Source organism: Rhodococcus sp. DMU2021 (assembly GCF_019641445.1).
GTDB lineage: Bacteria > Actinomycetota > Actinomycetes > Mycobacteriales > Mycobacteriaceae > Rhodococcus > Rhodococcus pyridinivorans.
Genome location: NZ_JAIFKB010000019.1, coordinates 1 through 55412, shown reverse-complemented (window position 1 = coordinate 55412; position 55412 = coordinate 1). Strand labels below are relative to the sequence as shown.

Annotated in this window: 60 protein-coding genes (1 of these 60 running past the window's edge); 18 read left to right on the top strand and 42 right to left on the bottom strand. The window is 65.7% G+C overall.

Going from position 1 to position 55412, the window contains the following annotated elements:
- Window positions 1–397 carry the 5' end (the start) of a hypothetical protein gene (locus K3M35_RS21680; protein ID WP_217580340.1) on the bottom strand. It extends 644 nt beyond the left edge of the window, so 397 of the gene's 1041 nt are visible here — the first part of the coding sequence; the start codon lies at window positions 395–397; its stop codon lies beyond the left edge, outside the window.
- Between the two features lie 244 nt (window positions 398–641).
- Here K3M35_RS21680 and K3M35_RS21675 point away from each other — a divergent pair, with 244 nt between their 5' ends.
- Entirely contained in the window at window positions 642–1247 is a 606-nt protein-coding gene (locus tag K3M35_RS21675) for a transcriptional regulator (protein WP_072816040.1), read from the top strand.
- A gap of 62 nt (window positions 1248–1309) precedes the next feature.
- On the opposite strand, the gene K3M35_RS21670 is transcribed toward K3M35_RS21675, so the two are convergent.
- On the bottom strand, window positions 1310–3730 hold the full coding sequence (locus K3M35_RS21670; RefSeq protein WP_217580339.1) for a hypothetical protein: 2421 nt from the start codon (window positions 3728–3730) through the stop codon (window positions 1310–1312).
- A 218-nt stretch (window positions 3731–3948) separates the two neighbouring features.
- Window positions 3949–4743 (bottom strand): hypothetical protein, encoded by a 795-nt coding sequence (locus K3M35_RS21665; RefSeq protein WP_138845943.1) that lies wholly within the window; start codon window positions 4741–4743, stop codon window positions 3949–3951.
- 225 nt (window positions 4744–4968) lie between these two features.
- Between K3M35_RS21665 and K3M35_RS21660 the strand changes: the two genes are divergently transcribed.
- Both K3M35_RS21660 and K3M35_RS21655 read left to right on the top strand, forming a co-directional pair.
- Window positions 4969–5190, top strand: coding sequence for a hypothetical protein (locus K3M35_RS21660; RefSeq protein ID WP_138845944.1), 222 nt, complete (start codon window positions 4969–4971; stop codon window positions 5188–5190).
- A 159-nt stretch (window positions 5191–5349) separates the two neighbouring features.
- Complete coding sequence (locus tag K3M35_RS21655) at window positions 5350–7119, top strand: tachylectin-related carbohydrate-binding protein (protein ID WP_175428135.1); 1770 nt, start codon at window positions 5350–5352, stop codon at window positions 7117–7119.
- Here K3M35_RS21655 and K3M35_RS21650 read toward each other — a convergent pair.
- From K3M35_RS21650 to K3M35_RS21640, 3 genes are all read right to left on the bottom strand, one after another.
- Window positions 7116–8909, bottom strand: a complete 1794-nt coding sequence (locus K3M35_RS21650) for a hypothetical protein (RefSeq protein WP_138845946.1) — start codon at window positions 8907–8909, stop codon at window positions 7116–7118. The genes K3M35_RS21655 and K3M35_RS21650 overlap by 4 nt on opposite strands.
- 51 nt (window positions 8910–8960) lie before the next feature.
- The gene (locus K3M35_RS21645; RefSeq protein ID WP_175428136.1) at window positions 8961–10154 is read right to left on the bottom strand and encodes an AAA family ATPase; all 1194 of its coding nucleotides are present in this window, start codon (window positions 10152–10154) and stop codon (window positions 8961–8963) included.
- A gap of 178 nt (window positions 10155–10332) precedes the next feature.
- Complete coding sequence (locus tag K3M35_RS21640) at window positions 10333–12654, bottom strand: AAA family ATPase (protein WP_138845948.1); 2322 nt, start codon at window positions 12652–12654, stop codon at window positions 10333–10335.
- A 160-nt stretch (window positions 12655–12814) separates the two neighbouring features.
- Between K3M35_RS21640 and K3M35_RS21635 the strand changes: the two genes are divergently transcribed.
- Window positions 12815–13423 (top strand): hypothetical protein, encoded by a 609-nt coding sequence (locus K3M35_RS21635; RefSeq protein WP_138845949.1) that lies wholly within the window; start codon window positions 12815–12817, stop codon window positions 13421–13423.
- A 307-nt stretch (window positions 13424–13730) separates the two neighbouring features.
- Here K3M35_RS21635 and K3M35_RS21630 read toward each other — a convergent pair whose 3' ends face one another.
- A complete protein-coding gene (locus tag K3M35_RS21630) occupies window positions 13731–14144 on the bottom strand; it encodes a hypothetical protein (RefSeq protein ID WP_138845950.1) in 414 nt (137 codons plus the stop codon).
- 86 nt (window positions 14145–14230) lie between these two features.
- Window positions 14231–15535 carry a hypothetical protein gene (locus K3M35_RS21625; RefSeq protein WP_138845951.1) on the bottom strand — a complete coding sequence of 435 codons (1305 nt, stop codon included), beginning with the start codon at window positions 15533–15535 and terminating at the stop codon, window positions 14231–14233.
- Between the two features lie 142 nt (window positions 15536–15677).
- On the opposite strand from K3M35_RS21625, the gene K3M35_RS21620 reads away from it, so the two are divergent.
- A complete protein-coding gene (locus tag K3M35_RS21620; RefSeq protein WP_138845952.1) occupies window positions 15678–16913 on the top strand; it encodes a hypothetical protein in 1236 nt (411 codons plus the stop codon).
- A gap of 310 nt (window positions 16914–17223) precedes the next feature.
- Here K3M35_RS21620 and K3M35_RS21615 read toward each other — a convergent pair whose 3' ends face one another.
- Both K3M35_RS21615 and K3M35_RS21610 read right to left on the bottom strand, forming a co-directional pair.
- A complete protein-coding gene (locus K3M35_RS21615; RefSeq protein WP_138845953.1) occupies window positions 17224–17661 on the bottom strand; it encodes a hypothetical protein in 438 nt (145 codons plus the stop codon).
- A gap of 3 nt (window positions 17662–17664) precedes the next feature.
- The gene (locus tag K3M35_RS21610) at window positions 17665–17985 is read right to left on the bottom strand and encodes a hypothetical protein (RefSeq protein ID WP_138845954.1); all 321 of its coding nucleotides are present in this window, start codon (window positions 17983–17985) and stop codon (window positions 17665–17667) included.
- A gap of 121 nt (window positions 17986–18106) precedes the next feature.
- Here K3M35_RS21610 and K3M35_RS26365 point away from each other — a divergent pair, with 121 nt between their 5' ends.
- The gene (locus tag K3M35_RS26365; RefSeq protein ID WP_138845955.1) at window positions 18107–18931 is read left to right on the top strand and encodes a PH domain-containing protein; all 825 of its coding nucleotides are present in this window, start codon (window positions 18107–18109) and stop codon (window positions 18929–18931) included.
- Between the two features lie 118 nt (window positions 18932–19049).
- Here K3M35_RS26365 and K3M35_RS21600 read toward each other — a convergent pair whose 3' ends face one another.
- From K3M35_RS21600 to K3M35_RS21590, 3 genes are all read right to left on the bottom strand, one after another.
- Complete coding sequence (locus tag K3M35_RS21600; RefSeq protein ID WP_138845956.1) at window positions 19050–19553, bottom strand: hypothetical protein; 504 nt, start codon at window positions 19551–19553, stop codon at window positions 19050–19052.
- 83 nt (window positions 19554–19636) lie between these two features.
- The gene (locus K3M35_RS21595; protein ID WP_138845957.1) at window positions 19637–20119 is read right to left on the bottom strand and encodes a hypothetical protein; all 483 of its coding nucleotides are present in this window, start codon (window positions 20117–20119) and stop codon (window positions 19637–19639) included.
- Window positions 20120–20192: 73 nt separating this feature from the next.
- On the bottom strand, window positions 20193–20858 hold the full coding sequence (locus K3M35_RS21590) for a hypothetical protein (protein ID WP_138845958.1): 666 nt from the start codon (window positions 20856–20858) through the stop codon (window positions 20193–20195).
- Between the two features lie 253 nt (window positions 20859–21111).
- Between K3M35_RS21590 and K3M35_RS21585 the strand changes: the two genes are divergently transcribed.
- A complete protein-coding gene (locus tag K3M35_RS21585) occupies window positions 21112–21744 on the top strand; it encodes a DUF2510 domain-containing protein (protein ID WP_138845959.1) in 633 nt (210 codons plus the stop codon).
- Between the two features lie 121 nt (window positions 21745–21865).
- Here K3M35_RS21585 and dnaG read toward each other — a convergent pair whose 3' ends face one another.
- Window positions 21866–23608 (bottom strand): DNA primase, encoded by a 1743-nt coding sequence (gene dnaG, locus K3M35_RS21580; RefSeq protein WP_138845960.1) that lies wholly within the window; start codon window positions 23606–23608, stop codon window positions 21866–21868.
- Between the two features lie 38 nt (window positions 23609–23646).
- On the opposite strand from dnaG, the gene K3M35_RS26360 reads away from it, so the two are divergent.
- The gene (locus K3M35_RS26360; RefSeq protein ID WP_254704853.1) at window positions 23647–24183 is read left to right on the top strand and encodes a hypothetical protein; all 537 of its coding nucleotides are present in this window, start codon (window positions 23647–23649) and stop codon (window positions 24181–24183) included.
- A gap of 80 nt (window positions 24184–24263) precedes the next feature.
- On the opposite strand, the gene K3M35_RS21570 is transcribed toward K3M35_RS26360, so the two are convergent.
- The 7 genes from K3M35_RS21570 to K3M35_RS21540 form a co-directional block, all read right to left on the bottom strand.
- Window positions 24264–24746, bottom strand: coding sequence for a GNAT family N-acetyltransferase (locus K3M35_RS21570; RefSeq protein ID WP_138845961.1), 483 nt, complete (start codon window positions 24744–24746; stop codon window positions 24264–24266).
- A 107-nt stretch (window positions 24747–24853) separates the two neighbouring features.
- Window positions 24854–25240 (bottom strand): hypothetical protein, encoded by a 387-nt coding sequence (locus K3M35_RS21565; RefSeq protein WP_138845962.1) that lies wholly within the window; start codon window positions 25238–25240, stop codon window positions 24854–24856.
- 169 nt (window positions 25241–25409) lie between these two features.
- On the bottom strand, window positions 25410–26321 hold the full coding sequence (locus K3M35_RS21560; protein WP_138845963.1) for a nucleotidyl transferase AbiEii/AbiGii toxin family protein: 912 nt from the start codon (window positions 26319–26321) through the stop codon (window positions 25410–25412).
- 353 nt (window positions 26322–26674) lie between these two features.
- Window positions 26675–27310 (bottom strand): type IV toxin-antitoxin system AbiEi family antitoxin domain-containing protein, encoded by a 636-nt coding sequence (locus K3M35_RS21555; RefSeq protein ID WP_138845964.1) that lies wholly within the window; start codon window positions 27308–27310, stop codon window positions 26675–26677.
- A gap of 158 nt (window positions 27311–27468) precedes the next feature.
- Window positions 27469–27894 (bottom strand): hypothetical protein, encoded by a 426-nt coding sequence (locus K3M35_RS21550; RefSeq protein ID WP_138845965.1) that lies wholly within the window; start codon window positions 27892–27894, stop codon window positions 27469–27471.
- Window positions 27894–28043: a hypothetical protein gene (locus tag K3M35_RS21545; RefSeq protein WP_175428138.1), complete on the bottom strand. Its 150-nt coding sequence runs from the start codon at window positions 28041–28043 to the stop codon at window positions 27894–27896. The genes K3M35_RS21550 and K3M35_RS21545 overlap by 1 nt, the downstream gene beginning before the upstream one ends.
- A 253-nt stretch (window positions 28044–28296) precedes the next feature.
- Window positions 28297–29241, bottom strand: a complete 945-nt coding sequence (locus K3M35_RS21540) for a DUF932 domain-containing protein (protein WP_138845966.1) — start codon at window positions 29239–29241, stop codon at window positions 28297–28299.
- 366 nt (window positions 29242–29607) lie between these two features.
- Between K3M35_RS21540 and K3M35_RS21535 the strand changes: the two genes are divergently transcribed.
- Complete coding sequence (locus tag K3M35_RS21535; RefSeq protein WP_138845967.1) at window positions 29608–30282, top strand: helix-turn-helix domain-containing protein; 675 nt, start codon at window positions 29608–29610, stop codon at window positions 30280–30282.
- Window positions 30279–30707, top strand: coding sequence for a hypothetical protein (locus K3M35_RS21530; RefSeq protein ID WP_138845968.1), 429 nt, complete (start codon window positions 30279–30281; stop codon window positions 30705–30707). The genes K3M35_RS21535 and K3M35_RS21530 overlap by 4 nt, the downstream gene beginning before the upstream one ends.
- Here the strand turns inward: K3M35_RS21530 and K3M35_RS21525 are convergent.
- The 6 genes from K3M35_RS21525 to K3M35_RS21500 all read right to left on the bottom strand — a co-directional run bounded on the left by K3M35_RS21525 (window position 30682) and on the right by K3M35_RS21500 (window position 37490).
- Window positions 30682–32058: a cytochrome P450 gene (locus tag K3M35_RS21525; protein WP_138845969.1), complete on the bottom strand. Its 1377-nt coding sequence runs from the start codon at window positions 32056–32058 to the stop codon at window positions 30682–30684. The two genes, K3M35_RS21530 and K3M35_RS21525, sit on opposite strands and share 26 nt — an antisense overlap.
- Window positions 32051–33262 carry an MAB_1171c family putative transporter gene (locus K3M35_RS21520; RefSeq protein ID WP_138845970.1) on the bottom strand — a complete coding sequence of 404 codons (1212 nt, stop codon included), beginning with the start codon at window positions 33260–33262 and terminating at the stop codon, window positions 32051–32053. The genes K3M35_RS21525 and K3M35_RS21520 overlap by 8 nt, the downstream gene beginning before the upstream one ends.
- On the bottom strand, window positions 33263–33691 hold the full coding sequence (locus K3M35_RS21515; RefSeq protein ID WP_217580336.1) for an ImmA/IrrE family metallo-endopeptidase: 429 nt from the start codon (window positions 33689–33691) through the stop codon (window positions 33263–33265).
- 607 nt (window positions 33692–34298) lie between these two features.
- Window positions 34299–35993, bottom strand: a complete 1695-nt coding sequence (locus tag K3M35_RS21510; protein WP_138845972.1) for a hypothetical protein — start codon at window positions 35991–35993, stop codon at window positions 34299–34301.
- 275 nt (window positions 35994–36268) lie between these two features.
- Window positions 36269–36679, bottom strand: a complete 411-nt coding sequence (locus K3M35_RS21505) for a DUF6573 family protein (RefSeq protein WP_220666963.1) — start codon at window positions 36677–36679, stop codon at window positions 36269–36271.
- Window positions 36680–37043: 364 nt separating this feature from the next.
- Window positions 37044–37490 carry a hypothetical protein gene (locus K3M35_RS21500; protein ID WP_138845974.1) on the bottom strand — a complete coding sequence of 149 codons (447 nt, stop codon included), beginning with the start codon at window positions 37488–37490 and terminating at the stop codon, window positions 37044–37046.
- A 292-nt stretch (window positions 37491–37782) separates the two neighbouring features.
- Between K3M35_RS21500 and K3M35_RS21495 the strand changes: the two genes are divergently transcribed.
- The 3 genes from K3M35_RS21495 to K3M35_RS21485 all read left to right on the top strand — a co-directional run bounded on the left by K3M35_RS21495 (window position 37783) and on the right by K3M35_RS21485 (window position 40182).
- A complete protein-coding gene (locus tag K3M35_RS21495; protein ID WP_138845975.1) occupies window positions 37783–39084 on the top strand; it encodes an AAA family ATPase in 1302 nt (433 codons plus the stop codon).
- A complete protein-coding gene (locus tag K3M35_RS21490) occupies window positions 39081–39518 on the top strand; it encodes a hypothetical protein (RefSeq protein WP_138845976.1) in 438 nt (145 codons plus the stop codon). The genes K3M35_RS21495 and K3M35_RS21490 overlap by 4 nt, the downstream gene beginning before the upstream one ends.
- Window positions 39519–39621: 103 nt before the next feature.
- Window positions 39622–40182, top strand: coding sequence for a hypothetical protein (locus K3M35_RS21485; protein ID WP_138845977.1), 561 nt, complete (start codon window positions 39622–39624; stop codon window positions 40180–40182).
- Window positions 40183–40245: 63 nt separating this feature from the next.
- Here the strand turns inward: K3M35_RS21485 and K3M35_RS26355 are convergent, their stop codons facing one another.
- From K3M35_RS26355 to K3M35_RS21440, 9 genes are all read right to left on the bottom strand, one after another.
- On the bottom strand, window positions 40246–40845 hold the full coding sequence (locus tag K3M35_RS26355) for a DUF4190 domain-containing protein (protein WP_254704854.1): 600 nt from the start codon (window positions 40843–40845) through the stop codon (window positions 40246–40248).
- 281 nt (window positions 40846–41126) lie between these two features.
- Window positions 41127–41471, bottom strand: coding sequence for a hypothetical protein (locus K3M35_RS21475; RefSeq protein ID WP_138845978.1), 345 nt, complete (start codon window positions 41469–41471; stop codon window positions 41127–41129).
- 505 nt (window positions 41472–41976) lie between these two features.
- Window positions 41977–42711, bottom strand: a complete 735-nt coding sequence (locus K3M35_RS21470; RefSeq protein ID WP_254707621.1) for a hypothetical protein — start codon at window positions 42709–42711, stop codon at window positions 41977–41979.
- A 291-nt stretch (window positions 42712–43002) separates the two neighbouring features.
- Window positions 43003–43959 carry a cytochrome gene (locus K3M35_RS21465; protein ID WP_138845979.1) on the bottom strand — a complete coding sequence of 319 codons (957 nt, stop codon included), beginning with the start codon at window positions 43957–43959 and terminating at the stop codon, window positions 43003–43005.
- Entirely contained in the window at window positions 43956–44246 is a 291-nt protein-coding gene (locus tag K3M35_RS21460; protein WP_217580334.1) for a hypothetical protein, read from the bottom strand. The genes K3M35_RS21465 and K3M35_RS21460 overlap by 4 nt, the downstream gene beginning before the upstream one ends.
- A 243-nt stretch (window positions 44247–44489) precedes the next feature.
- Window positions 44490–44723: a hypothetical protein gene (locus tag K3M35_RS21455; RefSeq protein WP_138845981.1), complete on the bottom strand. Its 234-nt coding sequence runs from the start codon at window positions 44721–44723 to the stop codon at window positions 44490–44492.
- An 84-nt stretch (window positions 44724–44807) separates the two neighbouring features.
- Window positions 44808–45251 carry a hypothetical protein gene (locus K3M35_RS21450; RefSeq protein WP_138845982.1) on the bottom strand — a complete coding sequence of 148 codons (444 nt, stop codon included), beginning with the start codon at window positions 45249–45251 and terminating at the stop codon, window positions 44808–44810.
- Between the two features lie 294 nt (window positions 45252–45545).
- Complete coding sequence (locus K3M35_RS21445; protein WP_138845983.1) at window positions 45546–45785, bottom strand: hypothetical protein; 240 nt, start codon at window positions 45783–45785, stop codon at window positions 45546–45548.
- Window positions 45786–45873: 88 nt separating this feature from the next.
- Window positions 45874–47280, bottom strand: a complete 1407-nt coding sequence (locus K3M35_RS21440; protein WP_138845984.1) for a hypothetical protein — start codon at window positions 47278–47280, stop codon at window positions 45874–45876.
- Between the two features lie 154 nt (window positions 47281–47434).
- Here K3M35_RS21440 and K3M35_RS21435 point away from each other — a divergent pair, with 154 nt between their 5' ends.
- Entirely contained in the window at window positions 47435–47995 is a 561-nt protein-coding gene (locus tag K3M35_RS21435; RefSeq protein ID WP_138845985.1) for a hypothetical protein, read from the top strand.
- 285 nt (window positions 47996–48280) lie between these two features.
- The gene (locus K3M35_RS21430; protein ID WP_138845986.1) at window positions 48281–48838 is read left to right on the top strand and encodes a hypothetical protein; all 558 of its coding nucleotides are present in this window, start codon (window positions 48281–48283) and stop codon (window positions 48836–48838) included.
- A gap of 467 nt (window positions 48839–49305) precedes the next feature.
- On the opposite strand, the gene K3M35_RS21425 is transcribed toward K3M35_RS21430, so the two are convergent.
- On the bottom strand, window positions 49306–49566 hold the full coding sequence (locus K3M35_RS21425) for a hypothetical protein (protein WP_138845988.1): 261 nt from the start codon (window positions 49564–49566) through the stop codon (window positions 49306–49308).
- A 120-nt stretch (window positions 49567–49686) separates the two neighbouring features.
- Here K3M35_RS21425 and K3M35_RS21420 point away from each other — a divergent pair, with 120 nt between their 5' ends.
- Complete coding sequence (locus K3M35_RS21420) at window positions 49687–51291, top strand: hypothetical protein (RefSeq protein ID WP_138845989.1); 1605 nt, start codon at window positions 49687–49689, stop codon at window positions 51289–51291.
- Between the two features lie 401 nt (window positions 51292–51692).
- Here the strand turns inward: K3M35_RS21420 and K3M35_RS21415 are convergent, their stop codons facing one another.
- The 4 genes from K3M35_RS21415 to K3M35_RS21400 form a co-directional block, all read right to left on the bottom strand.
- Window positions 51693–52100 carry a hypothetical protein gene (locus K3M35_RS21415; protein ID WP_217580333.1) on the bottom strand — a complete coding sequence of 136 codons (408 nt, stop codon included), beginning with the start codon at window positions 52098–52100 and terminating at the stop codon, window positions 51693–51695.
- Window positions 52097–52501, bottom strand: a complete 405-nt coding sequence (locus tag K3M35_RS21410) for a hypothetical protein (protein WP_138845991.1) — start codon at window positions 52499–52501, stop codon at window positions 52097–52099. Before K3M35_RS21410 ends, K3M35_RS21415 begins: the two co-directional genes overlap by 4 nt.
- A gap of 118 nt (window positions 52502–52619) precedes the next feature.
- Window positions 52620–52934, bottom strand: coding sequence for an integration host factor, actinobacterial type (gene mihF, locus K3M35_RS21405; RefSeq protein ID WP_138845992.1), 315 nt, complete (start codon window positions 52932–52934; stop codon window positions 52620–52622).
- 125 nt (window positions 52935–53059) lie between these two features.
- A complete protein-coding gene (locus K3M35_RS21400) occupies window positions 53060–53500 on the bottom strand; it encodes an NUDIX domain-containing protein (protein ID WP_138845993.1) in 441 nt (146 codons plus the stop codon).
- A 161-nt stretch (window positions 53501–53661) separates the two neighbouring features.
- Here K3M35_RS21400 and K3M35_RS26960 point away from each other — a divergent pair, with 161 nt between their 5' ends.
- Both K3M35_RS26960 and K3M35_RS21390 read left to right on the top strand, forming a co-directional pair.
- A complete protein-coding gene (locus K3M35_RS26960; protein ID WP_217580332.1) occupies window positions 53662–54066 on the top strand; it encodes an N-acetyltransferase in 405 nt (134 codons plus the stop codon).
- A gap of 204 nt (window positions 54067–54270) precedes the next feature.
- The gene (locus K3M35_RS21390) at window positions 54271–54801 is read left to right on the top strand and encodes a hypothetical protein (protein WP_254704834.1); all 531 of its coding nucleotides are present in this window, start codon (window positions 54271–54273) and stop codon (window positions 54799–54801) included.
- A 217-nt stretch (window positions 54802–55018) separates the two neighbouring features.
- Here the strand turns inward: K3M35_RS21390 and K3M35_RS26955 are convergent, their stop codons facing one another.
- Window positions 55019–55336: an NUDIX domain-containing protein gene (locus K3M35_RS26955; protein WP_374107778.1), complete on the bottom strand. Its 318-nt coding sequence runs from the start codon at window positions 55334–55336 to the stop codon at window positions 55019–55021.
- Window positions 55337–55412: the final 76 nt, after the last annotated feature.

Below are 55412 nucleotides of genomic sequence, written 5' to 3'. Positions count from 1 at the left end.
GCATCGTGACGTCGTCGACGCCATTCTCCCGCGCGGCCCGCAGTGCCTTCTCCGCGACGTCCAGCTCGGTCGCGTCGACTCCGGTCCGGGAGGACACCTCGTGGAGGAACAGGGCGGTGCGGGCCATGCGGTAGATGTGCGCACGCCCGTACGGCTTCCCGGTGCGCGGGTTGATCAGGCCGCCGTCCTTGAACTCACCGAGGATCAGGTCCTGCGGATTGTCGTAGCCGAGAGGCTCCCACGCTCGCCGGCGGAAGATCTGCTGCATCGCGTCCTCGAAGCGGACAGCTGCCTCAGCGACCTCGCGGACGAGTTCGCGGGCTTCCTCTTCGGTGCAGGGGCCGGCGTTCGGGTCGACAACGTCGTGGTCGTCGAGGGTGTCGATTGCGCTGCTCACGAGCGGTCTCCCTTGGTGATCCGATGGTTCTCGCGCACGGTAGCGAGGCGGTTATCCAGCGCTCTCTGTCGCTTGATCCTGATCGCTCGAACTATCCATTCCAGACCTGTCGCAACAGCACCCTTCAGCCGAATACACGCCCTAGAGATACATGTACTCCTAGAGTATTTTGCGCTAGTAGTAGACAATCCCTATCTAGCGGCGTAACTTCTCTATCGCAGCCGCCACATCGAGAGGATGAAACATGTCCCCCACGCTCATTCAGCAGGACTCGGATCGCAAGGCATCGCTGACCGTCAGCCGGCAGAAGGCAGCAGAACTGCTCGGCACTTCGGATGCAAGCGTGCAGTTCCTCCTCGAATCGGGCTACCTTCCCGATCTCGACGTCAGCAGGCTGCTCACGATGGCGAACTACCCCCTGCTGTACACCGACGGCGACTACCCGGTCCTGCAGCAGGCATTGGCGTCCGCAATTGAGCCGGAGCCCTATCTCAATCGCACCCAGATCGGTGAGAGCGTCAAGCACACCGACGCCGAATGCGTGCTCGCCAACCAGGGCGCATGGACCAATTTCCGTGACTCCGATGTCCTTGCCGCACGGTTCCTTCCGGTGACCCTTCGGAAGTTCACCGTCTCGGTGCTGCACGTCACGGGGATCCTCGGCTACAACGGCGACCGGACCGTCTATGACGCCACCCTCGCGGGCCGGGTACGCGAACTGGGAAAGCCGGAACTGAACTTCATCGACCCCAACCTCTCGCCCGCGGACCAGGAAATCGTCCGAACCCTGCTGACCTCACGCAGCACCTCGAACGTCCCCGGCCCGTGCGGGAAGCTCAAGACCCTCTGAACAGCGACGCATGACGACCTGTGGCCCCGAGGGAAACCTCGGGGCCACAGGGGATTTCTGTGTCAGGCGACGGTGTACCGGGCCGCCCGGATCGGCGGCGGAGTGTCCCCGTACGACCGGGACAGCATCTCGTGCCGCCACGACGTATCCGCCGGAATGTAGACACCGTTGGCGCGGGAGTGGTGCGCCGGAATGCCGAGGGTGTCCGCGAGGCGGGCCCGCTCGGCGAACGGGATCGTGCCGTCCTTCGCGCGCCGCGCCTTCGGGATGGTGATCCGCATCCCGCCGTCCTTGTCCCGCAGCACCGAGTAGTGCGTACGGGTGCGGGCGAACAGCGCGGCCCGGATCCGGTACTGCACGTCGGCGACATCGTTGAGGTCAGTGGGGCGGTCGGAGTTGGCGCCGCCCTTGCCTTCCCGTTCGAACGTCGTCGGCCACGCGACCGCTCGGCCCTCGGTGTCCTTCGGCGGCTTCACCGACGGGGTGTTGATCGGCTCGCCCCGACGCTGCTTCTCGAACAGGCCCTCCTTGTGGGTGTCCTGCCGCTGGGCGCGCAGGTTCTGGATGCGCGAGTAGTTCATCCGCTCGAGCGGGGCGCGGGGCGCGTCGTAGGCGGTGTCCGACGTGCGGTCGCGGCGCACCTCCGCCATCGACACCCCGGGCCGCAGCGCGGTGTCACCGGTCGGTGCGGCACCGTAGGCGTCGCCGAGGCTGTGCAGCGCCTTCCCGATGTGCTCGCAGCGGCCACCGCTGCTGAACTTCCCGCAGGTGCAGCGCATCCCGTTGCCGCCTGCCTGCGGGAACGGGGACACGACGTCGACGCCGGACTCGTCGCGCCAGACGGTGGCCTGCCCGGAGACGGTCGCCTCGGGGTACCGGAAGCTGACCGACGGGGCGGCCGCGCGGCCGGCGGCGACCTGGTCGCGGACATCGCGCGGCGGCGGGACGTTCGCGATGCCGCCGCCGGGGAGCTTGAACTGCCGCTGCGACATCAGGTTGACCCGCTGCATCGGCGGCGCGGGCGGTTCCAGACCGGCCTCGCGTGCCGCGCGGGCCTGGGCGCGCCAGTGAGCCTGCTGCGCACGGTCGGACATGCTGTTGTCCGCGGCCGCCGAGCCGGGGACCGGGCAGGCGTGGGAGGACGTCATCGACGCCCACCGCCCGCAGGTCGGGCACTTGCGCTGTTCCTGCGCGGCCTGCGCGTCGGCGGCGTTCTCCCAGTGGTAGGCGTCGTTGGTCTTGCCGTTGCCGCGGCGCATGACGGTGTTGGAGATGGCTCGGCCGACCTCGTCGGAGGCGAGGATCTGCGCGGCCTCTTCCTTGGACACGCGGTACGGGTACGTCTTGCCGGGCGAGACCTGGCCGTCCTTGCGGGTCCGCGGCGCGGTCGTGACCATCATCAGGCCGGATTCCTCGTTGTACGCGACCTCTTGCACCCACGACGACACCCCACCGGTGCGGGCCGCCATCTCCTGCTGCAGCTCGGCGTCGCTGTTGGCGACGGCTTTCAACCGCGCGTTCGCGTCGGCGACCGTAGTGATCGGTTGCCCGCCCGCGAAGCTGTCACGGTCCTGCTCGAGGAGCCGGCGCGCTTCATCACCGCGGACCTCGACGCCGTCGCGGCGCAGATAGACCGGCTCCTGCCCTGAGTCGAGAACCTGCTGCACCGATGCGGCCTTGAGGGCGTTGGTTGCGGCGTGGTGCTCGGCCTGCAGTTCTTTCCGGCGGGCGGCGAGGTCACCGTTCGGGCAGGCGGGCTGCTCGTGACCGAACTGGCCGCACTGTTCGCAGCGCACATTCGGGTTGGCGGACTGCGCGTACACACGACGGTGCTCGGGTCGGATCGTCGGGCGGCTCGGCTGTTTCGCCAGGTGCGCGAGGCGCCGCTCTTCCATTTCTGCCAGGGCATCCCGGGCTCGCTTGGACTGGCCGATGTCAGCCTGTCCCTGCGCGGACAGGCCTGCGACCGCGAGATCGTCGCGCCACGAATCCTTCAACGAGATACCGACGCTGCCGCGGCCGGTTCCCTGGCGCGCCATGATCGAATCCCACTCGGCCTGCACTTCGCCGATGCTGCGGCCGGTGTGCCGAGCGTTGATCTCGAAGTACGTGGTTTTCGCGGACTGGATGCGCGGCACCATGGTCCCGAGGTACTGGATCGCCTGCAGCTGGTTGCCGGCGTTCTTCTGTGCGTCCGTCAGCGGCGTCTTGTTGCCGAAGCGGTCGGTGTACATCCCGGTCTTGAGACGGTCGAGTTCGGTGTCGAGGCGAGTGATCACCCCGGGTTGGTCCCAGCTCTGCCGGTACTTCTCCCGATCCGAGATCGACGGATCGTTCTCGATCTGCTGGCGCAGGCCTTCGACGAACGCGATCTGCTGTTCGGTGGTCATCGGTGGGGCACCGTCGAAGTGGTGCTGCCGCTCGTGAATGGCGGACTGCAGTTCGCGATCGTGCAGTGAGCCCAGCCCCTGTGCCTTGCACATTTCCTTCGCGAGGCGGATCGCGGTCGACCTCGCTTTGTTCTCTCTGCAAACCATGCTCCTACCGGCGGCGGCTTCCTGGCCGCGCCGACTCCTTCCTCGATCGGGGGTGTGTGGCAGATCCGATTGCTGTTCATCCTGGCGTGGTGCACCGACAGCACCGGTGTCGTGAAGGTCGAATCACCGCGTCTAGCAGTGGAGATGACCTCAGCGGACAGCGGTCAGCTCAGGTTGATGCCCCGGAAGATCGGGTCGGGCTGCTCGGCCGGCAGCACCGACATCGTCAGCCAGCCGGCCTTCTCCAGGGACTCCAGATAGGCGGCACTGTCGCCGATGTCGAGGACCACCAGGTTCGGATCCCCAGGCACCACCACGCCGTCGCGGGTCATCTCCGACAGTAGGAGCGGGGTGTTCGAGTAGGGGTCGTAGTCACCGGTGTTGAGGACCAGCGACACCCGCGCGGACCACACCCCCGCCATCCGGGTGCGCAGGTTGTCTTCCTCGTCGACGAACGGGATTTCCTCGAGGACACCCACCGGGTAGGGGCCGTCGGGGTCCGCGGCCTTGGTCAGCTGCTGCTGTTCCTCGTCGCCGAGGTGATCCCAGCTGCCGTCCCGCTGGGCGAGGTCGTTGATCTGCTGCTGCAGCGCCAGCCGGAGCCGGTCGGCGTGGGCGTGCCGGAGGCGGGCCAGGGCCAGCCATGCCTCGTCGATCGCGGTGTCGTCGATCGACGATTCGAGATCGCGCAGGGCGGCGAGTTTCTCGGCGTAGTCACCGCCGATGATGACCGCTATCGCATCTTCGGGGGTGTCGGCGTAGACGCGGCGCTTGTCGGGCAGGGACACATCGTAGATGTAGGGGCGGCGGTGGCCGATCAACGGCAGGACCCGGCCGTGGGCGGCACCGATCTCGGTGTGTTCGCCGTCGGTGACGACGATCGGTGGTGCGATCTGAGCGGGGTCGAGACGGGCAGCGTCTTCGATGCTGATCGGGTGACGCACGGTCGGTTCGGTCACGGAGGGCCTCACATTCTGCGGGAAGCATTCAGGTGCTCGGCATCATGCGCGGCAGCTTCTCCACCAGTTACCAGACCCGCAACGCGGCCAAAGTATCCGCGACCATCACCATGTTCTGGACTACCTCTGAACAATGAGGTACATAACGGGACGGGCCGTGTCGCAGTATCGCGCGCAGTTTCTGCGCCGAGCACCTCAATTCGACCGTTCTCGCAATCCTTCACGATGATCGTGCGGCTTTCGGGTAACAGTTTGATACAGATGGGAGCCGATGGCATTGACCTCGGACGAGGTGGCGTCGAACTCGACCGCGTCGAACGGTTCACCGAACAAGACCGTACGGATAAAACGCCAATCTTTATACAAATGCTGACAAGTTGTGCCCTGCGCGGGCGCATGCTCAGCAATAATATTTCGATGCGGGGGATGTCGATCCGCATCCGGTAGCCATCAATCATTAGTCGCGCTTACGAGCGCTGCCTGAGTCGGAGCCTATTCCGGATTTTACCGACACCTTAAGGAGTAGGCAGTGCCACCGCATCGCCGCCCGGCGACAACCACTACATCCCCGAGCCACGAACCAACTTAACTTGAATGGAGTTCACAATGCCATCGGACGATGAAGAATTTCTATCGGTAGTCGAGTCCGTTCCTTATGTGGAATACATAGCGAAGGCGTTTAGCATCCTTGAAGGCATCTACAACTTCGGAAAAGAAAGCAAAGAGGATCGTGCGCTCCGAGAACTCCAGGAACGTGTCGCAGACCTTGAACGGTACATAAACAGTATCGATGACCGGGTCAGCCATCTTGAGCATAGAGTGAGTCAGGGCGACAATCGTGAACGACTGAGGAATATCAATACCCATCAGCTTTCAATCAAGAAACTTTCCAGAGACCTTCAAGGTCATCCCGAGGATGCGGTGAATATCGCCGAATCTGCATTCGATCATCTTCGCGTAATGTATGAAGACAGGGACCTTTGGCTCTGGGATGAGGCGGTCAGAAAGCCGACTGAAGCATCGAAGGATTGGCGCCCCTTGCCGCCATCCTTTAAAGGGCTCCCTTTGCCAGTATTCGGGTTGGGCACCATGGTGTGGGCTCTCGCCGCCCAAGCAGCAATAAAAGCGGGGGTTCCACGCCCCACATTTTCCTCCAGCGCCAGCGCGCTTCTCGGCTGGGTCTCCACTCGTCGCGAATGGGTGCCCGGAGAAGTTCCACCGCAGACAATCGCAGAGCATTTCAGGTTCGGAATACAGCTCGAAATATTGATGTCTACATACCCGAACAAAAAGGGTTACTGCGAATACTCGTTTGTCGCAGTAAACCATATCGATAGAACTCGCACGCATATTCGAGACCTCGATATCGACTACCGCGACTACCCAACAGCAATGTGCACGGCGGACCCGCGTCTCGCGGTCAACGACGAAGCCATATTGGAAGAAGAGTCACCCCAGATCAAGACATTGCGAATACTGGAAGAATCGGTCACGAGAATTCGGGACAGAGGAAGCCTCGCCGATCCCGTCTATGGACAATTTGCGGACTGGTTTTACGCGGACCTCACTCTGTACGGGATCGATGCAAGCGGCGAATTGCGTGGATATCAAATAAAGACGACGACTGCAGTAGCCGAACCGCCCGAAGTAGTACAAATCGGCGACGTCCTTGGCGTAGGGTGGCAACACTTTTCAGAAGTGCTCGGTACATACGGCAATATCGTGTACGCTCTTTCCGAAGATGGGTCGGTACAATGGTACCGAGAAGACGATATATCCAAAGGCCCACAAGGATGGACCGGGCCCCGCACGGTCAAGCGACCACGGGCAAGCCGCCTGATTATTGTCCGAGGCGAGTACCGCACCCATGTAAACGGCGGCGGCGGTACTATATATCAAATTCACCAGACGAACCTTTTCCGACTAGAGAGAACGTTGAAAGTGATGTTCCATGCCGACGTCAAAGGCGGAGACGGCGAATTCGGTAACCTCACAACAATTTCCGAGAATTGGCCCGACTACGTAACTGTTTTCGGCGGCAGCAACGGCGTAATCTACGGAATCGACCAGTCGGGCGATCTATTTTGGCACCGCCACAAGAACTCGCCGGATCCGGAAGGAAAAGTTGAGGGCCCAACCAAAATTGGCACCGGATGGCATGGCTTCACCTCGGTTTTTGCATTCGGAGATGGATTTATTGCCGGCGTTTACCCAAACGGGGAAATGCTTCTTTACAATTTTAGACAATGGCGGGATGGACCTGGCGAAAAAACGCCCTCGTGGCGGGGTCCTGCACAAGTGCCTGGTGTTCATTGGCGTAGTTTCAATACATTCATTCCAATGGTGGGAGACCGTCCACCAAAGGGCCCTCATTAAGAGACAGGAATTGCAGTGCTCTTGAGTGCGCCGGCGATCGCGACGGAGATGAGTTCGGCGAAGGCGTGTGGAGTGACATGGTCAACGACCGTGGTGTCCTCGGGGATGACCTGAGCTCGCTCGCGGTCACCGGTCAGCGCCCACACGACATGGACGTCGTGGCGGCGTAGGTATCGCACCCGGTCACCAATCGCGGAGGCTTCGTGGCTGGGCAGTTCACCATCGGTAAGAACGACGAGGACGCGGGCCCCGACAGCAGTTGTGAGATTGGCGCCGGCGGTGACGGCGGACATCGCCTCGGCGCACCCGGTCGAGGAGGATCCTCCAGGGACGACGGGTACTCGGTTCGCGCGGGCGCGAGGTCCGAGCAGTGCGGTGACGGTACCGCCGAAGCCAGTGGCGGCGGCGGTACCGCCGAGCTCTGCCGCGGCCTCCGCGAGCGACCAGATCACCGTGCCGGCCGCCGGGAGCCAGCGGTCCATCGAGCCGGAGACGTCGACGACGACACCGACATGCAGGGGCGGCTTCTCGGTGACCTTGCGTCGATTGCGGCGCCAGGGTGTCGCGGTGACGGCCTGCCCGTTGGCGCGTTGCGCTGCGCGTTGGACGAGTCCGCTCGTGCGAGCCTTCCCCGCCGGGTAGGCCACCTGTTCGGTGACCTGCCGGGGCGCTTCGTACTGGGCGCGTTTGAGGCGGCGCACGATCGCCGCGCGCTCGGCGACCTCCGTGTCGGTGGGCGGCCGGTGCCGGATGCGGGTGAGGGCTTTCGCGTCGAACACCGCTCGGGCTGCGGCCGCGGCGAGGTCGCGTTGGGTGTCGTCGGCCCGCTTCTCGGGTGTCGGTTGCGGACCGAGCGTCTGGTGGAGTTCGAGCTCTGCCTCGGCGGAGGTCTCCGCGGCGAGGTCACGCAGCAGGTCTGTCCAGCCCGAGCCGATCCCGGTGCCGGGGTCGAGTCGGTCGCTGGCATCACTGGTGCCCTCCCTGGGGTTCGCTTCCTGGTCGCTCGGGTCGGTCCCGGTCTCACCGTCGTCACCGTCGCTGTCGACGCCGTCACCGGAGTGGTCGTCGCTATCGGCTGACTGCACTGCTTCCTCCCCCGGCCCGGAACCTGCCCCACTTCCACTGTCGGGATCGGCATCCGGAAGCAGACGGCACCACTGCCCGGCCAACGCCAACAGCCGTTCGTCGTCGCTGTCACGCAGGGCGAGGACCTGACGCCAGATCTGCGTGCACTCGGCCACGACGTCGGCGCCGAACTCCTCCTCCACGACCGGGCGGATCCGCTCGCCCACCCACCGTGGAAGCACCCCGGCGTCAACCTGGGGCAACACCCGCTCGAGCAGCACGCGCGGCGACGCCACCACCGACATCGTCACCGGGGCGGCCGACCGGAGGAACAGCCGCGACCTCGGGCTGCGGATGATCAGTCTGCGGTGCGCACGCGCGGCGTCGAGCGCCCACGCAACATCGAGCACCCCGGCCGGGACGGCGTCACCGACGCGGCCGCGCCACCGCGAATGCGCTGCACGCGAAGCTCCGTCGAGGACGAGACCAGCCAAGATCGGGTGGGACAAGCGGTCGACGAGCGTCCTGGTCGTCGGAATGCGTCCGCGATCGTCGACCGATAGCTCTGCCGCGTGCGGGTCGATGCGGATCTGCCCGGACGTCGGATCGACGTCGACTCCACCCGGTGTCGCATCGAGGGTGACGGTGACGTCACCGCGCCCGGCGATCTGCCGTGCCCATTCGGTCGCCGACCATCCGGTCAGCTCCCAACTCTGCGGCCCCACTGCGGATTCCCTTCTCGATGCACCCGATTCTGGTGCGGATGTGTGTGTTGGTCAGGACTGGGCGATGAGTTCGCCGAGCTCGCCCGAACCCAGGCTGAGGTGCTTTTCCAGCTCCTGGGCGACTCGGCCGCGCAGGAGCGGCTCCGGGCAGGCCGACACCAACGATCGTGCTGCGAAGCCGATGCCGAGTACCGGGGCGATGTCGCGGGCCTTCAGCAGAGCGCGCAGCGACGGCACCCACACCGACTCAAGGCTCTTCGCTCGTGAGACGTCGTTCGCTGTCATCAGGGCGCGGGCGGCGTCGACGAATGCCTTCGGTACCCCGAGGTTCTCCGCGGTCGACAGGTCCGTGGGAACGGTGACGGTGAACGCGATCCGGTCGTGCAGCGCCTCGGGGATCCCGAACCCGGAGCCGGGGTTGTACGCGATCAGCACCGCGAAGCCGTCGGCGGCGTCGACCTGACCGACATGGGGGTTGGAGGTGTCGATGTAGGTGCGGCGGTGATCGCACACGGAGAGGAACACTGATTGCACTTCCTGCGGCGCGCGCGGCAGCTCGTCGGCCAGGAACGGACGTCCTTCCCGCATGGCCTGCAGCAGGGGCCCGTCGACCCAGGCAAACCCCGACGGTGCAGTCGGATCGGGGTTATAGCGGCCGACGATGTCTTCGACGGTTGTCTCGCCGTGGAACGTCAACTGCAGCAGGTCCGGCGCTGCGACCTGCGCGAGCGTGGTCTTGCCTGAGCCAGGTTCACCGGCGAGGCCGACGGTCCACCCGTGGGCGATGGCGGCGCGCACGACGGTGACGTCGACGATGCCGCCGACCATCCGCGGAAGGTACGGGTCTCCGGACGGGGTGCTGTACGTCTGGTCGGGGTCGGAGGAGATCGCCGGTTCCAGGTCGGTGCCGGCGGGGTCGCTGTCCCAGTCCACCGCGGGGGCGTCGCTACCGGCGGCCAAGGCGGCGCTGGCGAACTGTTCAATCTGCTCGTCGGGGTCGTCCGACTTGAAGTACGCGACCATGAAGGCGTTCGGGACCCGCTCGTCGGTGACGGTGTCGGCGAGTTCGATCACGCGCATCGGCAGCGAATCTGGGTCGCCGATTCGATCGCGGGTGTCTTCGACGTTCGACCCCAGCTGCAGGATCCCGTCGAGCAGCGAGTCATATCCAGTGGGTGTGGACTCCCAGGCAGACGCGCCGATCGTGCCGTGGCAGCGTCGCGGCGTCCCGTCACGCAGCAGCACCAGGTCTATCGCTGCACTTGACGAGTTCCCTGACCCTGCAGGGAATCCGACGTATCCGTAGGCGAGCACGAGGTGGTGATCCTTTCGAAGGGTGGTGGAGCGGTCGAACGGTAGACGAGCGATGGTCCACCCCGGCTGTCTTGACATCGCGATCATCGACAGCCGAGGTGGCCGCTGATCACGCGGCGAGCTGGGTGGATCCGAGTGGCGGGCGCTGCAGGCGGATCACCCGCGACGCGATGTCGAGGACGTCGGCGGTGTGCGAGACGACGATCATCGGCATTTCCAGGGCGCGCAGCATCGTCAGCATGTCCCGCCGGAATGCTTCGTCCTGCGAGGCGGTAATTTCGTCGGCGAACAGCATGCCGGGCTCGCCACCGCCGGCGAGCTGGCGGGAGAACCCGATGAATGCGCACACCGCGGCGCGGGCCTTCTCGCCGCCGGAGAGCTGCCGGGTGGCGCGGGTTGTCCCGTCGGGCAACACCACCTGCGGTACGAACGTCTCGTCGATCACGAACCCCACATGTTCTCCGCCCAGTCGGGTCAGGATGTCGGTCGCTGCTGCGGAGATCGTGGCGCAGTACTCGGCGAGCAGATCTCGGCGCAGGGCGATTCCGATGTCACGGGCGATGCGGGCGATCTCCGCCTTTTCGGCGGCCTCTCTCTTGAGCTCCCATCGGGTGGCGGCATCGTCGGCGATGCCGTCGAGTTGCATCGCTGTGGCGCGCGCGGCCTGGGCGTGCGCTGCGGCGTCCGCGGCGCGTGCCTGTGCAGCGTCGAGGGCGGCGCGTGCGTTTGCTTCGCGGGACTCGGCGGCCGCGACGTCGGTGGGGCTCGGTGCGTCCACCACCGCGGCGCGTGCCACCTCGACGCGCTCGCCGGCAGCAGCCGCCCGGGTGAGGGCGTCGGCCAACGCATTCCATGCCGTCGTGACCGTGCGTGCGGTGGCGAGCTGTGCGGTCAGTTGCTCGTGCACGGTGAGCGCTGCCCGGTGGATCTCGTCCCGCCCGGCTGGTGCCGGTGCGTTCTGGTGAGTGGCGACCAGCTCGGCCAGCGCCCCGGCGGCCTGGTCGGCGTGCCGGGTCGCGGCGCTGGCCGCGGCCTCCGCGTGCTCGGCGACGAGCGCGAGGCTGTCGACGTTCGCGAGAGCGTCGTGGGCCTTGCGCAGCCGGGTCTCGGTGTCGAGCAGGGCCCGGTCCAGCGCGGTTGCCCTCTGGTGGGCGGCCGTCGCCTCCGCACGTGCCTGGTCCAGGATCGTGCGCTGCTCGTCGATCAGGGCGGCGACGTCGCCGACGTCCTGTCGGCAGGTCGGGCATGCGGCAGCGTCCATCGCGCGGGAGAGCGTCGCGATGGCCTCGTCGCGTTGGGCGACGGCGGCGTCGGCGACGTGCGCTGCCCGCAGGGCCTCCTGGTGTGCACTTCGCGCGGCCTCCACCTCGGCCTGCCCGGCGGTCACCGCGGCGGCCAACGCATCCGGGTCGACGGCCGCGTGTGCGGCGCGGGCCTGCTCGGCGGCGGTCCGGGCACTGCTCTCCTGCCCGGCGGCGGACTTGAGTTCCGTGCCGCGGCGGGTCAGTTCGCCGAGCGCGTGTTCGAGATCGGTGCACGCCTGGCGGGCGACGGCGCCCCGCGGTTCGTGATCCCCGCTGGTTGCCTCACCGAGATCGTGGAGACGTTGGCGGGCCGCGTCGACAGCCTGCCCGGCGTCCGCTGCAAGTGCCTGGGCGCCGACTACGGCTTCGCGGGAATCGCGGGCGAGGCGTTCGGCGCGCTGCAGTTCCTTCGCCTGCTGGTTGGCGGCATCCCAGATGGTCCGGGCTTCGGCAGCGTCAGCCGCGGCTCGGTTGCATTCCTGCTGCAGGCGATCACTTTCGGCCCCGGCTTCCTCGGCGTCGTCGGCGGTTCGCTTCACCTCGGCCGGGTCACCGGGCAGTGCCTCGGCCCGGACCGCGGCGTCCTTGCACTCTTCACGCAGTCCCTGGATACGCTTGGTCAGGTCGTCGAGGCCGGTCAGCTCTTCGAACGTTTCCTGCACCTTCGCAGGGGTGCCCGTCATCAGTTCGGTCAGTTGCCCCTGCGCCATGTAGAACGCGCCGCGGAACGTCTTCGCGGTCAGCCCGGTCAGCTCGGTGATGATCCGGGTCAACGACGCCGGCGTGACGTTCGACTGCTTGACGCCGTTGATCCACAGTTTCGCCGACGCGGATTCGACACCGGCCTCGGAGCGGGTGATCCGGCGTACGGCGACGACCTCGTCGCTGTCGATGAGAACGGTGGCGGTGACCTGGGCGGGTTCGGTGGATCCCTCGCGGCGCAGTGCAGCTGCCGATCCGGCTGACCCGGTGTCTCCCCACAGGCACCACGGCAACGCGTCGAGGATGCCCGACTTGCCGACCCCCGAGGGGCCGTACAGAGCGGTCGTGCCGTCCGGGTCCACATCGAGTGTCATGTGCTCGACGGAGCGGATGTTGGTGATCTCCAGCGACTTCAACCGCAGCATGATCCCGGTCCCTTTCGTGATGGTGCCTGTCGATGCCTGTGACGCTACGAACGGCTCGGGGTGGGTGTTTCAGTCGTGACACCGACATCGAGTATGTCTCGCCGACCTGCGGAAATGCCCGTACGATCGGAGGGGCGTGGCCGGAGGAAGGTGGTGGGCAGTGTCGGTGGACAGCGGTCTGATGCTCGACCTCGAGGGAGTGCCCGACCGCGGCGAGCAGCTGGCTCTACTCGGTGATCGTCGCCCGGTGCGGGTGCCGGCCGACCTGTGGCGGCAGTGGTTGTCCGATCCGGTGGTCGTCGCTCGGTTCGAAGCCAAGCGCTACCGCCGCAGTCCCCAAACCTGCTGGCCGTTCATCGGTGCCATCAGCTCCACCGGCCACGGTTCGTTCCGAGCCGGCAACATCGGACTCGAACGCCGCGGGACCGTCCCGGCTCATCTGTTCGCCTATCAACTCGAATACGACGTGATCCCCAGGCTCGGTTGGGCCGCCACCGACGACGTCACCGTCTGTCATCAATGTGACTACGCGGCCTGCACCAATCCCCGGCACATGCGGCTCGGTACGAACGGCACCAACCGCATCGAGTACCTGCGTCGGCGCCGCAATTTCAATTCGCCTCTCGCCGATGTGCGCGGCTCGGCCGGGCGCAGTCGTGCAATCGCCGAAGCGGTACGGGCAGGGCTGCGCAACGGCGACAGCGCGGCCCGAATCGAGGCACGCATCCGGGCCGCAGAGGACGCCGGCACGCCCCTGGCACTGTGGTAACCGTCGACGGAGTCCACGGAACATGGCAGCGAGCAGGCGGTCCTGCACGTCACTTGCTCCAGAGAACAAACATGCGCCCGAGCGCTGGTGGGCGGCACACCTCGCAACCGTCCACCACCGACTCTGCCGGACTGCGTCGGCGTGGACACCTCCGAGCAGGTCTGAGGATCGGTTCCGAGGCACAGTCCGGCTGGATACAGACGCCGATCTCACCCTCGGTTTGCCCAGCGCGGCGAGCCTGCGAGGCACAGCGGATGACTACGATCCGGTCCTTGCCGATCAAAGACCTGGTCGAGGTCGTCTCTCATCAGGACCGACTCATGCGACGCCAGATTCTGGCACCCAGGACGGCAGCGACCGCGAAGGCCAGCACGGACACTGACACGAGCACGGTCGTCAACGAGTCGCCCCACGACTCCGGGGACATCGGCGCCGCCACAGCCGATTGCGTCTCACCCGCTGCTGCGACAGGTACATCGACGACCGCGGCACCGTTGTGGACGACTCCTGAAAACGGCGTCCAGTCCACATCTGTGTCACTGCTCGACCAGTCCGAGGGCATGATCACGATCTCACCGTCGGGGCCGGTCCCGATAGCCAGACCGTTGAATCCTGCGATCGGTCTTCCGTGTGCATCGGTCGAAGGCAGGACCGTTCCGTCAGGAAGCACGAACACGGGTAGGCCGTGGTCCGTCAACGGATCGTCGACTGTGGGCGACATGGCTGCTCCTCTGTGGTGGTCGGATGTCGATTGTGCGCATCGGCATGTCTTGGTGGTGGGAGGGTAGGGGTTTGATTCTCCGAGTGTCAGGCCGTGCAGGGTGCGCCGAGTGCGGCGCGGGCCTGGGTAAGGGCGGCTTCGCGGAGAGACTCGGGGGCATCGCGCAGGGTCTTGCCGACGTTTCCGTGATCGGTGCGGTGGTCGAGCGCGACTTGCAGGTCGACGACGCGCTCGGTGATCGAGATTTGTTCGTGGGTGGGCTGCGCGAGTGAGATTCCGCTGAGCGGGTTTTCGAAGGTGGTGGACCAGTACGCTGCGTCGCGTGCTGCATTCGCCCATTCCCCGGCGAGTTCGTAGATGCCTTGCCGCTGCTGCGGTGTGGCACCGACGATGCGCTGACGCAGGATCCATCCGCCGTCGCCGGTGAGAGCTTCCGACTCGGCGTCGATCCAGCGCTGTGCAGCGAGGCGATCGCGCACCAGGTCGTTGATCTGCGTGACCGTCATGGTGGTGGCGTCGATCGGGTCGAAGTCACGCTGTGGGCGCTGCCAGATCTCGCGCAGTGTCACGTGGGGTGCGCCGGCGTCGGGCAGGTCGACTTGGAGCCATCCTCGGGGCGACTCGTCGTCGGAGAACCCGCGGCGGACCGTCGAGCCGGTGTACCAGACCTGACCACGCCCATCGGGGTCTCCGAATCCGTTGACGGGGCCGGGCGTGTGGAAGTCCGACAGGAGGGTGAGGTCGAACCCTCGGGTTACCCACTCGGTCGGGACGAGGCGGTCGGCGCCGTGCCGTTCGGCGGCCTTGTAGAGGCGTTCGTCCCCGACGAAGATGCCGTGCGAGCACAAGATGTTGATGCCGTGGTCGAGAGGCTCCGGTTCGATGTGGATGCCCTGGTTGCGGAGATCCGGGTCGAGACCGTAGTGGCTTACGACGTGCAAGTAGATGGCCTGATCGGGGTCGGGTTGGTGGATCTCGTAGAGGCCGGGGTACGGGCCGACGCTGTCTTCCGGCGCGCGGCGGCTGTCGGGATAGACGGTGAAGGCGTTCATCGTGGGTCGGTCGAACATGGCAACGGCGGAAAGGTCTGCACCCGAGCCTGCGCAGTGGTTGCCGCTGTTCTTCCCGTTCCAGAGTCCCGCGTCAAAGATGAGGTCGTCGAGTCGCTGGACTGATTCGACGTCGCGCGGCAGTGGGCGGGACCAGTGAGTGACGTCTCCTCCGTGCCACAGACCTCGGCAGCCGGCGTCGATGATCTGAGTGACGGCCTGGCTGTATGCGAGTTGGCCGTCGACGACGCGGAGATTCCAGCCGGTGGGGCGGTGCATCCGCATGCCGCGGGTGCTGTAGCCGGCGTGCGTGCATCCGATGGTGGCGAATCGGTAGGTCATGGTCCAACGGTGACATTTCGCTTCTCCGTGTGTTGCAACGCAACTCGGGGCCACCGAAACAGCAGCGCATCCCACCACTTCGCTCGCAGTGCGCTAGAGTGATCACCATCGGATCTGCCACACAACTTGCATAGGACACACCATGAGCACAGCTGTGCTCGGCGACCCTATTGGTGTCGCCGATTCTGCTGACCGTCTTTGCGACGCCATCCTCGACGTGTTCGAGTCTGACGAAACGTCGGATCGTCAACGCGCCGTTGCTGTTTGCGCTACCTGCCCCCTCGTGCAAGCATGCCGCACCCGGACCCGAGTCGAAATCCTCGACGGCATCGGCCCGTGCGCAGTCGTCCGCGCCGGGGTGGCATGGGACTACGACGGATACCCAGACGCCGACATCCACGCCGACGACACCGCCCTCAAATGGATCCCCGACACCGCCAAGCGACCGGAGGCCACTGACGACAACAGATCTGACCTGGACAGGCCAGACGAGAATGTTGTCGAGCTCGCCTTCCACGACCCCGGGATGCTCCGCGAGCACGAATTCAGCGCCGCCGAAAGTGAAGCGATCGTCCTGCGGGGTGCCAAGCAGGGCAAGTCGATGAACTTCCTCGGCAAGATCCTCCGCATGCACTACCGCAACGTCCACAAATTGGCGCTCAACCTCGGGGTCCGCGACGCATTCGAAACGAAGCCACCGCGCAAGAAGGCGCTCGATGAGGTTGTCGTCGAACTCGAAACCCTGGACGTCGAGCACGACATTGAGACCGAGTCCCAGGATCGCGCCGTGGACAACGGTCAGCTGTCCTTCGACGACCTGATCGTCCCCGACACCGCCGAGCCGAGCATCCCGGCCGACGCTGTTACCGCAGCTGCCTTCTCTCGTACACCTAGGGCGCTGCTACGCCGACTCACCGGCCGCATCCCCCGTCGATTCCGAGCCGGCAAGGTCGACATCGCACGAATCGTGCAGCAGAAGACGCCGTCGCTGCGCGCGGATTCGCCGGCAGGCGCGCACGGGCTCTATTCGGGTTCGTCGACCCCTCCCGTCACCAGCCGGTTACGGAGGTCGAACAGGACCGGCTCTCCGTTCTCCTCTCCCGGCACGTCCGCGAGAGTGCACTCCCGATCGATGCGTGCACCTAGTGCGGCTGCGCACCCTGGCCGAACGGGATTGTGCACGGTGAGGTTGTTCACGAGACCCAGTGACGCCACTGGTATCGATCCTCCACGCACACAACTGGATCCAGTCAGCACATCTGTTCATGTGGCGATCCCTCTTCATGGCCGCAGCCCCAGAGCTGAGCACGCTGACCATGCCCTGCCATCTGTCACGAGACCCCGCGTGTCCGAGGCCATCGCCCCACACTGCTTCTGAGCGACCCCAGCTTCTTTCGCTCTGCAGCAACCACCTCCCCGTTCGATGAGCACGATTCGAACGGGGTACTCGTCGTGCTCATCCACCGACAGGCCGACCGGCGCCAGCTCCGGCATCTCTCCCCTGCGGGCGGTCGGCTCACACTGGATGCGGCACCTGCGGCCTTGTCGACTTCACGCCGACCGAGGTCTCCCTGACCACCACCCCGGCAGGCATCAAGTCGACACGCCTGCCCTTGGCGCACAACGAAATACGCCGATGCACCCACAGTGACTGTGGATACACCGGCGTATCGGTGTGGCCGAACGAGTCAGCCTGCTTCGGGCACCGTCCAGTACCGCTCCGGACCGAGGATGGCCACCACCGGAGCCAACAAAGCGGAGCGCACCCCATGGCCTGCAACCAGTGCCTCGTTCTCGTAGAGGATCGCCGCGGACGCGCTCACCGCCGCTGCCTCCGCGCCGTAGGGAAAAACCCCAGGCAGCCGGGCATCTCGACACACGGCCTCATGCGCCAGAAATGCACGCGGACGCGACTCTCGGTAGAAACCCATTGCAACGCATCGGCTTTCGATCGCCTCTGTGAGCTCGTCCAATGCGTTGCTCTGAGTATCGGACGCTGCTGCCGCGGTCGCTGCGAACAGCCGGGACTGGTCGGGATCGAGAGCCGACAGCCGCGCACGCATCGCCTGGATGCGGGCTGCCTTCGTCGCGAGCCCTTGATCTGCTGCATCCATCGTTGCAGTCATAGGTCAGTTTCCCTGCCCGTGCATGGCCAGTCCCTCGTCGAAGAGGACGGCGGCCTGCTTCAACTCGTTGACCAACGCTGCCTTGCCCTCGCTCTCGGGCAGCCCCTCCAGTAGCTGGAGGTTCTCCTGTGCGGCGTTTCGTGCCTTCTCGAACTCCTCGGAGGTCTTCGGTCCCGACCGCGTCGACTTCATGGCTGCGCTGTTCTCGGTGATCCGAGCATTGAGAGCCTTGATCGCCTCCTTGATGTGGTCGTTGTTGGTGGCGGCCGTGACCACAGCAGCCTCACTCTCGGTAAGGACCACAATGCTGTCGCGCTGGGGCATATTCGTCTCCTGTCGTAAGGGTCACCGCGTAGGGAACGATCCGGTGTACTCGGTGCGAGACGCTACGTCGCTGGTTATCCAGCCTGATGCGCTGGACGCGCAGGTCTGATTGAATCCGGGAATGGGAATCGTGCGCACGTCCACCACTCGTATCCTCGCCCCAATCGACGCGACACACCAGGCTGTCGCTAAGGCTATGGGCTCGGCCGGACTTGACGTCACTCCAGGCAACCCGATCACCGGCACTGCGAAGCGATCGCTGATGAAGAATCGATGGGCGTCCACCGTCACGGCAGGCGTCCGCCCGGAGACCGACACAACCACACTGATCGACTGGACCGTTGACATGATGGGCGACAAGCACTCGACTGTCCTGTCCGAGATCCTCGAGGCATTGCAGGGCGTGACCGTCGACGATCTGGGCGTTACCGCCGCCCTTGAGCGGCTCGGTAAAATGGGACGATTCTTCGGATTCCGCGAAGCATCTGCACTCACGCAGTACGTCCATACCGATGAGCGCGTCGTTGAGCTCGCACAAGGCATCTACGACAACAACCAGGGAATGCTGGTCCTTACCACGCAGCGACTGTTCTTCTTCGACAAGTCCATACTGGGTGCGAAGGTCGAAGAATTCGACATTACCGCGATCGGATCGCTTGGCCACTCGAAGAAGATGGGCGGCGAAGTCATCAGCATCTCGATCTCTGGTCGATCGGCCGATATCAAGCAGGTCGCACACGGGCGTGCCGAGACCTTCATTCAGGCATTTCGCAAGGTAAAGGCCGATCTGGCCGCACCGTCTGCCCCTGTCCCGGCGGTCACACACGCCTCTGCGGTACCTGACATTGCAGATCAGATCAAAAAGCTCGCCGAACTGCGGGACCTCGGCGTCGTGACCGAAGCAGAGTTCGAGGCGAAGAAGGCGGACCTGCTCGCACGGATGTAGGAACAGAACGGAGAGTCCCCCCAACTGTGCAAGGGGCATTCTCCGTTCCTAGGTTGCCCTCGGTCATGCTTGTTGAATCCGGTAGGTGGGTGGGGGGTTCGTGTCAGTCGAATAGATCTCACAGCCTGACCCAAGCCCTTCCGTCCCAGAATCGATCGAACTCGTTGTCAGGTCTCTTCAGGAATGCCCTGACCTCGGGCGAGTCAGGGAGACCGCGAAGTGCGGTGAAGCCGCCGGAGGAGAGGACGGATTCGCCGGGTCGGAGTACAGGTGTCTCGCGCCGTGTCGCACGTCGGAGCTTCGCTGCAACCTCGTACTCGTCGATCAGCGACTCGACGGCAGTGCCCTCGGGTTCGTAGGCAGCGTTCTCAGGGTGCAGGCTCTGGTAGTCGGCGACCCACCGGTTCCAGGCCTGGCGGTGTTCCTTCGCGGCCGTAGTCCAGAACACCATCACGGTGCCGCCGCGGCCGTCGTGCTCGACGCTGGCGACCTTCTTGCCGTTGCGCCGCAGACTCGCGACGTACGCGAAACCGTCGGAGGTCTGGTGGCCCTTGTAGGACGCGATTGACCAGTCAAGGTCGGGGATGGGCAGTTCCGTCGCGGGCAGAGTCGCAGGTGTCATGAGCCGGTCCTTTCGGGAGGTTGTTGGTTCGTCCCGAACGTTATGGACCTGCGATGGCGGGTGTTTCAGAGTTTGTGCGGCCGTCAGGCCGCGGTGTCGAGCAGTGTGGATACCGGCTTCAGTGCCCTGTTGACGAGATCGCACAGTGTCGCGATCACGTGGTTGATCTGGGCGGCAGGGTCGTACAGGTGGTGCGCGGAGAACATGTCGGTATCGCGGGTGACGTTCGGGAGTGCGAGTCGGAGGGTGTCGATGTTCGGGAGGTCGAGGTACACGACGCCGCTGAGGGATTGCTCATTCGGTTCGGGTCCGACGAGGTCCACGGTGACCTCGACGGCAGCGCCGGCGACCGCACCGTGCAGGGCGAGGGCAGGCTCGGTCGAGGTCAGCGTCTGCCAGTCTCCGGCCAGGTATTCGGCGAGAATGCCGTATGCGCTGTCGAGGTAGGCAGAGCCGTGGTGGAACCACGGGTCTTTCGGGAGGAGGCGGTCGATCCGGTCCTCGTCGGCGATCAGGCGGGCTGCGAAACTGGCGACCGTTGCGGGTTCTGCACTGACGGTGATCATGGGTCTTCCCTTCGGTGGCTCGTGGTGTGGTCCGGCCCGCCCCAACGCATCGGGGCGGAGCTGTGTGTGGTTCTCAGACCTTGGCGCGCAGGATGCCGAACAACGTGTTGACCAGGTCTTCGACCGGTCCGTCGGTGGCGGCTTCCTTGAGCGCAGTGATGGTGTCGAGGACGGCGTGTGCGTTGTCGGCGCGGGTGGCGGCGTCGAGGTCGAGCACGTGGATCGAAGAGCTGGCATAGCTGACGGTCCCGTTCGCGACCACCACGAGCGGCGTGGCGGGGGTGGGGTGGCCGGCGGTTCGCGAGGCTTCCCTGGGGAGAGGCGTGGGCTGCTGGTCCTGCTCGGGCTGGGCGACCGGGACTGCGGGCTGCTCCGGCTCCGGGGTGGGTGCGGTGGTCCGCGGCTTCGCCTGTGCAGCGGGGCGCGGCTGCTCGCGTACCGGCGCGGCCGGTGCTTCGGCAGTCGACGCCGAATCGGGCGCGGAACCCGACGGGACGCCGCGAGTCGGCTCGGGGACTGTGGCTTGCTCCTCCCCCTCGGGAGTGAACTCGGCGGCGGGTGAGGGTGAGGGTGCGGCGTCGCCGGTCGCGGCCGGGGTTGGCTCGGGCGGGGTCGGTGTCGGGTCGCCGGTGGGTGTCGGCTCCTGGGCCGGCGCGGCGGCCGCGGGTCGCGTCGAACCAATCGGCTTGACGGGGCTTCGCCGTCCTCGACCGCGCGGCGCGGTGAATCCTGTCGTCATCGGTAAGTCCTTCCGGTTGGTGTGTTTTCGATCGTTGCTCCGAACGTAAGCAACGATGCCGACACCAATGCGCCGGTGTTGCAGTCTGTGTCGAGACTTCGCTTCGAGATGATCGAGCTCCTCTCCGTCGGGCGCTGCGAGAGCGCCGATCGCGAGGCAGCGGGGCACCGCCGGGTGACGCGGACCTCACTCCGTGAGGTAACGACGCGCAGTCCAGTCCAGATAATTAGCGGACGAAAGGAATCAACAGCGCATGACCACCCCGCCGCCCGGCTGGCACCCCGATCCCGACAACCCCCACCTCGTTCGTTGGTGGGATGGACATCGGTGGACAGAACACACCCACCAGGCCACGAATTCAGCACCACCTCTTCCAGCGGCGGGGCACCCAGAATCTCAACAGCCTCAGGAGACCAATTCACGAAACTGGAAGACCACCGCGGCGAAGGTCGTGGGCGGAATCGTTGTCGTGTACTTGGTTCTCGTCGCGTGCGATCGCTTCGTGTTCGGTCCCGACCGCGACGAATCCGCAGCTCCGGCAGCGACAAGCTCATCGACCGCCCCCGTCGCAGAGGTCGAGGTACCGCCGTACGAGATCGCCAGCGACGACGATGACCTCATCATCGCCCATGTTCACCTCGGCAGCGATGACGCGCTTGGCCTGCGCCGAATCCATGTCAACCTGATGCAGCGCATCATGCGCGAGAAGCCCGACGGCGGATACTTCATCTACTACGACTGCGCCACTCCCAACCCCGACGGTTCTGTGAACCGCATTGGCACCGGCAAGGTTGCTGTCGGCCGGCTAGGCGCCGCACAAACGGGCCTCGAGATCAACGGCAACGAGCTACGCCCCAACTCAGGGCGCGTCTGCGAACCCGCGTAATTCTCCTCGTCTGACCGGGACCGATGCTCTGGATCGGTCCCGGTCAGCGTTGAACTGCCCTCGCTGCGAATCTGCTCTGCACCTGACTTGATCCCTCTGCTGTGGAACCTAACTCACCAGATCACTTCATGACACGGGATAGCCCGGCCGCCAACTGGGCGAACCTGCCAACCGAGTCGGGGTCGGCTGTATCCGCCCGCACCGCAGCCAACCGCGCCGGGCCGTACGCCCGCGCACATTCGCTCACCGCTCTCATCGGCTCCCGCTGCAGCGGTGCGCCGGCCCGCAACGCTGTCACCGCAGCACGCGCCGCCTCATCGGGAGCCGTGGACAGCAGCCAGGCCCATCGGTCCGGGATCTCCGGTGGGGCCACCGCGGCGCGCTCGACGACGGCGCAGTACCGGTCGGGAAGCAGATCTGCGAGTTCGAGCACCTCGGGTAGCTGCAGGCGACTCCACAGTGTTGGGTCGTCGACGAGTTGGGCCGCGAGATCTCGAATGCAGTCCAAACGCTCGATCGGAGTGACTTTGAGGGACGGCGGTGGTGACGGTGGGGCGGGGACCTGAAGTTGGCCTTCGGGGATCCCGAGTTCGCCGGCCAGCCATCGTCGGTACCGCAGGATCAGGACGTCGTCGGTGAGTTCGCCGAGCATCGCTGTTGCCCGGCGCGCGGCCACGGCTGCCTTCTCGGGTGTGTCAGCGTCGGCGAGGAGGCGGCCGAGGATCTGCCGAATCAGAGGTTGACGTGCGTTTACCGCGTCCCTTACGGCTTGGTCGCCGTGATCGGCGCGCAGCTGACACGGGTCCGAACCGCTCTTCCCCGGAACTGCGAGGGTGACCGTCGCGAACTGGTGGCAGGCGACAGCGATCTTCCAGGCGGCGGTCTGGCCCGCGTCGTCCGCGTCGAACATCACGACGATCTCTCCGTCGGACCCGAGGAGTCTGGACAGCAGTCGTGCGTGTGTCGCGGTGAAAGCGGTGCCGCACACACCGACGACCTCGGGATGTCCGGCGGCTGCCACTGCCATGACGTCGGTGTATCCCTCGACGACGATCACGCGTCGCTGCCTGACGATGGCGGGTCGTGCGGCTGCAAGCCCGAAAAGCGTGTCGGACTTGCGGAACAGAGCACTGTCGTCGCTGTTGACGTATTTGCGGTAGCGGTCGGGGTTGTGGCCGGGGTCATCGAGGCTGCGACCGGCGAGCCCGACGATGCGGCCCTGCGGGTCGCGCAGGGGCCAGATCAGTCGGCCGGCGAAGGTGTCGTAGGGCTGACCGGCCCGGCCCCGACGGATGAGCCCGGCATCGTGTCCAGCATTCGCGGGCAGCCCGCGGGTGGCCAGGTGTGCGCCGAGGACCGTGGTGCGGCCGCGAGGTGCGAAGCCGATCCCCCACTGACGGATGTGCGCGTCGGTGAAGCCGCGCTCGGTCAGGTACTCACGGGCAGACGCGGCGGCGGGGTCGTCGGTGATCGCGGTTGCGTACACCTCGGCGGCGATCTCTAGGGCTGCACGCAGCAGTTTCGGTGTCCCTTCTGTGCTGCTGCGGTGTGCCTGCTCGCGGTCGGTCAGGATCGCCGCCCCAACCTGTTCGGCGAGCTGTTCGACCGCTTCACGGAAGGTGAGCTGCTCGACGAGTTCGAGAAAGGTGATGACATCCCCGCCTCGGTCGCACCCGAAGCAGTGAAAGACCCCGGTTCCGGGGTTGACGTAGAACGAGGGCGTCCTTTCGTCATGGTCCGGGAGCGGACAGCAGCCCTTCGCCTCTGCCCTGGATGCAGGAACCAGACGCGTATAGCGGGCGACGATCTCGTCGATCCTGGCCCGCTCCCGGATCTGTTCGAGGGTGTCATCGGGGATCCTCATGCAACGCTCCTCACGGTTACCGCGCCGAGAGCCAGCTGGTGGCCCCGCTCGACGCTCGCTTGATGGTGCTCCAAGCGGCGGAGGCCACCGTACGGTCGGGCTTCACCACGCCGACCGATTGCCAGAAACGCCTCCGCGGCCGGCAGCGCAGCACTGGCAGTGTGCAGCAGGGATGGGGTGTGAAACACCAGGCAGGTACGGATTCGACGATGATGCCGTCATTCTCGATCACTACGAAATCTGGAGGACCCATGCCGGTGAAGGCATTGCCCACGTTGCGGGCTGCGGAATCTGTCGAGGATCTCGCGAAGGCGATGGTCCTTCACAGTCAGACGCCCCGTTGCTACGAGATCGAGGATCCGGCGGAGGCGAACGCGGTGCGGGCGCTGAACGTCGTGGGAGTGCTCGCCGACTACATGCGGCTGGTCGGCGATGCCGGTGAGGATCTGAAGATCGGGGTCCTCGATCTGCTTGTTGATCTGCACCATCTCACGGATGCGGTTGGGGTCGACTGGGATGAGGTTCTCGACGACAGCAACAGGCACTACCGAGCCGACGTTGCGGGCGAACTCTGATCGTTGGAGGTCTCGGGCTGGCTGCGCGTGATCCCGATCCCGTGGCCAGCCACCACCGGCTTCGCGTGGGTGAACAGCGGTCAGTTGAGGTGCTTGGTGAGGTGGATCAGGGCGTAGCCGGCGGGGGTCGGCGTGCGCCCGGTTTTGCGGTAACCGTGTCCTCCGTACAGGCGCAGGTTGGCTTCGCTGTGTTCACCGGTGAACAGTCGTAGTTCGGTCACTCGCGGTTGCAGGTGCATCTCGGCATGGTGAAGAAGTTGGGTGCCAAGGCCGCGACCTTGCTGGTCGGGTGCGACGACGAGGCGGCCAAGTTCGGCCGCATGGGGTTCGTGGTTCATGCGGGGGAGGCGGACGGCAGCGATGAGGCGTCCGGTGTCGTCGCGGATGCCTAATGCGGTGACCGCGGGCTGGACGAGTTCGGTGATCAGTTCGTCGAGGGTTTCGGTCAGCGGTGGGAGTTCGAGGTCTCGGTGGGCCTGCGCTTCGGTGACGTAAGCGGCGCGTTGGAGGGTCAGCAGTTGCCCTGCATCGGCGGTGGTCAGGGTCATGGGTTCGTATGGCATCGGTCCATCGTCCTCGCTGGTGCTGGGGTTCTCGCATTGGTTGGACAGAACCCATGGCCAATCCCGGTTGTCGGCGCTGGTTCATCAATTGGCGGCCAGGCCGGAGGTCAGGCGTTGGACTCGGTGGCTGACTTCGACGCGACCTCAGGTTGGGGTTCCATATCCGCGCCGGTGATTCGGATGAGGGATACCGCGGTGAGGGCGAGGCCAACGAGGATCAGGAGCAGCGAGAACGCGCCGTAGCCCTGCAGACTGGGACCGGTGCCGATGAACCAGCCAATGAGGGAAATTGCGGCGAGGATGCTGGAGGCGATGGGGCGAGCGTTGGCGGCGTAGCGGCGAGCGAGCCAGACCAGGGCAATCGAGGCGAGGACCGTGGCGACTGCGGGCGCGGGGATCGCGAGCAGCACCAAGGGGACGTAGAGCCACTTGCGGGCTCCGATGCCGGCAGCGGCGACGAATGCGGCCATCGGGATGATCAGCGACAGGGTCATGGTCGGCTCCTGGTGTTAGGGCGGCGGTGCGGTTTCACCGTCTCGTGCGCCGAGTTCCGTTGTTGCAGCGGCGATCTGTGCAGTGCTGGTTTGGGCATTCGCCACGTGCGAGGGTGTCGGCCAGCGTGAGTGCTGGCCGGGAGGGTGCCGGGCGTGAGCCCCGGGACGGTTAGTCGTCGAGCCAGGCGCCAGCGTCCGGGCACCACGTGCCGGTGGTGCGGGTGCTGTCGAGCAGTGGGTTCAGGCACGCGCCCACCATCGCGAGGGCGTGGTCGAGATCGGTGTACTCGGAGGGGAGTCCAGCGAGTCGAGCGGTGCGACGGTAGCCGTCATGCCAGCGGTCGCCGGGTACGGATATGGCTGTGACGGCGGGCATCTGTCGACGGCGGAATTCGCTGGTGAGCGCCGCATGGGTGTCGGCGGCGGGGATGGCGCAATGGGTGACGATGAACAGCAGATCGACCAGGTCGTGGAAGCGGGTCGACGGCGAGCGACGCGGGCCGTAGCGGAAGTAGGTCGCGGCGATCTTGTCGGCCAGCTGGTCCGCGATGGGATAGAGGGCGATCGCGGGCGTGGGGGTGATGCCGTCGAGGTCGAGTACCGGTGCCGGAGCGAGGCGTTCGATGCGTCCGACGGTGCTACGGCCGACGACCAGGTCGACGGGGAAGTTCCCGGCGGGGGTGGTTCCGAGGTGTGCGTTGACGCGCACGGTGGCGCCGCCGGTCAGGCCGTGGAGCGTGGCTGGCACGCTGATCGTGAACCGGAACGGGTCGAGACCTTCGGTAGCGGCGATGGTCGCTCGCAGGTCGTCGATTGCCGTTTCGGCGTCGGTGCCTGCGCTGGTGTGGAGCAGGTCGAGGTCCTCGCTGTGCCGTGCGCCTGCGAGACGGACCAGGAGCCCGGTGCCGCCGGTCAGGATCCAGGGAGCGGTGGGGTCGGCGAACACGCGGGCAAGGAACCGTTGAGCCAGGAACTGGCGGCGGACCTGTGCGGCTGGTGCGCCGGTGGCAGCAGCTACGGACTTGATGCGTGCGTTCAGGGCCATGTGGAAGGCGCCGGTGCTGCGGTATCGCTGGGTCATGCAGGGAATCGTCTGCGGCGGTGGTTCCCGGTGTTGCAGTGCAGTTTCCGGTCCGGGAGGGCGGCGAATAGCCGGCGTCTCCTGGGAGCGTGAGCGTGTTCGCGGACAGCGGGGACCGACAGTTCATGACGCTGCAGTGCATTCCCGCGTCGCCGGTAACAGCAGTTGAACGTCGGCTTTTGGGGCGAGCCTGCTGGGATTCACCATGGCATCCCGTGGCACTCGTACCGGGATGTCTGGGACAGGTTGGAGGACGATCGCCGGGCAGAGTTCGAGGAGATGGTCGGTCTGCCGTTGTCTCCCGGCGATTGAGTAGACCCCGTGTGCCCCGAGGATGAACCTCTGGGTGTTGGTCAGGCGAGGAGATGCTCGAGCAGCCGCTGGCCGTTGTTGCGGGGGTGGCCGTAGCGGCGGGAGTGCCGGTCGAGGATTGTGGCGGCCGCGTCGTAGGTGAGTCGTCCGGTGCTGATTGCGGTGTGGATGATTCCGGCGAGGTGGCCACCGTCGAGGAGGTCGGCGGCGAGGTCGTCGATGGTGCGTGCTGCGGTGGTGACGGGTAGGCCGTCGACGAGCTCGGTGTCGTCGGAGGCGAGGGCGCCGACGTGGAATCGCTGGTCGGCCAGTCGGGTCTGGCGCCGGCGCGGGAGGGTGAACTCGAGGTGGTCTGCATCGACGTCGCCGAGCTGAAGGACCTTGGCGGCACTGCGGTGTGAGACGGCTGCGGTGATGGGGTCTTCGGTGAGGCGCTCGTCGGCGGTGCGGGTGGGGTCGAGTGCGAGCCAGGCTGCCCGGAGGTCTTCGTGGGGGTGCCAGGGGGCGCCGTGGATGCGGTGGATGCCGTGGCGGACGTGGTGGATGGCGCCGGCGTCGGCGAGGGTGGCGAGGTGCTTGGGGTGCATGCCGGCGGCGCGGGCTTGGGCGGTGGTGAACAGGCCCCATTGGGTGGTGGCGAGTTCGGCTGCGATTGTCAACCAGCGTGTCCCGTTCATGCTGCAAAAGTACCCCTTTCATGGAACGGGTATTTCAGTCACATATTTCGGCATCCGTAGCGTCCTCCGCGCCTAACGGACAGCCCCATTGCCCCGTCCCGCCATGCACACCAGCGGCCTCACCCCACAGAGGTCGGGTGAGGCCGCGAGGTGGATGGTCAGGCGAAGCGATGACGACCGTAGAGGTCGTCGGCGCACGAGTCGTCCTCGTCATAGGTGCGACCGCACGCAGCGCACCGAGGCGCGCCACCAGGCAGCGTGACGAGATACGTCTGGGCGTCACGGTCGTAGGCGGCAGCACCCGAAGGGAGCGCCGAGACAACGTCGGTGAGGTCATCGTCGGGATCGATGCCATCGATGTCGACCGTGCCGTCGATCATGTCGCGGCCGCCATCGGCGAACATGCCCATGAGGTAGTACCCGTCACCGTCACAGCCCAGGTGCAAGGCCCGAGCATCCGGGTGCACCACGGCAGCAACCTGTCGGACGCGTTCGACCGCCAAGCGCGCGATCTGATCGGTGGCGTCGTTCCGAACGCTCTCCCATACGTCGATCTGAGCGCAGATCGTGTCGAGAACAGTCATCACCTCACCTGCTCGGAGATCGCACGGCGGCGGGTGGCGGAGCGGTCGCCCCGCCACTTGCCCTTTGCGGCGCGTGCGCGGCCGTTGGGCTGCAGCCGCCCGGACGCGTGGGCGACGTTGAGCTTGTGGCGGAGCTGCCGGGCACTCATTTTCCCGGTTGGCTGCACGATGGTCATCACGGGTGTCCTTTCTGCTGGTTGGAGTGATGACTCGACCCTGCTCCCCTCCGACCTGCAGTGTTGAGTCCTAGTACCCGGAAAACACGCGATACCCGTGATACCCGTGATACCCGTGATACCCACGGTTCGCGGTAGGTCGGCTGAATTAGGGGCGGACAGCACAACGCGCCGACGAGAAAGGACGGGGAGGCCTGCAGGCCTCCCCGCCCTTTCCAGCGAGCGATCAAACGCCGGCGAGAATCTTCATCGCCCGGTCCTTGGCGCCTTGGGCGGTGCCGTCGAGTTGACGCATCGCCCGGGCGTCGTCGCCGCCCCGGACCGGTGCGAACCAGTCGACGTACTCGGTCAGCGCCGAGTACGCGCCCCAGCGGCTTCCCCGGCCGAGATCGTTGGTGTCCGCGAAGCGGAACAGTTCGATCAGCTCGTGACGACGGCGCTCCCACCGGCCGAACTCGCGCGCGTTCTCTTCGTCAGGCCGCGGGTACATAGCGTCGATGAACGCGCCGAACTCAGTCAGCGTCATCGGGGTGTCGAGCATGTGATCCGCGATCGCGCTGAACTCCTTCGCGAAGCGGACCGCGCCCTGAACCATCGTCGTAGCGGCAGCGAGTCGATCGTGCGCGGAACGGGTGTGACCGATCGCGAACGTAGCGGGAAACCCGATGTTTGCGGTCATCCCATTCGTGCAGACCAGACGCTTCACTCGGGCCTCGCCCGAGACGCGGCCGGACCCATCGTGGGCAGTGCGAAGTAGGAGCGTGAAGGCCACCAGATCCTTGCCGCCGACCTTCACCGCCGCATCCGGCAGATCCAGCTCCAAGTACGTCTGTCGACCCCCGCGCAAGGCGCCGCCGGTGGCGAACCGGGCGCCCATCGCGACCGCAGCGTCGGCGGCGGCGAATGCGTCCGCGTTGGTGACAGGTGTGTACCGGGCACCGCCGAGGTGCAACGCCTCCTTCGTGTCCGAACGCAGGAAGAAGCGCATCCCCGGCATGCCGGTCATGGTGACCCCACCTGGGGTGGTGAGGGCGAAGCTATCGGCCGGGTGCACTTCGATCCCCCAGGCCAGCCCGGCGAGTTGGAGGGCATCGTGGACGTTGCGTGCGGCGCTGATGTCGGCGCCGAGTGCGCGGCTGGCGGGGATGCGGGTGGCGGCGGGAGCGGTCATGTGAACCTCCGATGTGGCTGGGATGCGCTGACGGATTCGACGCTACGAACGGGCCGCTGTTGTGTTTCAGATCTCACGCGAATGGAGCGTCCACAGTTAGTTCTCATGAACCGTGCCTGTACTGCGAGAAGCGGTCGCTTCACGTCGGACAGCCGGGAGAACCAGTGTTTCTATCGGACATAATGCTGCGCATCCGCCCCGCCGTGCAGCTTCAGAAGTGACACCCTGGCATCATTCGAACAGAGGACATGTCCGAGACAGATGTAATAACCGCAGCTCATGTGGCGAATAAGGAGGCATGTCGGTCGTGAAATTTTTTCGCCATCAATTAGCTTTGATGTCGCTTGGTCCCCTAGGCTGTGAGGCATGAAGGCGTCCAACCGCGTCCGCTTCGGACGTATCGTGCGCGAGCGCCGCGAAGCACTCGGGATGACGCAGGACGACGTCACAGCAGCTGGTGGCCCCTCGGACACCACACAGACGCGCATTGAGCGCGCGGAAGGCAGCGAGCCGACCGCCACCACCCGCAATCGCTTCGATCATGCGTTGCGATGGGAGCCGGGCAGCGCGGCACGTGTGTGGGCCGGCGGACAACCCACCCCTCTGCCCGAACCTCCAGTCCGTCCAGCTTCCCTTGCGCCAGCGTTCGAACTCGGGCCGATGGAAGTCCCTGTTTCGCTCGAGCAGCTCACGGAACTGTTGGAGATCCTGAATTCGTTGACTGTCCTCGCCGAGGAAGACGACGGCAATCATCGGCTGGCCAGCACCACCGAGGCTCTGCAGCGCTTTGTTTCCTCCCTGACCGGGACCTGGGTCACCGACATCCTCGAACGGAACCGTACTTCGAAGAACGGCATCCCCACCATGATCGAATTCGCGTTCAGCGCGCATCTTGCTGAACCGGTCGATCCTGAGGAACCCTCTGCCGAGGAGCGCTACTACCGGCGCTGGTTGATTGGCCGCGCAAACGGCATACCGGAAGAACTAGCGGCACGATTCGAGGAACGATTCGCTAGCCGCAGAGGAGGCATCGACTCGTGACAGCTGCCGAAGTGGCTACGCGTGTAGACCGGCTGTTCCAGCTCGCCCATGAGTTCGGACAGTCCGAGCGGTCTGCTCAGTCTGTCGCCGCAGCGGTATCCGCTGATCTGGGTACAGAGATCACCGCCGATGACATCATCGCGTTGCGCAGCGGTACCCACCCGGGCGCGGGCGATGACCTCCTCGCAGCCATCGCTCGTGAGTTCTCTGCTCCCGAGAACTACTTGATCGACCTTCCGGGGACCGCGAACTACGACCTGCAGTTCCGCGCGCTGATCGCAGCCCGCGACGCCAAACTCAACGGCATCTGCTTCCGCGGCGGCGATGGCGCCCAGAGCAGCCTCGAATCGCTCGTTACCGAACTCGAGGCGCTGGTGGACGAGCGCCGCCGCGGCTCCGTTACCTCGGACGGAACTCCAGTTTGAGCCCTGCCGGCCGCAAGGTCAGCAGTTCGGCAACCTCCAAGGAGTAGTCCGGGTCGGCCACCAGGTCGTACTGGTGCAAGATCGTCGCCAGCGCGAGCTGCATCTCGTGCAACGCGAACTGCCGACCGATGCACGACCGAATCCCGGTGCCGAAAGGCTTGTAGACGTGACCGGGACGTGCCTTGACGTTCTCGGGCAGGAACCGATCCGGGTCGAAGCGCTCGGGGTCAGGCCCCCAGACCGGGTCCCGGTGCAGACGTAGCAACAGGATGAATGCCCAGTCCCCTGCCTTGAACTCGTAGCCGCCGGCCACGGTGGTGTCCTCGATTGCTTCCCGGAAGTAGCCCGGCGCTGCAGGCCACAGACGCAACGTCTCGTCGATCACCCGGCGGGTGTAGCGCAACTTGGAAACCTGGTCGAAGGACAGCTGCGGCCGGGACCGATCCGGCCACACGGCGTCGATCTCGGCGCGAACCTGGGCGGCAACTTCCGGATGGGTGGCAAGCAGATGCAGCGCGAACGACAGCGCATTCGACGTGGTCTCGTTGCCGGCGATCAGGAAGGTGATCACCTGGTCGCGGATGTTTTCGCGGTCGAGGTTCTTCCCGGTGTCAGGGTCCGGGTTGTTGAGCATCAGGTCGAGCAGATCGGAATGTGTCCCGGTGCCCTGCAGTCGGGCGTCGATCACGTCGTCGACGACCGAGCGCAGGTAGGCGATGTCCTCGACGTTCTGGCGGGCCTCTGCGCGGCCGAGCAGCTTGCCCAGGATCGGCAGTGGGATCGACGAGCGCTGTGAATAGTCGAGAGCGCGTTGGATGGCTGAGACGAAGGGGTCGACTTCGTCGCGGTCGAACGAGCCGAACGAGCGGCCGAATCCGCACCTGCCGATGACCTCGCTGGTCAGCTTGCTCATCTCGGATGTGACGTCGAGGGCCTGGCCCGGGCGTTGGTCCCAGGACTTGAGGAGTTCGGCGAGGGTCGCGCTCATCGTGTCGTGGTAGCCCCGCATGGCGTCCTTGGTGAACCCGGGCATGAGGACGTTGTGAGCTGCGGTCCAGGCGCCGGTTCCATTGTCTGCGGTGAACAGGCCGTTGCCGGCAAGTTCACGCAGCTGGGCGATCGGCCGGCCCACGTGCTTGCGGAATCGGGTCTCGTCGTTGAGGTCAGCCACGACGTCGGCGCCGGACGCGAAGGTCAGGTGCATGCCCATGATCGTGCGGCGGTAGATCGGGCCGAGAAGCTCGTGCATGACGAGGGTCTTCTGGTTGGGCTTGGCGCGATCCATGCCGAGTACGTCGCCGACAATGGGAAGTCGTTTGGGGGGATGCGGAATGGTGTTGTGCTCAGCCATGTGGTGTGGACAGCCCGGGCCGCCCATGTCCTTCCGTGGTTGTCTGTTCTTCGGTCTCGGTGCGGAGAGTGTGAGGAGCTAGTACCCATCCGCGGGCCAGTTCTTCAAGATCGAGATGGTTGAGGTCGGAGGGAGTGGCGGAAGACGACTCGGGAGGAGTCCCGGTGCGATAGCCCTCGATCGCCTCCTGCACCGCAAGCGCTGCTGTCACGCCGACCCGGTCGCGCTCACGGATGTGCGACAGGTCGGGGGTGCACCGGGGAATCAGTCGCGGCGGAAGATAGTCGCGAAGCCGGATTAGGGTGTCCCAGATTTCGATGCTCATTCGCTGAGCGAGCTCGTCGGCGCGGTCGGGGCGCTGTTGCAGGATGACGGTCGGCACAGCGCCGGACAGGTCGTTCCACATGGGGGTGAGACGGCGGACCTGACGGCTCGATTTGTCCAGTCCCATTCGTTCTGCCAGTCGGTTCACCAGCGGGCCGGTCAGTACGAGCGCGATGAGGGTCACTTCGGGCAAGAACAGCACATCGTTCGATTCGCTACGCCAGATTGTGAACGCGTTGCGGTGACCGCCGTAGAGGAAACAGGCGTTGATGATGCGGGTGGTGGAGTCGAGCAGGGAGATCGCGCACGCCACGACGGCCAGCGCGAATCCGACGGCCGCCAGCGCACTCTTCGTTTGCCGTGCCGCTTCGATGAGGAGCACCGCCACCGCGCTGATCGCGACGATCGTAGGGGCCGCATAGACCACCATGTAGGCGATCAGCTGCCATCCGCCATGTTGTTCGAGCGTCTGTCCGGCGGCACGGGCAGGTGCAGAGAGCGGGAAGAGCGCGAGTCCCATGGTCAAGACCACGGTATAGACGATCGGCTGCGTTTCGGGCCGGTGCCATGCGGCGGCGAGACCGGTCGTCGATCGTTCCGCAGGGGCGGCCCAGAGCGCGCATGCGCCGATGATCGCCGCACTGGCGAGCATGGCGAACATGTGGGTTGCCTGACGGATAACTGACGGATCCACGAGGTGCTCGGCCAGCTGGTCCTGGATGTGGGGGTCACGCAGGAGTGCACAGAATCCCCAGAAGACGAGCATGGTCGTCAATCGCTGGTCGAGGCGCGAGTGTAGGAACAGCGCCCGTAGCAGGGCGACGGTGAGAAGGATGATCATCATCGGCCACTCGATGGCGGGCGGCAGTGTCGAGGTCATCTATCGACCCCGAAGCAGCCGTAGCGCCCGACCGACGCGCGTGGCAACTTTCGGGTTGCTGGATCGGACACCGATGCCCAGGTGTTCGACGTCATTGCGCAGTAGGTGCAGGGCAAGGAGCTCGGCCTCCTGTTCTTCGGGTCGGTCGTAGTTTGTGCGGCCGAAGACCTTCTTCACGAGTTCGGGGTCCACGTCGGGAGCGAGTTCGCGGGCCAGGGCTTGGCGATCGGTTTCACCGTCGTCGTGGTTGAACAGCAGGTGTGCGAACTCGTGGTAGGTGATGAATCGTGATCGGGTCTCAGGTGTGTCGAGGGGGTAGTAGACGATGTCGCGGTCCTCGCAGACAAGGGTCCACCCACATGGAGCGTCGACGTGCTGATCGTCCGGTCGGGGCCGAATCTCGATGGGGACGCCGCGGCGGCGAGACAACCACGTCCTGAACTCTTCGAATGACCACGGGCCGGGCATCGACTCGTGGATTTCGACAAGCAGTTCGTCGACGCGCTTCCGTGCGTTTGGGTCCGTCTGCTCACCTGGGTCGTACTGCGCCACCCCTGGTTACCTCCATCTCTCGCGCCCCCCCGGGCTATCGCTACGCGGATTGCATGGATCGATCGTCGCTCCACCATACGATCACCGCTGCGCAGGGCATGAATCGAGGCGGGTTCGTGGGGTTTTTTCGTTGCTCCGTCAGCATCACCTTTGGGCAATCCGAGGGCAAATTGTTGCTTTGCCTCGAATCGTTGGCGCACCCGATTGAAACGTAAACTTGTGCTGGTTAAGGCGCATATGAGCCACCAGGGATGACAGGCAGCAGCATCACGAGGCAACTTTTAAGCCACATTAGGACTTTGCGTAAGCCACATCTTGTGCCATACTGATCCCGCGCCCCGAGGGGAAGCACACATACAGACCCCGGCTTGCCGGGTCGGCCGACACAGCCGTACGTGCCGCAGACGCTGAGTTCATGCGAGCGCGAGTCTTAAGAGTCCCAGCCCCCACCACACGGTGGGGGCTGAGCTATTTCCACGACCTGTCACTTCTCCGACCTCAACGCAGTCACCGCCGCAGCACCGATAAGCTGCCCGATGCGGCTCGGGTCCTCGATCACCGCGACCTCTGCCCCCACAGGCGGTGTCATCCCACCGGCCTCCGTCACAAGCCACAAGACCCGCACACCAGCAGCGATCAACCTCTCCACCTCCTCGCGCACCGCGACAGGGTTCGGAAGATCACCGTCCGTCACCACAACGACCATCCGAGCGCCCTGATCGCGACCGAGGACGAGCTCGCGGTCGAGGACGCGCAGCGCAGCCGGCAAGCCGATGGATCCCCCGCCAATCGAGGGCACAGGGACCGATCCACTCACGGCTGTGACCGGCAGCAATGACGGAGTGTGATTCCAGGTCACTGTCGCGGCCTTTCCGCCGACCTGTCGTACGGCCCGGGCCAGCGCCCATGCGGCCACCGCTGTGGGCTCAGCGAAAGGTTCCATCGACCCGGAGATGTCGAGCGCGACCCCCACGAGCAGGCTGGGTGTGTCGACCGTCCGTCGGCGGGTGTTCTCCCATGGGGTCGCGGTCGGCCGCACCCGGGCATGAATCTGTCCCTGCCTCCGCACCAGTTGCGAGGTCCGCAGGCGTCCCGGTGGGGTCGACGACGGCGTGCGGGCCACATCGACAGCACGCAATGCCGCCGACTCGAGGCTCCGAGTCAGTGCCTTCGCGTGCTTGTGATCGTCAGCAGTCGGTTGGCGTCGACGAGACTCGTGCAGTCCCTGGCGGGCGATGCGCTGGTCCTCGGCGGCCCGTGCAGTGTGGGCCTGCCGCGCTGCGCGAGCAGCCGCAGCCGCAGGGGACGGATCGACGATGCCGGCAGCCGCACGCAGCTCTCGGGCAGCGACAACAGCGACAGTAGTCAGCGCAGCCGCGAGCGGGCCGTCCCCGGGCGGGCCGTGATGCGCACCGCAGTCACCCTCACCGTCACCGTCTCCGTCGCTCGCGATCTCGGCGTCGTCTCCGAACAGCGAGGCGATCGTCTCGGCGGCGGCGGTGATTGCCTCGGTATCACCGTCGGCCGCGGAGACCGCCCGGTCGGTCTGCTCGGCAATGACGGCGATCTGCTCCGAGGTCAACCACGGCGCCAACGCGGCGTCCAGGTCCGGCAACGACTCCTCGTCGAGCACACCAGCCAGAATGCGGCCACCGAGCAGGACCAGGGTGCGGGCGGCGTGATCGGTGCTTGTGGGATCGATCTGCCCGAGTAGGTGCAGCGCCGAGGCCTGCAACCAACGGCGCGCCTGGGGATTACCTGCGGCCACCCGGCCCTCCATGCGCGGCTCCTCGAGCAACGCTGCCCACTCTGCGACAGCGCCGTTCAACCCGTAGCGACGCGTCGTGTGGGTGGCGTGGCCTGCCTCGTGAGCGAGGACGCCGGTTAGAACCGGGAATCGCGCGCGGTCCCGCTCGTCGCGTAGATCGATGCGATCGGGGTCGGGTCGACCGGGCATCGCTTGGGTGGCGTCGAGGGTGATGCGAGCGGTGCGGTGGTTGAACACCCCTGCGGGCTGGCCGCTGCCCGGATGATGCGGGAGCACCGACACGAGGACGTCGCGGCGTGGGGTGAGAGTGTCGACCCAGTCGGTCAGCCGGGAGCCGAGCTGTCGCCACTGTGGGTGGGCCGGACTCTCCCACGCGGTGCGGGCAGTGGTAGCAGTGGCGGTGGCGGGCATTCGGTGCTCCTGGCGGTCGTGGGTTTGTGGTTGCACCGATCGTCTCGACGTCGGTCCTACGGAGTTGCAGGCGAGCGTTCCGGAGGCAGCCGGTCGGTTCCCATCGCAGGATGTGCGCCGGCGGAGGATCCACTGCGGGCGGACAGTCTTCTCGGCAGGGAACCACTATCGGCACGTCATCGCGGCAGCCGCGATGACTCCGATTGGTCTCGTGACGCCCCGTCCCGGAACGGACCCGTTCCGGGACGGGGGACGAAGGGATACGCCCAACCGCGTCAGAGGTCCGCGGGTGCCGTGATCGTCAGCACCGGCTCGTAGTTGTCGCCGGGACCGACGGAGATGCCGAGGTTGACCGGCTCCGGCTCGTCGGCACCGGGACGGTTCGGGACGACGTACACGGTGAAGATCTGCAGGCCCGTCAGACCGAGCCGACGGGCGCGACGCAACGCCATGGCAGCCATTGTCAGTACGTCCCACTGGCGGCCGGTCTCGTCCTGCATCGCACCGTGCGCGGGGTCCCAGGCCACGGCGGCATCCCATGCGTGGGTTGCGATCGCGACCGGGTACCGGATGCCCTGTTCGGCGGCGAGCTCGGTGACATCGTGCAGAACACCGTCTGCGATCGCGTCGGCGCGACTGTAGGTGTGGATGACCTCGAGCTGGTCAATGACTCGTGCACTGCTCATCATTTCCTCCGTGGATCCGTCATGATGTCGATGGGAACGACGTTATGACGTTGTCTGCAAACGTGTTTCATAGTGAATTGGCTGCTTGGCGCGTGCCGCGGCACAGCGGATCGCGTCGATTCGGGCTTCGCCGTCGCGTCAGTGACGTTCACTTTGGCGAGGTCGGGCGGACAGCGGCAGCGCGCCTCCGATGACACATGGATCGTCCAGATCGGCCATAGCTGCTCACCGTGCACGGGTGCAGATCACGAACAGCTGAGGGCCCGAGGTGCGGCTCCGATGGTGAGGTGCGCCGGCCCGCGCAGCGCTGACATCGAACGCAACGCCTCCGACCCGCGTGGCCGGAGACGTTGCGTTCATCGGCTCAAGCGGCCGGGGCCAACAGGACCGGACTATCGACGGTGAACTCAGCGATGCGTGCTGCGAACAGCTCTGCCCACGCCTTCTTGCTCAACGGGGCGCGCTGACCACGGCGAATCTGCCGCTGATGCCAGTCGTTGTCGAATGCCTGACGTTCGGCGATGACGGTGCGGGCGTGGCCGACTGCCTCAGCCTCGGCAGCATCGCGAGGAGTGAGAGTGCGCGGATATCCGGAGGCAGGGCACGCCTCGATAACCTTCCGCGCCGCGTCGACGGCGCTCTTCGAATGCGGAACGCCCAGCTCGGGGACCAGGTAGCGCATCTCGGTCATCGTGCGGGTGTCGACGACGATCGGTTCGCCAGCGGTTAGAACCCACACGGTGTGCATCTTCGGGCCGGGCGACCAGAGATCACCCACGGCGGGCTCGCCTTTGAGATCGGTGTAGTACATCGCCTGCTCCTCGTCATCTCGCGATCGTGAACGCTGCCGACGCTACGAACCACACGCGAAAGGTGTTGCACCACCCAAATTCCGGGTATACATCCGGTCATCACCGCGCCCCGGACAGATCTCGTCGAACGTGGGAAAACACGCCTGGAAGTGGCTGAGAGGAAGCGCGGTCAGAGTGCGGTAGAGCCTACGCAGCCGACCGCACCACCTTCGAGGTCTGAAACACCTTGGCGTGACCGTTCATACGTTGGTGGCACACCGATTACGACCAACACCATCAGGAGAACACGCCATGACCACGACCGTCGCCGGATTCGCCGTCCAGGATCCGAATAGCCCCGAGCAGAAGGTATACGCGGCATTCGTGTACCGCGACGGCTCGTCCTTCCGATTCGCCACGGCCTCCGGCGGCTTCGCCAACTGGGTCGGCAACCGGATGCGCGTTCAGTCCAACAAGCAGTACGCCTCGATCGACACTGCGGTCGCCGCGATGGCCGATGTATGGACGAAGAAGTGCTCGAAGGGCAGCTACGACACGGTCCTTGCAGGTCCGGTCACCTTCGACGTCGCAGCCACCGGCGAGATCGATCCCGCCGAGCTCGTCGCCGTTGCTCAACATGAGAACGCGGTGTTGTCGGCTGACGTCTCGACCGTCGAGGCCGTGGTCGCTCAGACCCTCTCCCCCGTGCCGGCATCTGCCACCGCTGCCACCGCGGCGCCGTCGGCCTCGCGGGGGACCGGACTGACCGTCGACCCCAGCGAGCGCAACGGGATCGTGCTGCCGAACGGGCACACGATGTACCCGCGACAGGTCGCCGGGCATACCGACGTCGCCCTCATGCGGCATCTGCGCGCCAACTCGCCCGATCTGTTCGTGCGCCTGCACGGACCCGCGGGCGGCGGTAAGTCCACCGTGCCCTACGGCGCGTTCGGCACCGACCTGGTCGTGATGCAGGGCCATGGTGATACCAACGTCTCGCACTTCGTCGGCCAGTACCTTCCGCTGCCCGATGGTGGGTTCGAATGGCGCGACGGTCCGCTGACCCGAGCGATGCGTGAAGGCAAGGTGTTCTTCCTCGACGAGGCCTCTCGCGTGCCGTCCGAGACCATGGCCGTGCTCATGTCGGTGGCCGACGGGCGCCGCACCCTGAACATCGACGATCTGCCGGGGTCCGAACCGGTCGTCGCCGCTGACGGGTTCTGGATGGTCATCGGCTACAACGAGTACGGCCAGGGCGTTCGCCCACTCGATGACGCGATCAAGCGGCGGTTCCCGATCGCGATCGAGGTTGCAGCGGACTTCACGGCCGCGGAGGCAGCCGGTGTCGACCCGAAGCTGATCAAGGTCGCCCGCAACCTGCACACCCGCAACGCCGAGGAGAAGAACGACGGTGGCCTCGGTTGCTGGGTGCCTCAGATCGCGGACCTGCTGGTCACGCAGAAGGTCCTCGACGCTGGCCTCGGATTGGAGGTTGCACTCGCGACGATGCTCTCGGCCTGCACCGACCTCGACAGCATCGAGTGCGTTCAGGACGCGATCCATGACGTCTACGGGATGGGCGTGCAACCCCTCGCGCTCGGCGGCCGCGCATGACAGTCATTCGACCGAACATGCGGCAGCAGCTTCCAGCCTGGCGCGGTGGCGCAGTGTTGCGTCCGCTCAGCGCATCCGGTGTTGACTTCGACAGATATACCCGGTTCGGGGTCATCTTCGACGACGAGCCCGACGAGGATGCGGTGGCCTACCTCGAGCAGGTCGTCGGGTACGCGTGGGCAGCGAACATGACGGGCGTGCCGACGATCGATCAAGGCAGGGTGTCAGTGCACGACACCACCGTCGTGTTCGACGCCGACATTCGGCTGCGCCGCATGAGAACCCGCACTCGCGAGGAGGCAACGCGGGCGCTCGCTGCGCAGGTACTGACGTACTACAAGGAAGGCTCACCGGTGCGCCGGGACGGACTACGGCTCGTCGACCGACCCGATGGTGTCGACTTGCCGCCGATCGCGGGATTCGTGGTCGGGTGAATCGGCTAGCCGACCGTCCTGAGGTGCAACACCCTTTGAGTGTCAGAGCGAGAGTGGTTGCACCGGTTCGGAATCGCCGAACCACCGTTCTTCAGGAGGCAGCATGTCGGTCACCTTCACCCCCGAAATCGAGCCCACCGGCTTCGACGTCACCGACGGTGAAGGTGGCCGGGAACGGCACGCCACCCGTGAGGCCGCGTACGCCCGCGTGGCCGAACTTGAGACCACCCGGGAGCCGCTACGCGGTTGCACCGATCCCGAGGCTGTTCGCACCTACGGGGCGTACCTGGTCGAACCGGTGCACGGCGACCAAGAGATTCCATGGGTGAATGCGTCGAACGCGAACGCCCGTCACCTGCTGCGGTTACTCGGTCTGCTCCCCGGGCTCGACGCGGGCGACGTCGTCGGCACGAACGACAGCCACGAGGTGCAGACCGCTGGTGAGGACGATCTATGGGGTGAGGAGTCCTGCGAGCAGTTCCTCGGACGCACACTCCTCGCACTGGCCACACCCACGTCCGCTGGTGTACCGGCCCGCACGATCGGTCCTCGGATGATCGACTGCGGTCGCGCCGAGGGCTACGACAGTCGTCGACTCACCCAACTGCACGATCTCGCGGTCTGGGCACTCGAGCACGGTGCCAGCCGCATCACCTGGGCGTGACCCCTGTAAACGGGCGTGCCCGCCCCTTCCGGGGCGGGCACGTTACGGGGACGTCGGGGCCGCTCAGATAGTGGCGGCCTCGACGGCGACAATGACGACGATGATCCAAGCGACTACCGAGATGTAGCCGAGCACCAAACCTGCGATGGCCAGGCCGCGACCGTTCTCACCTGTTCGGTTGATCTGGCTCAGTGCGATGTGCCCGAACACCACCCCAAGAACGCCACCGAGCAGACCGAACACCAGGGCGAGAATCGCGAGAATATTGGTGGACTGTGAACGCATCGAAGCGCCGTACACGGGCTCTCCCTGTGCCGTGTACCCGACGATGGGAGCGACCAGCGTGCTGGCAGACGATGTCGCCGGCCGACTCGATGCCTGCACGATTGCGATGATCCCGCCCACAACAAGTGCCAGCAAACCGCCGAGCCGGACGAGGAAAAGCAGAGTGAACAACACGGGGGCACCTGTGGCGGCGTAGAAGAAGGAAATCGCGCCGACAGCGAGAAACGCGGGAGTGAGCAGCTGCCACCATTGCAGGTGGCCGTCTTCTTCCCGATAGGTGGTGTAGGCGTAATAGCCCAGGACAGCAGCGATCCCCAGTGCGATGACCCCAGGGACAGCCATCAGGGGCTCGGGTATACCCCTGTAGACCAAGAGCATGACGATAGATCCTAGGAAGGCACCCAATCCGAGGAACAGCACGATCTTCCCGAGTTGGGGAGCACGAGGCGGAGCCGCTGCGGCATCAGCATCCGACCGAGGTTGCGCTGCGGGATATGAAGGATTCGAGGACATTCGAGCATCGTGCAGGCATTTTGGAGTCCCGGACGGGGGACACACTCGGGATGTAGTTCGATCGAATTACATCCGAGTGCATCACCTCAAGCCGATATGCCGGTGGGCCGCCCTCGCACGAGAGCGGCCCACCGTGATTGTGGGCATCAGAAGCGAGCAAGCTCTACCCGATAGATCCCGCCCTCGGGGTTGATCGGTTCGAAGCGGTCGGCGATGGCACCGCGCAGGTTCGTCACGTACACCGCGACGTCCTCGGCCTGGTCCTCAACCTGTTCCATCAGCGACGTGCCGTCGGCAGCGGTGACATCGGCAAGGGCGTGGTGCGGGCCCTGGTCACTCCAGTCGAGCAGCAGGTGCGCTGCGGCCGGGACTGCTTCACACAGCAGCGCGGCGATCAGCGCCATGCTGGTCGTCTCGATCTCGAGATTCGCCTGAGATTGCTCTTCGTAGAGGTTGCGGAGGTGGGTTTCAAGGTCAGCGATGGTGGCCATACGGTTCTCCTGGGCGAACTCGGCGGATTGGATTCGACCGCCACGCTATGAACGCGACGGCGCCGTGTTGCATCGCTACTCATCGACACGGACCAGGGGTTTATATCGCTCTTCGGCAGGGAACTTTGGAAGGCCGTGGCGGTGTCGCAGCCGAAAACGGTGCTCATTGCGCCCCAGAATCGTCACCGTCCGGAAGCCGGACAGCACGAGAGAGTCTCGGCCCGCGCAGAGTAAACACTGCCCAATGCCGCGGTACCCGCGGTCGACCTCGCCAGCCTGGTCATTGGCGGTACGAAGGATCTGGTCTGCGGCATTGTCACTGTCAGGTCGCATTCAAGTGCCCCTGGGGTCACCGATGCCGGATGGGACGGTAGCGCGGCGGCGAACACGGTCCGCGCCGACCCGATGAGGTCCCGGATCCGGGGTACGACCAAGGGCAGCGAGAACGGTCAGCAGGGAGTAGGCGACGGCGGTGCCAACGAAGTACCTGCCCGGTGGGGGCCGCTCACGACTGGGCGCGTCGTTGGCGGCGCTCCCTCTGCCGCTGCTTCATTCGGGCTACGTGTGCCTGCTGCCATTTCTTGTGCTTGCGCTGGTGTTCCGCTTCGGCCTCGTCGAATATCGGCCGTGCTTCGGCGCGCTGCTTGGCGAGCTCCTCCGCGGGGCGGGGGCCGCGCTCGATCGTCGGCAGCAGGTTGCCGGCGAGGTGCTCGACGACGAGCTGGTCGAACTTCCAGACCGGACAGCCCTGCTCGGCGAGCATCGCCACGGCCTCGGGACCATCGTCGATCCAGGCCACAACCGGTGACTGGTCCTCGTACTTGTCGACCCACTTCCACCAGTGCCGGCGCTTGATGTCGAGGGACGGGCGGACGGTGCCATCGGTCCAGAATTCGCGGCACTCGATATGCCCCGGAGGCAGGGACTTCTGCCGAATCCAGTAGTCGGTGGTCGGCATGAACGTGTCGAGACGCGTGGTGGTGTACGCGATGGTGAAGCCTGCGTCGACGAGGTCGCGGACGAGACGGCCGCCGGCTCGGTTGAGTGCGGCGTCGCCGAAGTGACTGTGGAAGGCCTTCCAGTCCCGGTCCTTGTACTTGGGGGCCTGAATCAGGTGGGCGAACTCATCCATGTTGGCCAGCGGGCCATCGATATCGATGACCACGGTCGGGCCAGGCGCGGGCGGGTCTACCCAAGGGGTCGGGCGGTCGAGAAACCGTCCCTTGTTCGGCTGACCCACTCTCATCCTCCAGCTGTCGTGTCGTAACGCACCCATGAGAGTAATGGGGTTGACGCAACAAACCGGAAACGGCCCGCGCGTTTCTCCAATGGCAATGCGCTGCGTCTTCACGCCCCGGAGTGGCCGCGGGACGATCTGGTCCAGCCACTCGATCAGTCCCGGGCGGGAATGCCATTACCCGCGGCTTCGACCGATGCTCTTGGACGACATAGGCACTCACAGAGGAGTCCGCCGGACAGCGCACCAGCAGTACGGGTCGAGCCCCAGTTTCCGGTCTGGGGGCTCGACGCGTCAGGCAGCGACACCTGTTGAAGCAAGGTCGAGTGGGACGAGCGTGTCGTCCGGCCACCGTGCGGCAGATGGCGGGGGCCGCAGCGGAGACAGGACGTCGGCCATGTCGACGTCGTGGTGGGACTGCCACAGCGCCCGCAGTCGCTGGAACTTCGTCCACAGCAGATCATAGAGGGCGGGGTTGATCCGTTGGACGTCGACGCCTGCGTCGGAGATGCCGATACCGACGAGCATCGCGGGCTGCCCCCAACGCCACCGTTCCCACACCCCGGGTGCTTGCGGGTCGGTGCAGTACTCCTGCGCGTTCATCCCCGCCACGAGCTGCAAGCCGACCTTGGGGTCCAGCCGCTTCGGGCGATTGTCGAACGATTCCTTCGACTTGTAGTCGCCGATGATCAGCAGCCCGTTCGTCTCGAAGCCGATGTCGATGGTGCCGGCATATCCCCCACCGTCGTGATTCCAGACCGTCGCTTCAGCGAAGACCGGTTTCACCTGGTACCGCATCCACCAATCCTCGAACTGTGCGGCGTAGCCGAGCTCGTCGTGCGCAGCGAGCCGATCGCGGGCCTCGGCGATCTCATCGAGAGTGCCGACCCCGAGGTAGTAGCGGGCTACCTGTTCGGCGTAGTCGTGCACACGATCGCCTCGCTCAGCCGCCTGGTCAGCCAACCACAGGCCAGTGCCCGCGATCGCCCTGCGCGCTGCACGGTCCACGTCGCGGTTGCGCGCGCGGGCTTCGTCGATCGCGGCGGTCACGTGCGGGTACCGGGCCAGCGCGTCACCGCCGTCGAGGTAGGCCTTCATCGCGTCGACTGCGACACGGGCGTGCCACCCGTGCAGGGTGTCCGGGGCTTCCCCCAGGACGGTCGTAATCGAGGGCACACGCGGCCGGTCCCCCACAAACCGGCCGTACATCCGCCCCCACTCGGTGGCGTGTGCGAGCTTGGGCTGGGTCATGATGCCGCCCGCGGGATCCGGATCGGTTCGGACGTCGGGGTTAGCAGGGGAAGCAGGATGGGAGGTGTGAGGGGCGCGGTGAGGGCGGCGTCGACGTCGATGACGTACCGGTCTGTTGGCGGATGCGCTGCGGAGAACGCTGCGATGACGTCTGCGTCGAGTTCCAGCGCGTCGAGTGCTGCGTACTTTCCCATGGTGAGCACGACCATCGTGTCCCAGGTGGGCGTCTCGGTGAAGTCCGCGAGCTCCAGGGTGATGGTGGTTGCCTCGGGTACGACGAGAAGCACCGCAGTAACAAGATCAAGTTCGGTTTTGTCGGTAGGTGTGTGCACCGTGACTCTCCGTTCAATGCGGGGGTGTGAGCAGATCCGATGCACAAAATGTAGGGCCGCCCCTCTCCAAATGTTGCACAGCCACAGACGCCGAAGCTTGTGCCCGTTCCCAGGCAAGACGACGCCTCAGGAACCGACGGACAGCGCCTGGCCGGCCGTGCCCATGCAGCAGTTCCCTGCGACGGGCGGCAGCGCCGGTCACTCGTCGATGAGCACCGCCTCAACGATTGCGCTGATGACCTCGTTGTGGCGCTCCATGTCCTCGTACAAGCGCCCCTCACTGTCCCCGTGCTCGTTAATGAGGGTGGTGATCGCGTCGGGAGGGCGGCCGGCCAACCCGCGGTCGACCTCGACGATCTCCTCGGGTGTGTAGTCGCGCTTGTAGACGACAGTCTCGGTGATGGTGACGCGGATCAGTGGCTGATCGCTCATGCGGACTCCTGGGCGGGTGAAGCGAGACGGGTGCTTGGAGGCCGCTGCGCCCCGCCCCGGGGGGCCGGGCGAGGCGCAGCGGGGTCAGGCGGCCAGAGCGGCGACGGAACGCTCGGCGAGGCGGATTTCGCTGGCCAGGGCCTTGAGGTAGACGGCGTTGCGCGGGGGCAAGGGCTGACCGTTCTCGCGGAGGCGACGCTCGACGCGGGCCTGGTCGATCGCGTCGCGCAGCCGGCGGGTGGCGTCGTGGTGGACGTGGCCGCGGAGCTGCCGGAGATCGATGTTCATCGCGTCCCACAGGCGCTGGTGGCTGCGGCTCCACACGGTGGCGGTGCCAGCGGAGGGGCGGGCGCGCAGCAGACGGGCGGCGGCGGTCGCCGCGGCGATGAACAGCTTGTGCTTGGAGGCGGTGATGGCCGGGTCAACCCCGAGGAACGCACCGTCGACGTCGACGAGGTAGCCCGTCTCGGTGTCGATGCCGTGAATTTCAGCGAAGTCAGACTTGGTGGGGATCACGGGAGCAGGCATGGCGGGCAACTTCTTTCGGTCGTTCTCGGTGCTGACGGGAACGACTTTGCCGACCAGGGTGGAGAGTGTTGCAGTCGGGATTGACCGCACTACGGTCGGGATACGCACGCTGACAAGCAGGTTCACCTCGGGGTACCTGCCTCTTGGATGCGGGCAACCGTCATCGTTGGCGGCTCTTTTGGTCTCGGTGGACGCTGCGATGGTCCCCGCGGTGGTGGTGTGAAGATACCGGAGGCTACGTGGATTCACGTGTATCGGTGCAGGTACCGCCCCGTTCTCACGGACGTAGTTGTGTCAGACGCTCGACGCGACCACGGCATAGACCGCCAGGAACATCAGGGCGACGACGCTGACGCCGGCGACAATGCTCGCCGAAGTCGGGTGGTGCGCCATCCACTTATCCAGACGCGCGAGCAGCTCCTCTTCGAGCGTGGGCCGGGGAGCCACCGCGGGCCTCACCACGTTGATGTGAGTTCGGCGGTGTACGGCGAGCTCGGCAGGCCGGCGGGTTGCGGTGTAGGGCAGGTGCGCCATCGTGGATTCCCCTTTGGGCTCAGTCGATCTCGGTCGATTGAGACGTTAGAAACGGGAATCCGCGGTGTTGCAGCTGCAACAGCCGGGTTTAGGCGGTGGCGCAAAGACCCAAGATCAGGTGCCGGTGCTCGGGATCGGCGCGGTAACCGTGGCGGCCCTTGAGTCCCCCATGGGAGCCCCCGAACACCGATTCCATCCCCATCGACAGCACCTCGGTGTGTACCGACGACTGGTACTGCTTTCCGACGTAGACGTCGACGAAGTCATCGGGACGCACGTACTCCCCCTTCGCGTACTGCTGCAACGTATGCGGGATCCCGTCTACTGAGGTCGTGCGGCGTTCCCGGAAGCTCAGGCACGCAACGGTCGCCGCAACGTTGAATGTCTCGACGCGGTGTGACATCTCGTGGATCGCCGTGCGGTGGGTGTCCTCGGCGCTCGATGCGGAGCTGGGAACCCGCAGCTCCGACATCGTCACGGTGCCCTTGTAGGTCATGCGCAGCTTCCATCCCCAGCGACGCGTTTCCGGGTCCCGGACAGCGACCCACTTCGGGTCGCCGTCGGGCCAATCGAGTTCACGCATCCGGTCGACGGTCGACTTCTCCGGTGCCGGCGGCATCTCCTTGCGGGTTGCCCAGGTCTGCTCGGACTTCGGGTCGTCGCTGTAGTCGTAGTCGGTGTTCTCGGAGACACGCACTCTCGATTGGTGCTGGTAGTACGCGCGGTCCTTGGACTCCTTGACGATCATTCGGCGGCTGTTGTTGGACGCGGTCATCCAGTCTGCGGGGAAGACGGTGGAGGCTGCGGCGGTGACCTGCTTTGCCCGTTTCGTGGTGCTCTGGTGGACATCGGGTACGACGGTGCCGTACTCGCGGTAGCGGCCGAGCACTTCTGCAGCGACGCGGCCTTCGGCGGCACCGTATGCGAGCCGACGCCGTTCGATCTCCGCGGCAGTGGCCTGCAGTGTTCGGCTTCGCTGGTTGAAGTCATTGACGAGCTCGTCGATCTCGTCGAGGTACTGGACGCGTTCCGACGGCGGTAGCCGTCGTAGCTTGGCCGTGAGGTCATGCACTCGCTGCTCTACGGCACGTTTCTCCCGGGCGTGCTCGATGACCGCTGCCTCGAGCGCGGCGGCGTCGGCGTCGAGTCGGTCGAGTTCCGTCGGGTCGAGGCGGGCAGCGATCTCGGCGTCGACCTGGGTGGCCACGAGCTCGCCGGCGTAGCGGACAGCAGATTCATACCGGCGGAGCGTCTCGACGTTCTGGTTGCCAGCGAACGCGTCGAACAGGGCGCTCGCTGCGGCGCATGCCTCACGCACTTGCTCGTCTGTCGCGATCGCCGAGTGGTCGCCATGTGTGGGTTCGGGTCCGGCGGGATCGGCGATGGTCGCGGCCTTCTGCGCCGCGTAGAGCGCACGCCGGTATTCGCGGCGCCGTTCGCCGCGCTGTGAGGGGCATCGACGTGGCCCGCCCGGATCGTTGATCCCGTCACACACGAATTTTTCTCCCTGTTTCCCGACCGGCTCTACCTGTGCTTTCGGTGTCCCCACTGTCTGCCGGAGGAGGTCGCGAGGTGATGGAGTAGGTGCAACGCGCGCAACGGTGCAAGATTGCGTAACCACCGCTACGAGCCGTCGACGAAAGGACCGCATGCCGCCGCGCGACCAGCTCGCCGACCTCAGCGATTCGGAGTTCGTGCGCGCAATACTCACCGAACTCGACCGCCGCCCAGCCTTCGCGACCGTCCGCGACCAGCTCGCGACTCTGCTGGCGATGGGCCCGACGCTGACCGCCGTCACCGAGGCCGGCGTCGGACAGCTCGTCGAGCAGGCCCTCGCAGCCGCCCGCGCCGCGATCGCGGAACAGAACGTCGTGCTCGGCCAACCCATGCTCACCGCGGTGGACGTCGCCGAAGCGGTCGGTGCGCGCGGATCGAGCAACCGGGCCGTCGCCTCGCGGCTGCGTTCGCGCGGCGAGATCGTCGGTGTGGAGGTACAGGGCCGATTTCTGTTCCCGGCGTTCCAGTTCGATCTCGCCCGGGCGCGGGTCCACCCGGTGGTGGCGGAAGTAAACCGGCAGGTCACCGAGCACGGCGATGGATGGGCGGTTGCCCGTTGGTGGATGACCACAGTCGACGGGCATACCCCTGTCGAGCTCATCGAGCGCGACCCGGAGTTGCTGCGCGCGCGGGCGGCGCAGTTCTGCGGGTAGCCCATCCCCGCCGGCGCCCCCAAGGTTCCGGCAGCGTGGGGCACAGCCCTGCTTCCGGCGCGGCGGGCGTCGACGATTCATGGGCCGAATAGGACCATGAACGTTCTCCACCCTTCGCGGACAGAGCGATCAAGCGTCGGACCAGCGCGTTTTCTGGCGTCCGTGGATGCCACATCGAGTGGTCCCTGAGGTGCTGCCGCCCAGTACAGCCCATTTGCCTCGCTCTGGAGAGCTCTCACCCGGTCGCTGGGTAGACACTCCCTTTCGCAGGTTCACGCTGAATAGGTGAAAATCTCACTCTCGGAAATGGCTGCCTTCGCTAAACGAGAAGGAGTGACGCTACGAGAAGTGCCCGCAGCGCCTGAACGATTCCTTCTCGATCACGAGATCGATGCTTTGGACTGGGAGCATCGGCCGCTGGTGCGGCGCGTAGCTGACCTCAGCCCGCGGCACCCGTGGAATGAGCACGCGTGGCTCACGTTCCGGCACGCTTTTTCCTACGATGCAGAACGCAACGGATGCGGGCTCGGGTGGTGGTTCAATCCCGACCCGCCGTCGCACGTCGTCCCTGAAGCGCACATCAATCTCACCGAAGCCCCGACCGGCGGCGGAAACCTGCTGACCTGCCGGGTCAACTCACTTTCTGTCGGTCCGAATTTCCCGGGCTTCTGCCATGTATCTGGGCCGGGAATCGCCGCTTCGTTCAACGACGCACCGCACATCCCGACCTTCGCGTTCGTCGTACCGGCCGGCGGCACCGGCCCTGTTGACATCACGATCAGGACCGACAGGGATCGGATCGAGGCCTGGTGGTTCTACGACTGCTCGATCCTGCAGCTCTGAGGCGATCGCCATCGGCGGAACCGGTCTCACTTGCACGGTCGGACAGCTGAGGCGGGGCACCATTGGTCGACTTCGAGGTAGCCGCGGCCGTTGCCGGTCGGGATCTGGAACGAAACGCGACAGATCCAGCCCCCCGTATTCACCCGCGCCCACGCCGACAAGACCCCCGGTACCTGGAGGTCCAGGGCGAGTCCTTCCGCGCGCACTCGAAGTGGCAGCTCGTTGGCACGGCGTCCGTCGGTGGAGCCGATAGCGGAGGCGATGTGCACGATCACTGGCGTCGGCGGGTCCACGACGCGGTACGGCGGAGGACCTAACCCAGACGGCCAGTGATCGAACATGTATTCGATTTTAATTCTCGACCTCGGCCGGAGATGACAGCCCAGCCGAAGACGCCGCGTCAGTTCGTCAGCTGCGGGGTTGAAGGCAGAGCACCCGGGCTGGGGCGGGTGCATTGCTGCGTCGTATCAGTCCAGGAGTTCGACGACTTCGGTTGTGTAGAAGTCGCTCGGGTGCCGGGTGAAGTACTCGTCGATCGCTGCACTCGGACTGTCGGGGACCGGGCCGGGCTCGTCTGCGAGTTCATGCCACCACGTCTCCACGTGTTCGCGCAGCACGCGCTGAGCGCCAGCCTCGGTGCGGTGGGCCGACACGGTGGTGCCATGCCGGTGGTCAATGGTCACGACGGTCACCGATTCACGTTCGGTGGACGGGTCAGTACTGGTCATGACAGAGAACGCTACGACCGCACCCATCCGATGTTGCGCCGGAAAGTCGGCCGCCTGGCGGTGGTGAACGGCGTTTCTACGGTGTGCGCGACCGCAACCCACAGACCAGGAGGACCCGCAGTGTGCCGTGTCGGCAGACGGTGCTTCCCCCACACCGCTGATCGCCTCGACCGCGCCGAGCAGGAGGTTCGACGGCTGCAGCTCACCCACGATGCGCGACTGGCGACCGCAGCACGGCAACCGACGTCCCAGGCATGGCTCGACCAGTCCGCCGGCGAGCTCGACCAAGCACGACGCAAACTTCAGCAGCAACGCATCGACCTTGCTTCCACCGCCCGCGGCGTGCACAACCTGATGCTCGAGGCCCACGCCCACGAACAGTGCGGACAGCCAGAGCAGGCCGCCGAACTCCGCCGGCTCGTCACGCGTGGGCTCGCGCGCCGCCGAGCTGCCGACATCGCGGCGAACCCGGCAGCGGCCGATGGATGGACACCTCCGCAGGTCCGAGGCGGCGGCGATCGCTGTCCCGCGTGCGGCCAATTCGCCGCGGCCTCCCACCGTTGCCCATCGGTCATCCTCGACGCCCGCCGCCTCGCCCTCACCGCCAGCACCCACCTTCCGCCCCCGACACCAGCGACCACCGCAGCCGGAACCGCTGCTGCGCAATCCCTGTCGACCAGCCTGTATCAGGACATTTCCCTGACCGCCGCCGACGCCGACGCGATCACCACCGTGTGCCAGGACGACCGGTACGGGCTACTCCCCCAGGGCTTGCCCGAGATCCCCCGCCGAGCGGACGGGTCACTGGATACAAACAGCGCCGAGTTCGCAGCGCATCGGGACATGGCACTCGATCGGGCACAGCGGGCGTGCATCGAGGACGACCACATCGACGGCGAGCCTGTGCCGGTCGTGCTGTCGCAGGGCGCGCTCGAGCCGTTCGCGGTACCGGTCAAGCGTGACAATGCTGCCCGACTGGGGGACGAGCTGGCCGCCGTCGAGGACCGCGAACTGTTCGATGACGCAGAGTGCGCAGCGCTGGCGGCACCCGATCGAGCGCAATGGGGTCAGTCTGCGGCCGGGTTGTGCTGGCGGACAGCCGACGACGAACCGTGGCGGCAGATCGGGACCGGCGAGCGGGTCGATCACCGCATGGTGACCCCGAGCGAGACGGGATCTGTCGCGGTCCTCGCTCGGCGCACGGTCGCCTCGCAGGCGATGTCGGCGTGGGCTGCGCACACAGAGCGCGACATGTCACCCGCGGCGGTGCATATGCAGTCCGCGGTCCGGGATGCATTCGTCCATCCCGACGCTGACCTTCCCCAGTCGGTGGAAGCGCGGCGGGCCCGGGCGGTGGTGCAGGCCCAGTACGCGCTCACGCAACGGCATCTCGCCGCGCGTGGGATTTCCGAGGTGTCAGTCTCGCGTGGGATGTGGTTTCCGACCGGCTCCCCTGCTCCTGCGTGGGTGCCGGCGGTCAAAGGTGATCGACAGCCGGCGGATCTGACGTTGAACCCGGCGGCGTCGTTCACCCTTCGCGGTGAGGTGTCGTCCTACTTCGCCCGCCGCGAGTGGGACGACGATGAGTACGTGTCGGTGCGGCTGCACGGCACCGTCCATGCCTCGCGGATCCTGTCGTTGCCCCGAACGGGAATGGGATGCTTGTCCGAGGAAGAGGTCATCGTGGTCGGTGGCCGTGCACAGTGGGAGGTTGAGCGTGTCTGACCGAGCGCGGCGCCCGTTCCCGACGTTCCGGGACATGCGGGCCTGGGATGTTCGCACGGCGGACGGGACGCTGGTCACCACGGTTTCCGCGCTGGGACAGGTGTTGGGGATGTCCCCTTCCGAGGCTGTGCAGTGGGTCCGCGCGCAGGAAGGGCAGCGGGCGATGCCCCAGGAATTGATCACCGAGGCCCGAACCGCCCACTGACCGGAGACCGGACTATTTCGGCCCCGTCGGCCTGTAGTCAGAGAACAGCTCTCGGTGGATCATCTCGGTCATGTTCGGCCCGGTGGCAGGGCGGTCCGTGGTCGCCGGGCGCGGCGCGCGGGGGCCGTCTCGAGGGTCGCGTCGACCGCCGACTGCGTGGGTGCTGCGATAGTCCATGTGCGAAAGCGCCTTCCGTTCAGTGAATGATTTCGCCGCCATCATCAGCGTCGGGGTCGATGATGCCTTCCCACAATTCCGGGTCGTCCTCAACCACGATGCCGCGACCGCGGGCGGCGCCGAGCATCGCCACCATCGCCCCTTGCCTGCTGTCCGCGCCCGCGGTGGCGTACCCCCCGGGTGGGGCGACCTCGACCTGCGCCGCGATCGCTGCGAGACCCTGGGCAGTCGAGACGAGTTCGGGGTCCCCGGCGAATGCTCCTCCGGACCAGGAGACCGCACGGTGTTCCCCGGGTAGCCTCACGGTGACTGTGTCTTTGGCCTTGGCCATCAAATCCTCCTGCCCGCCATCGTCGGCGGGGGCATCGGTATCGGTGCGTCGAGGATACGGCCGGGGTTCACCGCTGCCGGGGTTCATCACGTTCATGGCGCACCCACCATGGCCACGAGGTGCATGGCGTTCGACAGGGCCTCATTGATGAGGTCCACGATCTCGTCGAGGAGTTGCTCGGCCAGCTCGTATCCGTTGCAGGTCGTGTCGGGTGTCCACTCCCCGAGGTCGGTGACAATGAGGTCGGTGGTGACCACGCTGCCCGGTTCGATTCGGCTGATCGATGCGACGATTTCGGCGATCGGGTCGCCGTCGCCGATCAGGCCCACACGGACCGAGGGCACAATCGTCACTTCCGGCACGGTCGAGGCGAACACGTGCTCGTGCGTGAGGATCAGGTAGCGCAACTGATCGAGGTCGGTGAAGTGCTCGGGGGTCAGGTGATCGGCCTCGGCGGCGGCGAGGGGTTGCTCCGGATTGCGGATGATCTGCAGCATCGTCGCGACTCCTTCTAGTGGATGGAAGATGCCGCCACGGTCTCGTACGCGACGTTCTGGTGTTGCACGCCGACTGCCGACCCACCGTGATTATGGGCCGGCAGCCGATAGCCAGATGTCAGCTGGCGAACCGCTGCAGCAATGCACCTCGCTGGTTCTGGCCAAGACCACGGATACTCCGGTTCTCCGCGATGTCGAGATCGACCATCACTGCGGACGCCTTCGTCTTCCCGAACTTCGGAAGAGCTGCGATCAGGTCGATGACCTTCATCTTCGCAAGGACCTCGTCCGTTTCGGCGCGCTGCATCACCTCATGAAACTCGACCCGCCCCTTCTTGAGGTCCTCCTTGACCAGTGCGCGCGTGCGTCGAGCCGCGCCGGCCTTCGCGAGCGCCTGCTGACGTGCTTCCGGGGACAGCTGGGGAAGAGGCATCGATGTTCTCCTCGAGATAGTGATTCGGTTGCGCCGTGGGGTACGGCAACTGCGAACAGATCCTGCCCTGCGGGTTCTCCACCCCGTACCGACGCGAGCAGTTCCATGAACTGCGACGAACGAGGTCACGAACTCTCCTTGAGCATCGTGCCCAGGAGTCCTCCGAGGCCCGCAGCCAGCACGTGCGCCTCTGCTATAGGAAGCCACCAGCAGTCCCACACCACGGCCGGCCCTCCAGTCGCTGGATCGCATTCTCCGGCCGGCCACCGCTCGGCGACATCAGCACCCGGCATCGCCATCTGAAAGTAGTGCCGCACTGCAACTTCGTCCCGCATGGGCCGCAGGTCGTATCTCTGTACCCCTACCTGCCGCACCACGTGCCCACGTCTGCCGGTTTCCTCGAACAGTTCCCGTACAGCGGCCTGTTCGGGGGACTCACCGAGTTTGATGGTGCCGGCGGGAACCTGCACGCCCGTCACCGTCCGCGGGACATCGCGGTGCGTGAACACCAGTATGTGGTCGTCGTGCACGACGTAGCAGACGGCCTTGTGGACTTCGCGGGGCATCTCGTCACTCTACGAACGGTGCTCGGGACTGATTGTCTGGCCTGTGGAGCGTTCTGGACGTTCGCTGCACGTGCGTGGATCGAAGGCGGCGATCCGGGTGCCACACTGTTGACGTGCTGACGCCGACTCGTGCCGCTACCGTGGACGATCTCCCGTCGTGGATGCAACTCGCCGCGGAAGTCGAACCACTGTTCGGGCCGATGCCCGATTTCGAGGCTCGTGTGCGACGAGCAATCGAACGCCGCACAGCATTGGTCATCGCCACCGGAAACACTGTCGCCGGCGCCGCGCTACTGAGCCGCCCGAACCAGCCCCACCACATTCATTGGCTGGCGGTACGCGGTTCTCAGCGCCGTCGAGGTGTCGGTCATGCGCTCATCGCTGCCATCGTCGACAGATGGCCGACCGAGACTATCGAAGTAGTCACCTTCACCGCCGACACTGCCGGAGGAGCCCCGGCCCGCCGACTCTACGAAAGTCATGGATTCACCTGTGTCGGGGCGAGTGATCCTGCTCCCGACGGTAGTCCGAGGGACCTCTACATATTGCGGCGCGACAGCACGTAGCGGATCGCTGCGACCGGTTGCTTCCTCGTCAAAGGTGAAGGTGAATAGGGTGTACCGGTGATTGTCGCCGTGGAAGGCCCCAGTGCCGCAGGGAAGACCACCTGGTGCCGCGCCACCGGCCGACCCTTTGTCGCCGAATACAGTCCGACCGGGCGGGAACCGGACGGCTCCGACCCGAAGGGACAGGCACGGTACTGGTCGAGGGTGAACACACAGCGTTGGACACAGGCACTGGTGTTGGAAGAGACCACCGGCCTCGCGATATGCGACAGCGATCCGCTGAAACTGCACTACAGCTGGTGCCTGGCCGCCGTGGGCGCGGAACCGATCAGCCGCTTCGAGCACGAGTTCGCAGCGGTCCGGGAGATGTTCCTCGATCGTCGTCTCGGATTCGCCGATGTGGTGCTGCTGTCGATTCCCGATCCGCAACGCCTGATGGCGCAACGTAACGGTGACCCGACTCGTCGGCGACGGCACTTCGACCTTCATGCCCGGCTGTCCGACCCGCTTGCCGAATGGTACGCAGCCGTCGAGCGACTCGACCCAGGCCGCGTCCTTCACCGTTTCCCCGAGAACCTCGATGTTGTGACACAGGTACCGCCCCGTCCGGACCGCTCCGACGTGCACCTGCTCGATCGCTTACTCGATGAACTCCCGTCGTTGCCTCGAGGCTGGGGAAATGCTCTGGAGTGCGGTGGGAAACGCTCTGGAACGGGAAACGGAAACCACCCGTGACCAGGTTTCGCGAACTGCACGACGCGAGCAGTTTCATGAACTGCGACGAGCGAGGTCACGAACTCGAAAGGTTTCGTGACGTCGTTTTCATAAGGGGCATCGACGAGAAGACGTCTCGGGTCTCACTCCAGAGTCCGGGTTCGCTCACAGAGCGACATCTCCTCGAGCATCGTGCCCAGGAGTCCCCCGAGACCCGCAGCCAGCACGTGCGCCTCTGCTACCGGAAGCCACCAGCAGTCCCACACCACGGTCGGCCCACCAGTCGCCGGATCCGACTCTCCGGCCGACCATCGCTCGGTGACATCAGCACCGGGCATCGCCATCTGAAAGTAGTGCCGCACTGCAACTTCGTCCCGCATGGCTGCAGGTCGTATCTCTGTACCTTTACCTGCCGCGCCACGTGTCCACATCTGCCGGTCTGCTCGAACAGTTCGCGCACGGCCGCCTGTTCGGGGGGCTCGCCAAGCTTGCGCAGGTTCGCTGCGATCTGGGGGGTCTGTCCGTTAAACGGTGTGTGGGGCCCGGCGGTTCTCATTAGTGGATGGTTCTTTCGAGCCGTCCAGCGAAGGTGATCGCGAACGCGTTCAACGCAGGCTTCCACCTCATCACCC

Coding starts and splice junctions, on each gene's coding strand:
- K3M35_RS21485 (WP_138845977.1), top strand. CDS start 39,622: ATGTCGGTCACCTTCACCCCCGAAATCGAGCCCACCGGCTTCGACGTC.
- K3M35_RS21660 (WP_138845944.1), top strand. CDS start 4,969: ATGATCGTGCGGCTTTCGGGTAACAGTTTGATACAGATGGGAGCCGAT.
- K3M35_RS21525 (WP_138845969.1), bottom strand. CDS start 32,058: ATGGCTGAGCACAACACCATTCCGCATCCCCCCAAACGACTTCCCATT.
- K3M35_RS21550 (WP_138845965.1), bottom strand. CDS start 27,894: ATGACTGTTCTCGACACGATCTGCGCTCAGATCGACGTATGGGAGAGC.
- K3M35_RS21595 (WP_138845957.1), bottom strand. CDS start 20,119: ATGATCACCGTCAGTGCAGAACCCGCAACGGTCGCCAGTTTCGCAGCC.
- K3M35_RS21425 (WP_138845988.1), bottom strand. CDS start 49,566: ATGACCAGTACTGACCCGTCCACCGAACGTGAATCGGTGACCGTCGTG.
- dnaG (WP_138845960.1), bottom strand. CDS start 23,608: ATGAGGATCCCCGATGACACCCTCGAACAGATCCGGGAGCGGGCCAGG.
- K3M35_RS21590 (WP_138845958.1), bottom strand. CDS start 20,858: ATGACGACAGGATTCACCGCGCCGCGCGGTCGAGGACGGCGAAGCCCC.
- K3M35_RS21570 (WP_138845961.1), bottom strand. CDS start 24,746: ATGCCATACGAACCCATGACCCTGACCACCGCCGATGCAGGGCAACTG.
- K3M35_RS21400 (WP_138845993.1), bottom strand. CDS start 53,500: ATGCCCCGCGAAGTCCACAAGGCCGTCTGCTACGTCGTGCACGACGAC.
- K3M35_RS21600 (WP_138845956.1), bottom strand. CDS start 19,553: ATGACACCTGCGACTCTGCCCGCGACGGAACTGCCCATCCCCGACCTT.
- K3M35_RS21455 (WP_138845981.1), bottom strand. CDS start 44,723: ATGAGCGATCAGCCACTGATCCGCGTCACCATCACCGAGACTGTCGTC.
- K3M35_RS21435 (WP_138845985.1), top strand. CDS start 47,435: ATGCCGCCGCGCGACCAGCTCGCCGACCTCAGCGATTCGGAGTTCGTG.
- K3M35_RS21465 (WP_138845979.1), bottom strand. CDS start 43,959: ATGACCCAGCCCAAGCTCGCACACGCCACCGAGTGGGGGCGGATGTAC.
- K3M35_RS21630 (WP_138845950.1), bottom strand. CDS start 14,144: ATGTCGCCCACAGTCGACGATCCGTTGACGGACCACGGCCTACCCGTG.
- K3M35_RS21520 (WP_138845970.1), bottom strand. CDS start 33,262: ATGACCTCGACACTGCCGCCCGCCATCGAGTGGCCGATGATGATCATC.
- K3M35_RS26960 (WP_217580332.1), top strand. CDS start 53,662: ATGCAACTCGCCGCGGAAGTCGAACCACTGTTCGGGCCGATGCCCGAT.
- K3M35_RS26355 (WP_254704854.1), bottom strand. CDS start 40,845: ATGCTCTTGGTCTACAGGGGTATACCCGAGCCCCTGATGGCTGTCCCT.
- K3M35_RS21640 (WP_138845948.1), bottom strand. CDS start 12,654: ATGCTGCGGTTGAAGTCGCTGGAGATCACCAACATCCGCTCCGTCGAG.
- K3M35_RS21565 (WP_138845962.1), bottom strand. CDS start 25,240: ATGACCCTGTCGCTGATCATCCCGATGGCCGCATTCGTCGCCGCTGCC.
- mihF (WP_138845992.1), bottom strand. CDS start 52,934: ATGCCTCTTCCCCAGCTGTCCCCGGAAGCACGTCAGCAGGCGCTCGCG.
- K3M35_RS21445 (WP_138845983.1), bottom strand. CDS start 45,785: ATGGCGCACCTGCCCTACACCGCAACCCGCCGGCCTGCCGAGCTCGCC.
- K3M35_RS21545 (WP_175428138.1), bottom strand. CDS start 28,043: ATGAGTGCCCGGCAGCTCCGCCACAAGCTCAACGTCGCCCACGCGTCC.
- K3M35_RS21540 (WP_138845966.1), bottom strand. CDS start 29,241: ATGACCGCTCCCGCCGCCACCCGCATCCCCGCCAGCCGCGCACTCGGC.
- K3M35_RS21615 (WP_138845953.1), bottom strand. CDS start 17,661: ATGACTGCAACGATGGATGCAGCAGATCAAGGGCTCGCGACGAAGGCA.
- K3M35_RS21415 (WP_217580333.1), bottom strand. CDS start 52,100: ATGAACGTGATGAACCCCGGCAGCGGTGAACCCCGGCCGTATCCTCGA.
- K3M35_RS21675 (WP_072816040.1), top strand. CDS start 642: ATGTCCCCCACGCTCATTCAGCAGGACTCGGATCGCAAGGCATCGCTG.
- K3M35_RS21625 (WP_138845951.1), bottom strand. CDS start 15,535: ATGACCTACCGATTCGCCACCATCGGATGCACGCACGCCGGCTACAGC.
- K3M35_RS21655 (WP_175428135.1), top strand. CDS start 5,350: ATGCCATCGGACGATGAAGAATTTCTATCGGTAGTCGAGTCCGTTCCT.
- K3M35_RS21475 (WP_138845978.1), bottom strand. CDS start 41,471: ATGGCCACCATCGCTGACCTTGAAACCCACCTCCGCAACCTCTACGAA.
- K3M35_RS21410 (WP_138845991.1), bottom strand. CDS start 52,501: ATGCTGCAGATCATCCGCAATCCGGAGCAACCCCTCGCCGCCGCCGAG.
- K3M35_RS21450 (WP_138845982.1), bottom strand. CDS start 45,251: ATGCCTGCTCCCGTGATCCCCACCAAGTCTGACTTCGCTGAAATTCAC.
- K3M35_RS21670 (WP_217580339.1), bottom strand. CDS start 3,730: ATGTGCAAGGCACAGGGGCTGGGCTCACTGCACGATCGCGAACTGCAG.
- K3M35_RS21505 (WP_220666963.1), bottom strand. CDS start 36,679: ATGAGCAGTGCACGAGTCATTGACCAGCTCGAGGTCATCCACACCTAC.
- K3M35_RS26365 (WP_138845955.1), top strand. CDS start 18,107: ATGGGAATCGTGCGCACGTCCACCACTCGTATCCTCGCCCCAATCGAC.
- K3M35_RS21535 (WP_138845967.1), top strand. CDS start 29,608: ATGAAGGCGTCCAACCGCGTCCGCTTCGGACGTATCGTGCGCGAGCGC.
- K3M35_RS21495 (WP_138845975.1), top strand. CDS start 37,783: ATGACCACGACCGTCGCCGGATTCGCCGTCCAGGATCCGAATAGCCCC.
- K3M35_RS21610 (WP_138845954.1), bottom strand. CDS start 17,985: ATGCCCCAGCGCGACAGCATTGTGGTCCTTACCGAGAGTGAGGCTGCT.
- K3M35_RS21490 (WP_138845976.1), top strand. CDS start 39,081: ATGACAGTCATTCGACCGAACATGCGGCAGCAGCTTCCAGCCTGGCGC.
- K3M35_RS21560 (WP_138845963.1), bottom strand. CDS start 26,321: ATGACCCAGCGATACCGCAGCACCGGCGCCTTCCACATGGCCCTGAAC.
- K3M35_RS21510 (WP_138845972.1), bottom strand. CDS start 35,993: ATGCCCGCCACCGCCACTGCTACCACTGCCCGCACCGCGTGGGAGAGT.
- K3M35_RS21620 (WP_138845952.1), top strand. CDS start 15,678: ATGAGCACAGCTGTGCTCGGCGACCCTATTGGTGTCGCCGATTCTGCT.
- K3M35_RS21500 (WP_138845974.1), bottom strand. CDS start 37,490: ATGTACTACACCGATCTCAAAGGCGAGCCCGCCGTGGGTGATCTCTGG.
- K3M35_RS21555 (WP_138845964.1), bottom strand. CDS start 27,310: ATGAACGGGACACGCTGGTTGACAATCGCAGCCGAACTCGCCACCACC.
- K3M35_RS21585 (WP_138845959.1), top strand. CDS start 21,112: ATGACCACCCCGCCGCCCGGCTGGCACCCCGATCCCGACAACCCCCAC.
- K3M35_RS26955 (WP_374107778.1), bottom strand. CDS start 55,336: ATGAGAACCGCCGGGCCCCACACACCGTTTAACGGACAGACCCCCCAG.